The organism is Mycobacterium cajalii, assembly GCF_045809005.2.
Lineage (GTDB): Bacteria > Actinomycetota > Actinomycetes > Mycobacteriales > Mycobacteriaceae > Mycobacterium.
Map to the genome: position 1 here is coordinate 5,422,420 of NZ_CM141436.1, position 54,469 is coordinate 5,476,888.

55 protein-coding genes, 5 tRNA genes and 6 pseudogenes (2 of these 66 running past the window's edge) are annotated in these 54,469 nt (G+C 66.5%); 33 read left to right on the forward strand and 33 right to left on the reverse strand.

The window, feature by feature from the left end; translation table 11 throughout:
* The 3 genes in view from ACJ512_RS25775 to ACJ512_RS25785 are tightly spaced (at most 15 nt apart) and all read left to right on the forward strand, a layout consistent with a single transcriptional unit that may run on beyond the window.
* A protein-coding gene (locus ACJ512_RS25775; RefSeq protein ID WP_407686652.1) for a metal-dependent hydrolase crosses the window boundary here: on the forward strand, positions 1-257 show its end. It extends 652 nt beyond the left edge of the window; 257 of the gene's 909 nt are visible here — the last part of the coding sequence; its start codon lies beyond the left edge, outside the window; the stop codon is at positions 255-257.
* 15 nt (positions 258-272) lie between these two features.
* A complete protein-coding gene (locus tag ACJ512_RS25780; protein WP_407686651.1) occupies positions 273-1,199 on the forward strand; it encodes an alpha/beta fold hydrolase in 927 nt (308 codons plus the stop codon).
* Entirely contained in the window at positions 1,196-2,272 is a 1,077-nt protein-coding gene (locus tag ACJ512_RS25785) for a PDR/VanB family oxidoreductase (protein ID WP_407686650.1), read from the forward strand. The genes ACJ512_RS25780 and ACJ512_RS25785 overlap by 4 nt, the downstream gene beginning before the upstream one ends.
* A gap of 7 nt (positions 2,273-2,279) precedes the next feature.
* On the opposite strand, the gene ACJ512_RS25790 is transcribed toward ACJ512_RS25785, so the two are convergent.
* On the reverse strand, positions 2,280-3,560 hold the full coding sequence (locus ACJ512_RS25790) for a cytochrome P450 (RefSeq protein WP_407686649.1): 1,281 nt from the start codon (positions 3,558-3,560) through the stop codon (positions 2,280-2,282).
* Positions 3,561-3,730: 170 nt separating this feature from the next.
* On the opposite strand from ACJ512_RS25790, the gene ACJ512_RS25795 reads away from it, so the two are divergent.
* Together ACJ512_RS25795 and ACJ512_RS25800 are read left to right on the forward strand one after the other, a co-directional pair.
* On the forward strand, positions 3,731-4,270 hold the full coding sequence (locus ACJ512_RS25795; RefSeq protein ID WP_407686677.1) for a TetR/AcrR family transcriptional regulator: 540 nt from the start codon (positions 3,731-3,733) through the stop codon (positions 4,268-4,270).
* A 101-nt stretch (positions 4,271-4,371) separates the two neighbouring features.
* Positions 4,372-5,211 (forward strand): mycofactocin-coupled SDR family oxidoreductase, encoded by an 840-nt coding sequence (locus ACJ512_RS25800; protein ID WP_407686648.1) that lies wholly within the window; start codon positions 4,372-4,374, stop codon positions 5,209-5,211.
* A gap of 32 nt (positions 5,212-5,243) precedes the next feature.
* On the opposite strand, the gene ACJ512_RS25805 is transcribed toward ACJ512_RS25800, so the two are convergent.
* From ACJ512_RS25805 to ACJ512_RS25820, 4 genes are read right to left on the reverse strand one after another with little or no spacing between them, the layout of a single operon-like run.
* Positions 5,244-6,728 carry an aldehyde dehydrogenase family protein gene (locus tag ACJ512_RS25805; protein WP_407686647.1) on the reverse strand — a complete coding sequence of 495 codons (1,485 nt, stop codon included), beginning with the start codon at positions 6,726-6,728 and terminating at the stop codon, positions 5,244-5,246.
* Positions 6,725-7,516, reverse strand: a complete 792-nt coding sequence (locus ACJ512_RS25810) for a carboxymuconolactone decarboxylase family protein (RefSeq protein ID WP_407686646.1) — start codon at positions 7,514-7,516, stop codon at positions 6,725-6,727. Before ACJ512_RS25810 ends, ACJ512_RS25805 begins: the two co-directional genes overlap by 4 nt.
* A 10-nt stretch (positions 7,517-7,526) precedes the next feature.
* A complete protein-coding gene (locus ACJ512_RS25815; RefSeq protein WP_407686645.1) occupies positions 7,527-8,348 on the reverse strand; it encodes a mycofactocin-coupled SDR family oxidoreductase in 822 nt (273 codons plus the stop codon).
* Between the two features lie 4 nt (positions 8,349-8,352).
* The gene (locus tag ACJ512_RS25820; RefSeq protein ID WP_407686644.1) at positions 8,353-9,183 is read right to left on the reverse strand and encodes a mycofactocin-coupled SDR family oxidoreductase; all 831 of its coding nucleotides are present in this window, start codon (positions 9,181-9,183) and stop codon (positions 8,353-8,355) included.
* A gap of 95 nt (positions 9,184-9,278) precedes the next feature.
* On the opposite strand from ACJ512_RS25820, the gene ACJ512_RS25825 reads away from it, so the two are divergent.
* The gene (locus tag ACJ512_RS25825; RefSeq protein WP_407686643.1) at positions 9,279-9,890 is read left to right on the forward strand and encodes a TetR family transcriptional regulator; all 612 of its coding nucleotides are present in this window, start codon (positions 9,279-9,281) and stop codon (positions 9,888-9,890) included.
* A gap of 12 nt (positions 9,891-9,902) precedes the next feature.
* Here ACJ512_RS25825 and ACJ512_RS25830 read toward each other — a convergent pair.
* Positions 9,903-11,206: pseudogene (locus ACJ512_RS25830) on the reverse strand (MCE family protein).
* 216 nt (positions 11,207-11,422) lie between these two features.
* Positions 11,423-13,384, reverse strand: a complete 1,962-nt coding sequence (locus tag ACJ512_RS25835) for a heavy metal translocating P-type ATPase (RefSeq protein ID WP_407686676.1) — start codon at positions 13,382-13,384, stop codon at positions 11,423-11,425.
* A gap of 90 nt (positions 13,385-13,474) precedes the next feature.
* Between ACJ512_RS25835 and ACJ512_RS25840 the strand changes: the two genes are divergently transcribed.
* From ACJ512_RS25840 to ACJ512_RS25850, 3 genes are read left to right on the forward strand one after another with little or no spacing between them, the layout of a single operon-like run.
* The gene (locus ACJ512_RS25840; protein WP_407686642.1) at positions 13,475-13,861 is read left to right on the forward strand and encodes an ArsR/SmtB family transcription factor; all 387 of its coding nucleotides are present in this window, start codon (positions 13,475-13,477) and stop codon (positions 13,859-13,861) included.
* A gap of 41 nt (positions 13,862-13,902) precedes the next feature.
* Positions 13,903-14,304, forward strand: a complete 402-nt coding sequence (locus tag ACJ512_RS25845) for an ArsR/SmtB family transcription factor (RefSeq protein ID WP_407686641.1) — start codon at positions 13,903-13,905, stop codon at positions 14,302-14,304.
* Complete coding sequence (locus ACJ512_RS25850) at positions 14,301-15,338, forward strand: cation diffusion facilitator family transporter (RefSeq protein ID WP_407686640.1); 1,038 nt, start codon at positions 14,301-14,303, stop codon at positions 15,336-15,338. The genes ACJ512_RS25845 and ACJ512_RS25850 overlap by 4 nt, the downstream gene beginning before the upstream one ends.
* A gap of 21 nt (positions 15,339-15,359) precedes the next feature.
* Here the strand turns inward: ACJ512_RS25850 and ACJ512_RS25855 are convergent, their stop codons facing one another.
* The 3 genes from ACJ512_RS25855 to ACJ512_RS25865 all read right to left on the reverse strand — a co-directional run bounded on the left by ACJ512_RS25855 (position 15,360) and on the right by ACJ512_RS25865 (position 17,120).
* Entirely contained in the window at positions 15,360-15,965 is a 606-nt protein-coding gene (locus ACJ512_RS25855) for a cation transporter (protein WP_407686639.1), read from the reverse strand.
* Between the two features lie 25 nt (positions 15,966-15,990).
* Entirely contained in the window at positions 15,991-16,272 is a 282-nt protein-coding gene (locus ACJ512_RS25860; protein ID WP_407686638.1) for a DUF1490 family protein, read from the reverse strand.
* Positions 16,273-17,055: 783 nt separating this feature from the next.
* Positions 17,056-17,120, reverse strand: a tRNA-Phe gene (locus ACJ512_RS25865).
* A 915-nt stretch (positions 17,121-18,035) separates the two neighbouring features.
* Between ACJ512_RS25865 and ACJ512_RS25870 the strand changes: the two genes are divergently transcribed.
* Complete coding sequence (locus ACJ512_RS25870; RefSeq protein WP_461480157.1) at positions 18,036-18,389, forward strand: rolling circle replication-associated protein; 354 nt, start codon at positions 18,036-18,038, stop codon at positions 18,387-18,389.
* Here ACJ512_RS25870 and ACJ512_RS25875 read toward each other — a convergent pair.
* The 5 genes from ACJ512_RS25875 to ACJ512_RS25895 all read right to left on the reverse strand — a co-directional run bounded on the left by ACJ512_RS25875 (position 18,286) and on the right by ACJ512_RS25895 (position 21,139).
* The gene (locus tag ACJ512_RS25875; protein ID WP_407686637.1) at positions 18,286-18,567 is read right to left on the reverse strand and encodes a site-specific integrase; all 282 of its coding nucleotides are present in this window, start codon (positions 18,565-18,567) and stop codon (positions 18,286-18,288) included. The genes ACJ512_RS25870 and ACJ512_RS25875 overlap by 104 nt on opposite strands.
* Positions 18,567-19,133, reverse strand: a complete 567-nt coding sequence (locus ACJ512_RS25880) for a hypothetical protein (protein ID WP_461479884.1) — start codon at positions 19,131-19,133, stop codon at positions 18,567-18,569. The genes ACJ512_RS25875 and ACJ512_RS25880 overlap by 1 nt, the downstream gene beginning before the upstream one ends.
* Positions 19,133-19,333: a hypothetical protein gene (locus tag ACJ512_RS25885; RefSeq protein ID WP_407689841.1), complete on the reverse strand. Its 201-nt coding sequence runs from the start codon at positions 19,331-19,333 to the stop codon at positions 19,133-19,135. Before ACJ512_RS25885 ends, ACJ512_RS25880 begins: the two co-directional genes overlap by 1 nt.
* Positions 19,334-19,354: 21 nt before the next feature.
* Entirely contained in the window at positions 19,355-19,513 is a 159-nt protein-coding gene (locus ACJ512_RS25890) for an ATP-binding protein (RefSeq protein WP_461479885.1), read from the reverse strand.
* Between the two features lie 190 nt (positions 19,514-19,703).
* Positions 19,704-21,139, reverse strand: a protein-coding gene (locus tag ACJ512_RS25895) for an IS3 family transposase (protein ID WP_407689799.1) whose coding sequence is annotated in 2 segments (ribosomal slippage) — positions 19,704-20,779 and positions 20,779-21,139 — 1,437 coding nt in all. Because the reading frame shifts where the segments join, the coding sequence is not laid out codon by codon here.
* Between the two features lie 124 nt (positions 21,140-21,263).
* On the opposite strand from ACJ512_RS25895, the gene ACJ512_RS25900 reads away from it, so the two are divergent.
* From ACJ512_RS25900 to ACJ512_RS25910, 3 genes are all read left to right on the forward strand, one after another.
* On the forward strand, positions 21,264-22,256 hold the full coding sequence (locus ACJ512_RS25900) for a tyrosine-type recombinase/integrase (RefSeq protein ID WP_461479886.1): 993 nt from the start codon (positions 21,264-21,266) through the stop codon (positions 22,254-22,256).
* Positions 22,253-22,564 carry a helix-turn-helix domain-containing protein gene (locus ACJ512_RS25905; RefSeq protein ID WP_407689791.1) on the forward strand — a complete coding sequence of 104 codons (312 nt, stop codon included), beginning with the start codon at positions 22,253-22,255 and terminating at the stop codon, positions 22,562-22,564. The genes ACJ512_RS25900 and ACJ512_RS25905 overlap by 4 nt, the downstream gene beginning before the upstream one ends.
* 456 nt (positions 22,565-23,020) lie before the next feature.
* On the forward strand, positions 23,021-24,223 hold the full coding sequence (locus tag ACJ512_RS25910; RefSeq protein ID WP_407689686.1) for an integrase: 1,203 nt from the start codon (positions 23,021-23,023) through the stop codon (positions 24,221-24,223).
* Here ACJ512_RS25910 and ACJ512_RS25915 read toward each other — a convergent pair.
* Complete coding sequence (locus tag ACJ512_RS25915; protein ID WP_407689687.1) at positions 24,181-24,639, reverse strand: OsmC family protein; 459 nt, start codon at positions 24,637-24,639, stop codon at positions 24,181-24,183. The two genes, ACJ512_RS25910 and ACJ512_RS25915, sit on opposite strands and share 43 nt — an antisense overlap.
* Positions 24,640-24,717: 78 nt before the next feature.
* Positions 24,718-25,590 (reverse strand): alpha/beta fold hydrolase, encoded by an 873-nt coding sequence (locus ACJ512_RS25920; RefSeq protein WP_407689688.1) that lies wholly within the window; start codon positions 25,588-25,590, stop codon positions 24,718-24,720.
* A 57-nt stretch (positions 25,591-25,647) separates the two neighbouring features.
* Between ACJ512_RS25920 and ACJ512_RS25925 the strand changes: the two genes are divergently transcribed.
* Positions 25,648-27,078 carry a pyridoxal phosphate-dependent decarboxylase family protein gene (locus tag ACJ512_RS25925; RefSeq protein ID WP_407689689.1) on the forward strand — a complete coding sequence of 477 codons (1,431 nt, stop codon included), beginning with the start codon at positions 25,648-25,650 and terminating at the stop codon, positions 27,076-27,078.
* Here ACJ512_RS25925 and ACJ512_RS25930 read toward each other — a convergent pair.
* The 3 genes from ACJ512_RS25930 to ACJ512_RS25940 form a co-directional block, all read right to left on the reverse strand.
* Positions 27,057-27,800 carry an ATP-binding protein gene (locus ACJ512_RS25930; protein ID WP_461479887.1) on the reverse strand — a complete coding sequence of 248 codons (744 nt, stop codon included), beginning with the start codon at positions 27,798-27,800 and terminating at the stop codon, positions 27,057-27,059. The two genes, ACJ512_RS25925 and ACJ512_RS25930, sit on opposite strands and share 22 nt — an antisense overlap.
* The gene (gene istA / locus ACJ512_RS25935; protein WP_461479869.1) at positions 27,797-29,347 is read right to left on the reverse strand and encodes an IS21 family transposase; all 1,551 of its coding nucleotides are present in this window, start codon (positions 29,345-29,347) and stop codon (positions 27,797-27,799) included. The genes ACJ512_RS25930 and istA overlap by 4 nt, the downstream gene beginning before the upstream one ends.
* Before the next feature lie 715 nt (positions 29,348-30,062).
* A complete protein-coding gene (locus ACJ512_RS25940; protein WP_407689731.1) occupies positions 30,063-30,305 on the reverse strand; it encodes a YkoF family thiamine/hydroxymethylpyrimidine-binding protein in 243 nt (80 codons plus the stop codon).
* Positions 30,306-30,930: 625 nt separating this feature from the next.
* On the opposite strand from ACJ512_RS25940, the gene ACJ512_RS25945 reads away from it, so the two are divergent.
* Positions 30,931-31,461 (forward strand): DUF2202 domain-containing protein, encoded by a 531-nt coding sequence (locus ACJ512_RS25945; RefSeq protein WP_407689733.1) that lies wholly within the window; start codon positions 30,931-30,933, stop codon positions 31,459-31,461.
* Positions 31,462-31,486: 25 nt separating this feature from the next.
* Here the strand turns inward: ACJ512_RS25945 and ACJ512_RS25950 are convergent.
* A pseudogene (locus ACJ512_RS25950) lies at positions 31,487-32,205 on the reverse strand (peroxiredoxin).
* An 87-nt stretch (positions 32,206-32,292) separates the two neighbouring features.
* On the reverse strand, positions 32,293-32,628 hold the full coding sequence (locus ACJ512_RS25955) for a hypothetical protein (protein ID WP_407689732.1): 336 nt from the start codon (positions 32,626-32,628) through the stop codon (positions 32,293-32,295).
* 427 nt (positions 32,629-33,055) lie between these two features.
* Between ACJ512_RS25955 and ACJ512_RS25960 the strand changes: the two genes are divergently transcribed.
* Both ACJ512_RS25960 and ACJ512_RS25965 read left to right on the forward strand, forming a co-directional pair.
* Entirely contained in the window at positions 33,056-33,349 is a 294-nt protein-coding gene (locus tag ACJ512_RS25960) for a DUF6788 family protein (RefSeq protein WP_407689855.1), read from the forward strand.
* A 73-nt stretch (positions 33,350-33,422) separates the two neighbouring features.
* Positions 33,423-34,316: pseudogene (locus tag ACJ512_RS25965) on the forward strand (rolling circle replication-associated protein); the annotation flags it as partial.
* Here the strand turns inward: ACJ512_RS25965 and ACJ512_RS25970 are convergent.
* Entirely contained in the window at positions 34,264-34,683 is a 420-nt protein-coding gene (locus ACJ512_RS25970) for a hypothetical protein (RefSeq protein ID WP_407689514.1), read from the reverse strand. The pseudogene ACJ512_RS25965 and the gene ACJ512_RS25970 sit on opposite strands and share 53 nt — an antisense overlap.
* 193 nt (positions 34,684-34,876) lie before the next feature.
* Between ACJ512_RS25970 and ACJ512_RS25975 the strand changes: the two genes are divergently transcribed.
* From ACJ512_RS25975 to ACJ512_RS25985, 3 genes and pseudogenes are all read left to right on the forward strand, one after another.
* Positions 34,877-35,380, forward strand: a complete 504-nt coding sequence (locus ACJ512_RS25975) for a helix-turn-helix domain-containing protein (RefSeq protein ID WP_407689515.1) — start codon at positions 34,877-34,879, stop codon at positions 35,378-35,380.
* Positions 35,381-35,410: 30 nt separating this feature from the next.
* Positions 35,411-36,037, forward strand: coding sequence for a PIN domain-containing protein (locus tag ACJ512_RS25980; protein ID WP_407689516.1), 627 nt, complete (start codon positions 35,411-35,413; stop codon positions 36,035-36,037).
* A 462-nt stretch (positions 36,038-36,499) separates the two neighbouring features.
* Positions 36,500-36,820, forward strand: a pseudogene (locus ACJ512_RS25985) (8-oxoguanine DNA glycosylase OGG fold protein); the annotation flags it as partial.
* A gap of 303 nt (positions 36,821-37,123) precedes the next feature.
* Here the strand turns inward: ACJ512_RS25985 and ACJ512_RS25990 are convergent.
* Positions 37,124-37,528, reverse strand: a complete 405-nt coding sequence (locus tag ACJ512_RS25990; protein WP_407689517.1) for a hypothetical protein — start codon at positions 37,526-37,528, stop codon at positions 37,124-37,126.
* Complete coding sequence (locus tag ACJ512_RS25995; RefSeq protein WP_407689518.1) at positions 37,525-38,100, reverse strand: hypothetical protein; 576 nt, start codon at positions 38,098-38,100, stop codon at positions 37,525-37,527. Before ACJ512_RS25995 ends, ACJ512_RS25990 begins: the two co-directional genes overlap by 4 nt.
* A 104-nt stretch (positions 38,101-38,204) precedes the next feature.
* Between ACJ512_RS25995 and ACJ512_RS26000 the strand changes: the two are divergent.
* Positions 38,205-38,874: pseudogene (locus ACJ512_RS26000) on the forward strand (cell division protein FtsK); the annotation flags it as partial.
* 107 nt (positions 38,875-38,981) lie between these two features.
* On the opposite strand, the gene ACJ512_RS26005 reads toward ACJ512_RS26000, so the two are convergent.
* From ACJ512_RS26005 to ACJ512_RS26015, 3 genes are read right to left on the reverse strand one after another with little or no spacing between them, the layout of a single operon-like run.
* Complete coding sequence (locus ACJ512_RS26005) at positions 38,982-39,794, reverse strand: ISKra4 family transposase (protein ID WP_407689519.1); 813 nt, start codon at positions 39,792-39,794, stop codon at positions 38,982-38,984.
* On the reverse strand, positions 39,794-40,390 hold the full coding sequence (locus tag ACJ512_RS26010) for a hypothetical protein (RefSeq protein ID WP_461479888.1): 597 nt from the start codon (positions 40,388-40,390) through the stop codon (positions 39,794-39,796). The genes ACJ512_RS26005 and ACJ512_RS26010 overlap by 1 nt, the downstream gene beginning before the upstream one ends.
* Positions 40,387-40,680 carry a DUF6788 family protein gene (locus tag ACJ512_RS26015; RefSeq protein WP_407689855.1) on the reverse strand — a complete coding sequence of 98 codons (294 nt, stop codon included), beginning with the start codon at positions 40,678-40,680 and terminating at the stop codon, positions 40,387-40,389. The genes ACJ512_RS26010 and ACJ512_RS26015 overlap by 4 nt, the downstream gene beginning before the upstream one ends.
* Before the next feature lie 191 nt (positions 40,681-40,871).
* On the opposite strand from ACJ512_RS26015, the pseudogene ACJ512_RS26020 reads away from it, so the two are divergent.
* The 4 genes and pseudogenes from ACJ512_RS26020 to ACJ512_RS26035 all read left to right on the forward strand — a co-directional run.
* Positions 40,872-41,471 (forward strand): annotated as a pseudogene (locus ACJ512_RS26020) (cell division protein FtsK); the annotation flags it as partial.
* Positions 41,468-41,779 carry a hypothetical protein gene (locus tag ACJ512_RS26025; protein ID WP_407689699.1) on the forward strand — a complete coding sequence of 104 codons (312 nt, stop codon included), beginning with the start codon at positions 41,468-41,470 and terminating at the stop codon, positions 41,777-41,779. The pseudogene ACJ512_RS26020 and the gene ACJ512_RS26025, both read left to right, overlap by 4 nt.
* 4 nt (positions 41,780-41,783) lie before the next feature.
* A complete protein-coding gene (locus ACJ512_RS26030; RefSeq protein WP_407689698.1) occupies positions 41,784-42,020 on the forward strand; it encodes a helix-turn-helix transcriptional regulator in 237 nt (78 codons plus the stop codon).
* On the forward strand, positions 42,020-43,174 hold the full coding sequence (locus ACJ512_RS26035; protein WP_407689697.1) for a tyrosine-type recombinase/integrase: 1,155 nt from the start codon (positions 42,020-42,022) through the stop codon (positions 43,172-43,174). Before ACJ512_RS26030 ends, ACJ512_RS26035 begins: the two co-directional genes overlap by 1 nt.
* Before the next feature lie 38 nt (positions 43,175-43,212).
* Here the strand turns inward: ACJ512_RS26035 and ACJ512_RS26040 are convergent.
* From ACJ512_RS26040 to ACJ512_RS26050, 3 genes are all read right to left on the reverse strand, one after another.
* Positions 43,213-43,289 (reverse strand) — tRNA-Phe (locus ACJ512_RS26040).
* A 27-nt stretch (positions 43,290-43,316) separates the two neighbouring features.
* Positions 43,317-43,393: transfer RNA gene (locus ACJ512_RS26045), tRNA-Asp, on the reverse strand.
* Positions 43,394-43,423: 30 nt separating this feature from the next.
* Positions 43,424-43,496: transfer RNA gene (locus ACJ512_RS26050), tRNA-Glu, on the reverse strand.
* 122 nt (positions 43,497-43,618) lie between these two features.
* Between ACJ512_RS26050 and ACJ512_RS26055 the strand changes: the two genes are divergently transcribed.
* From ACJ512_RS26055 to ACJ512_RS26065, 3 genes are all read left to right on the forward strand, one after another.
* Positions 43,619-43,694 (forward strand) — tRNA-Lys (locus ACJ512_RS26055).
* Positions 43,695-44,025: 331 nt separating this feature from the next.
* Positions 44,026-44,835: a TIGR04255 family protein gene (locus ACJ512_RS26060; RefSeq protein ID WP_407689696.1), complete on the forward strand. Its 810-nt coding sequence runs from the start codon at positions 44,026-44,028 to the stop codon at positions 44,833-44,835.
* A 102-nt stretch (positions 44,836-44,937) separates the two neighbouring features.
* Positions 44,938-46,659 (forward strand): transposase, encoded by a 1,722-nt coding sequence (locus tag ACJ512_RS26065; RefSeq protein ID WP_407689781.1) that lies wholly within the window; start codon positions 44,938-44,940, stop codon positions 46,657-46,659.
* A gap of 103 nt (positions 46,660-46,762) precedes the next feature.
* Here ACJ512_RS26065 and ACJ512_RS26070 read toward each other — a convergent pair whose 3' ends face one another.
* Complete coding sequence (locus ACJ512_RS26070) at positions 46,763-47,731, reverse strand: class I SAM-dependent methyltransferase (protein ID WP_461479889.1); 969 nt, start codon at positions 47,729-47,731, stop codon at positions 46,763-46,765.
* 97 nt (positions 47,732-47,828) lie between these two features.
* Here ACJ512_RS26070 and ACJ512_RS26075 point away from each other — a divergent pair, with 97 nt between their 5' ends.
* Positions 47,829-48,329: a nucleoside deaminase gene (locus ACJ512_RS26075; protein ID WP_407686923.1), complete on the forward strand. Its 501-nt coding sequence runs from the start codon at positions 47,829-47,831 to the stop codon at positions 48,327-48,329.
* A 57-nt stretch (positions 48,330-48,386) separates the two neighbouring features.
* Here ACJ512_RS26075 and ACJ512_RS26080 read toward each other — a convergent pair whose 3' ends face one another.
* A complete protein-coding gene (locus ACJ512_RS26080; RefSeq protein WP_407686924.1) occupies positions 48,387-49,415 on the reverse strand; it encodes an oxygenase MpaB family protein in 1,029 nt (342 codons plus the stop codon).
* Positions 49,416-49,483: 68 nt separating this feature from the next.
* On the opposite strand from ACJ512_RS26080, the gene ACJ512_RS26085 reads away from it, so the two are divergent.
* The 4 genes from ACJ512_RS26085 to ACJ512_RS26100 form a co-directional block, all read left to right on the forward strand.
* Positions 49,484-50,098 carry a TetR/AcrR family transcriptional regulator gene (locus tag ACJ512_RS26085; RefSeq protein ID WP_407686925.1) on the forward strand — a complete coding sequence of 205 codons (615 nt, stop codon included), beginning with the start codon at positions 49,484-49,486 and terminating at the stop codon, positions 50,096-50,098.
* Positions 50,099-50,264: 166 nt separating this feature from the next.
* Complete coding sequence (locus ACJ512_RS26090; protein ID WP_407686926.1) at positions 50,265-51,281, forward strand: acyl-ACP desaturase; 1,017 nt, start codon at positions 50,265-50,267, stop codon at positions 51,279-51,281.
* Positions 51,282-51,286: 5 nt separating this feature from the next.
* Positions 51,287-52,420: a tRNA dihydrouridine synthase DusB gene (gene dusB / locus ACJ512_RS26095; RefSeq protein ID WP_407686927.1), complete on the forward strand. Its 1,134-nt coding sequence runs from the start codon at positions 51,287-51,289 to the stop codon at positions 52,418-52,420.
* Between the two features lie 209 nt (positions 52,421-52,629).
* On the forward strand, positions 52,630-54,469 hold the 5' portion of the coding sequence (locus ACJ512_RS26100; protein ID WP_407686928.1) for an LCP family protein. The gene runs 287 nt beyond the window's last position; the window shows 1,840 of its 2,127 coding nt (coding positions 1-1,840); the start codon lies at positions 52,630-52,632; its stop codon lies off the right edge, out of view.

Here is a 54,469-nt window from a genome sequence, read left to right on the forward strand (position 1 = left end):
CGCCGACGCTGCTGTGGTTGTTCATCCGCGGCGTGCGGTTCATGTACTCGGTCGACCCGCACCTGCCGCCGGGGACCAGGCCGCGCTGGCGCGATTACTTCGGCGCCTCGCGCCGTGCGCTGGTGCCCGGGCCCTTCCAATTCCTGCGGGTCATCCTCGCCTACTACAAGCCCAGCTTCCATCCGTCGCAGCTGGGCGGCGTCGGCCGCGCGGTCGACTACCTGGCCAGATCGCCCGCGGCCCGCGCGGCGCACTGACTTTCCGGAGGACCGATGACCCAGCTCACCGTGACGGCAGCCGACGGCGTACCGCTGGCGGTCCACGCCTACACCGACGTCGACACGCGACGCCCGACCGTCCTGGCGATCCACGGCTATCCGGACAACCACCACGTGTGGGACGGGGTCGCCGAACACCTCGGTCGGCGTTACAACGTCGCGGCCTACGACGTGCGCGGGTCTGGGGAATCGGGGCGCCCGGCGGGTAGGACGGGATACGCTCTACCGCAGCTGGTTTCGGATGTCGGCGCGGTGATCGACGGTTTCGGCGTCGGCGAGGTGCACCTGCTGGCCCACGACTGGGGCTCCATCCAGTGCTGGGCCGCCGTCACCGACGAGACGGTGATGGGCAAGGTCGCCTCCTTCACGTCGATCTCCGGGCCGCACCTGAGCTACGCGGGCAGGTTTCTGCGGTCGGCACGCACGCCCCGTGCGGTCGCCGACGTCGCCAAACAGGTTCTGGCGTCCATGTACATCTGGTTCTTCCTGTGCCCGGCGCTACCGGAACTGGCGATCCGGACCCGCGCGACCGTGAAGGTCTTCGAGACCGTCGAAAGGATCGGTCGCCCGCGCACCGCGGCCCGGCGCGGCGCGCGGTACCGGTCGATCGGCGACTACCTCAACGGGCTCAACCTTTATCGGGCCAACATGCCCGGCGCGGTCCTGGCGCCACCGCCGCAACTGCCGCAAACCAGTGTCCCCGTGCAGGTGCTGGTGGCGCGTCAGGACTACTTCGTGTCGCCGGCCCTGCAGCGGTTCACGGCCTCGATCCCGGCCGGGGGCCGCGTCGTCCCGATCGAGGGCGGCCACTGGGTGGTGACCTCACACCCCGACGTCGTCGCCCGCCTGACCGGCGAGTGGGTCGACCGGGTCGCCGCGCGCACCAACGGACATACGACCGGAATAGGACAGTCGTTGTGAAACCGATCCTTTGGCGCAGCAGGCCGGCGGACCTGTACGGCCGCCACAGGCACGACCGCATGTACACCGCTCTCTGGGGCGCGGGCGTTCTCTTCGGTGGCTTCGCGTCGGCGTCGCGCTGGACACCGTCGCGTGTCGTGCCGGTGCAGCGGACCAACACCGCCGTGGTCACCCGGCGCGAGCAACTCACATCCGACGTGGTCGCGCTGACGCTCGCCGACACCCAAGGTGGGCTACTGCCGTCCTGGACCCCGGGCGCGCACATCGACGTCCGGTTGCCGTCGGGCCGCCGGCGCCAGTACTCGTTGTGTGGGCCGCCCGGGCGGCGCACCGACTACCGCATCGCCGTACGTCGGATCGCCGACGGCGGCGGCGGTTCGATCGAGATGCACGACGCCTACGGCGTCGGCGACACCCTGGTCTTCGAGGGCCCCCGTAACGCCTTCCATCTCGTCACCGACGAGCGTGACGTGCTGTTCGTGATCGGCGGCATCGGCGTGACACCCATCCTGCCCATGATCCGGGCGGCGCAGCCGCGTGGCATCGACTGGCGCGCCGTCTACGCCGGACGCAGCCGGGAGGACATGCCGCTGCTGGACGAGGTGATGGCGGTGGCCCCGGAGCGCATCACCGTGTGGGCCGACGACGAGCGCGCCCGAATCCCCACGGCAGCCGACCTGCTCGCCGGGGCCGGACCCACGACGGCGGTCTACGTGTGCGGGCCCACCCCGCTGCTGGAATCGGTGCGCGCCGCACGCGACGAACACGCCGACGCGCCGCTGCACTACGAACGGTTCAGTCCCCCACCGGTTGTCGACGGCGCCCCGTTCGAGCTCGAGCTCGCGCGCTCACGTCGGGTGCTGGCCGTGCCGGCGAACCGTTCCGCGCTGGGCGTCATGCTCGACGGTGACCCGGGCGCCGCATACTCCTGTCGGCAGGGGTTCTGCGGGACCTGCAAGGTCAAAGTGCTGGCCGGGGAGGTCGACCGCCGGGGCCGCGCCGCGGAGGGCGATGACGAGATGCTGGTCTGCGTGTCGCGGGCCAAAGGCGATCGCGTGGTGATCGACGCCTGAACGCGGATCAGTCCGCCGGGGTGAACTCGATGTGCAGCTCGGTGAGCCCGCGCAGCAGGAAGGTGGGCTCGTAGCGGTACTGACGGTCGGTAGGCGGGCCGTGTTTGGCCGCACTGACCACGATCTCGCGGGTGCGGTCGAGCAGCCGGTTGATCGTGACCTGCCCCTCCACGCGGGCAAGCGGCGCGCCCGCGCAGGTGTGGATTCCGCGTCCGAACGCGATATGCTCGCGCACGTTCTTGCGGTCGATCTGGAATTCGTCGGGGTTGTCGAACTTCCGGGGATCGCGGTTGGCCGCTCCCAGGCACAGCATGAGCACCGTGCCCGCCTTGACGGGCACGCCGCCCAGCGTGGTGGTCTTGCGGGCCAGCCGGAAGTCGACCTTGGTCGGGCTCTGCATGCGCAGCGCCTCTTCGATGAACGGGCCGACGAGGTCTCGGTCGGCACGCAGCCGCTCCTGCAGGTCGGGCCGGTCGCCGAGCACCTGCACCGCCGAGCTCAGCAGCTTGGTCACGGTCTCCTGACCGGCCGCGAACAGGAAGGTGGCCGGGCGGACCACCTCCAGCAGCGGCGGGGTCGAGCCGTCCGGGTAGGTCGCGGTGGCCAGGCCGGTGAGGACGTCGCCGCGGGGCCGTTCTCGCCGCTCGGCGATGTAGCCGCTGAACAGGTCGTCGAGGTACTGCAGCGGGTTGCTGCCCACCGGTTCGTGGTCGAGGGCACCCACCCTGGCGCCCGGGGCGTTACCCGCCCCGAGGTTACGGCGGATCGCGGCGCGGTCCTCGTCCGGCACCCCGAGCAGGTCGGCGATCGCCAGCGTCGCGAACGGCTTGCCGTACTCGCCGAGGAACTCGCAACTGCCGTTGGCGAGGAACTCGTCGAACTGGCGGTCCGCCAATTGCCATATGTAGTCCCGGTTTTCCTGCAGCCGGCGCGGGGTCAGCAGCCGCCCGAGCAGGGAGCGCGCCTTGTCGTGTTCGGGGGGATCCATGACGACCATGTGCTCGAAGATCGGGAACTCGTGGCGATGCGCCTCGATCAGCGCGCTGATGTCGTCGCCCTGCGGGGTGAACGGCAACGGGGGGAACGGGCCGCCGATCGCGTTGACCGCCGAGAACGAGTCGAAGTCCTTGAAGGCGGCCTGGACCTCCTGGTACCCGGTGACGGCCACGACCCCGTGATGCGGCTCGCGGAACACCGGACCCTGGCTGCGCAGGTAATCCCAGTAGGCGTAGGGATTCTGCGCGATGTCGGCGTCGGTGAAGTAGTCGACGTCAGCGAGATCAGTCATGGGCGCTGTCCTTTCCGTGGTCACGCCGACGGCTTGGCGCGGACGCCTTCCTCGCGTTCGCCAACTCGCGTACTGATCGACCGACCAAATTGCTAGGATGCGGTATGCCTACCACGAGCCGCGCCGGGCGGTCAAGCAAGAGGAGCGGCGATGCCGGCGCCCGCACCAGGCTGATCGAGGCGACCGCCCGCATCATGCGCGAGGAAGGCTATGCCGCGGCCACCTCGCGCCGGGTGGCCACCGAGGCCGGCGTCAAACAGGCCCTGGTCTATTACTACTTCCCCACGATGGACGACCTGTTCGTGGAGGTGCTGCGCGCCGGCGCGGAAGCGGCATTGACGCGCATGCGCTCCCTGCTCACCGACGACGACCCCCTGCAGGCCCTGTGGGTCCTCAACAGCGATTCGGCCTTCACCACGCTCAACGCCGAGTTCATGGCATTGGCTAACCACCGCAAGGCAATTGGCGCCGAGCTCAAGGCGTATGCCGAACGCGTTCGCGATATCGAGACCGCGGCCGTCACGATGGTGCTCCGCTCCAACGGCATCGATCTCGAGGAGTGCCCGCCGGTGACGATCTCGATGCTGATCACCCAGACAGCGCGCAGCCTCTGCAACGAGAGCGCCGTCGGCGTCACCCAGGGCCACGACGAGCTGCGTGCGTTCGTCGAGCGCCAGATGGCTCTGCTCAAAAGGCCTGTCCGGCGTTGACCCCACGCAGCCGGCGGTGTTGCACTGTTGACACCGTGGCGGATCGGTGCCACTCTTCCTGATCGATCGACAAATATCTTCGGAGCAGTGAGGGCGCAGTCATGGGCGGAAGAGTCGAGGGCAAGGTCGCATTTATCACCGGCGCGGCCCGCGGCCAGGGACGCAGCCATGCGGTGCGCCTGGCGCAGGAAGGCGCCGACATCATCGCGATCGACGTCTGCAAGCGGATCAGTAGCAACCGCGAAATCCCCGCCCCGACAACAGCTGACCTGGCAGAGACGGCCGACCTCGTCAAGGCGCTCGACCGTCGGATCGTGACCGCCGAAGTGGACGTGCGTGACTACGACGCCCTGAAGGTGGCGGTCGACAACGGCGTCGAGCAGCTGGGCCGACTGGACATCATCTGCGCCAACGCCGGTATCGGCAACGGCGGCCGCACCCTGGACAAGACCAGCGAGGACGACTGGCGGGACATGATCGACGTCAACCTCGCAGGTGTCTGGAAGAGCGTCAAAGCCGGCGTACCCCATCTGATTTCGCAGGGCCAAGGTGGGTCGATCATCCTGACCAGCTCGGTCGGCGGCCTCAAGGCCTACCCACACACCGGTCACTACATCGCCGCCAAGCACGGCGTCGTGGGCCTGATGCGCACCTTCGCCGTCGAACTCGGTCAGCACTTCATCCGGGTCAACTCCGTTCACCCCACCAACGTGAACACGCCGCTGTTCATGAACGAGGGAACGATGAAACTGTTCCGGCCCGACCTGGAAAACCCCGGCCCGGAAGACATGAAGGTCGCCGCCGAACTCATGCACGTCCTGCCAATCGGGTGGGTCGAGCCGGTGGACATCAGCAACGCGGTGCTCTTCCTGGCTTCCGACGAGGCCCGTTACGTCACCGGATTACCCCTCACCGTCGACGCGGGGAGCATGCTCAAGTAGGCCGACCTCGTGACGGCTCATCGCAGGCGTTCCTACGTGGCGGGCATCCCGATGCGGATGTTCTTGGCCCGCAGAAACTCATAGAGCCCGTCGGGTCCCCCGCTGCGGCCGAAACCGCTGTGTTTGTAGCCGCCATAGGGGCCCTGCGGCTCGATGTCGCTGTAGGTGTTGATCCACACCGAACCGGACTCGAGTCGTCGTGCGACACGGTGGGCGCGGTGCAAATCGGTGGTCTGCACGAAGGCGTTGAGGCCAAATCGCGTGGCGTTGGCCAGGGCAACGGCCTCGTCTTCATCGCGGAACCGCATCACCGAGACCACCGGTCCGAATGTCTCCTCCTGAGCCAGCGCTGCTGTGTTGTCGACGTCGGTGAATACGGTTGGCTCGATGTAATATCCGGCGGCGAGTTCACCGCCGATGCGTTTCCCGCCCAAAGCGAGTTCTCCACTCTTGGCGGTGATCGCATCGTCGATGACGGCCAAGATCCGCAGGGCCGCAATCTCACTGACGACGGGTCCGAACACCACGTCAGGACGCAGCGGGTCACCGACCGGACCCGACTGGACGGCGGCCATGAACTTTCCCAGGAACTCGTCGTAGATACCGTTCTGCACGAGGATTCGGCTGGCGCAGGCGCAGCTTTGTCCCGATTGGGTCAGCGGCCCCTGGAACGCAGCGAGGGTGGCGGCAGCGTCGAGGTCGGCGTCGGCGAAGACGATGTTGGCCGACTTCCCGCCGAGTTCGGCGACCACCGGCGTCAGATTGTCCGCGGCGCTCCGCAATACGTGGCGAGCGGTTTCGTGCCCCCCGGTGAAATGGATCTTGCCGATCCCGGGATGCGCGACTAACGCCTGTCCACCCTCAGCTTTGGCCGGCAGCACATTGACCAGTCCCGGCGGCAGGCTGGCTGCAAGGCATAGTTCGCCGAACCGCAACGGCGCCAACGGTGCCAGCTCGGACGGCTTGAGGATGACGGCATTGCCGGCGGCCAATGCCGGCGCGACGGCCGAACCGATGACAACCAATGACCCGTTCCAGGGCGTGATGACGGCGACCACGCCGTAGGGTTCGCGCTCGACGATGTTCACGTCGAAGCTGCCGCTGACCGGAGTGCTCAAGCCGTGGGCTTTGTCGACATAACCCGCGTAGTAGCGCAGAAAGCGTTCGGTGAGTAGCGAGTTGCCGGCCATCGCCAGCGGAACCCCGTAGTCACAGGCGTTGAGAGCGGCCAGAGCGGCGGCGTCCTCGGCCACCAGATCCGCCAAACCGATCAACAGGTCGCGACGCCGATCGACCGGATAGCCAGCCCATTGCCGCTGGGCGGCGCGGGCGGCCGCGACGGCGCGATCGATCTCGACGGGACCCGCGAGCTCGATACTGGCATTCGGTTGGCCGTTTCCCGGGTAGATGTGCTCGTGGGTGCCGCCGGAGGCGCCGGTCACCCACTGGTCTGCGATCAGCAACGCCCCGGACGGCAGCGCAACACTATCGGTGACGGCCGAGGGCAACTCAGTCATCGGCCTTCCTCGAGGACACGTTGCTTCTGCTCGGCGATGACCTGATTGAGGTAGGAGCCTTTCGGCCATCCGTAGTAGGCGGCGAAATGCAGTACCAATTCGTCCATCTCGCGGAATGAGACGTCGCCACTCTTCAAAGCGGCATACACATGCGACATGATCGGATACTGGGCGTCCTGGAATCCCACACACGCCAACGTGATCAGACGCCGTTCCTTCACCCCCAGCCCGGGCCGCAACCACATCTCCCCGAAGACGAAGTTGAGGATGCCCGCACCCGAATAGGGGTTGTCCCGCGGCGGCGCGAAGGGCAGGCAATTGATCTCACGGAAGGCCCTTTCCCCACGGGCCATCCGCTCCTCGGGATCACTCGTGGTGGCCGTCGGCAACGACGGTGGTGCCGTCGGAGCGTGCTCGCCGCGTTCCCGCAGGATGCGATCCCATTGCGCGTCGACGACCATGTTGAACTGGGAGGCTTTCGGCCATCCGGCGTACACCGCGAAATGCAGCACCGCCTCCCGCATTTCGGTGATCGTGAGGTCGCCACTGTTCAGCGCTGCGTAGACATGCTGCTCCAGCGCCGCAGTGGCGTCGGCGCCGGCCACGCAGGCCAGCGTGACGAAGCGGCGGTCGCGTCGACCGAGCCCCGGCCGGGCCCACACCTCGGCGAACACGAAGTCCAGCAGCCCATTGGCGACAACCGGACTGGCGTCTTCGGGCGCGGCGACCGTCATCACCTCGGCGAACTCGCGTTTGCCTCGCTCGCGCCGTTGGCTCTGGTTGCTCATGTTCGCCCCGCTACCTGATCGTCACGCCGGCATCGACGGTGAATTGGAGCCCGGTCACGTGGCGGGCCTCGTCGGACACCAGGAACAACACCGCATTGCTCACGTCGATCGCCTCGGTCATCAAGATCGGCAGCGCGTTCATGAATATCGGAGCCAGATCGGGTCGCTGTTCGGCAATGAGCTGATGCATCGACGGCGGCGCCATTCCGGTGGCCACGCCGGTGGGATGCACCGTGTTGACGCGAATGCTGCGTGCGGCGAGCTCGTTGGCCAGGGCCAGGCTCATCCCGACGACACCGTGCTTGGCGGCCGTGTACGGCGTGTGCAGCGGCGTGCCCTTGATGCCGGCCGACGAGCTGATGTTGACCAAACTTCCACCGCCGGCGGCGATCAGGTGGGGTAGTGCGGCCGCGCACGTGTTCCAGGCGCCGATCAGATTGGTGTCCACCACCAGGCGCCACTGCTCGGGCGTCGTGATCTCCCAGGTGCCGACGGTCAACACTCCGGCGTTGGCCACCGCGGCGTCCAGGCCGCCGAGTTCGGCCGCCCCCTCGTCCACGGCGGACCTGAGCGCTTGGGCGTCCCGCACGTCGGCGACCTTCGCGACGGCCGTCCGGCCGTGCTGGGCAACGAGTTCAGCGGTCTGGCGTAGGTCGTCCTCGGTGGCCAGCTCGTACTCCAGCCCTCCGGGGGTGTCGCAGATGTCGACCAGCAGACAGTTCGCGCCCTCCTCCGCCAGGCGCGCGGCGTGGCTGCGGCCCATGCCGCGAGCCGCGCCGGTGATCAACACGCGTTTACCGGCCACCCTGCCGGCTGCTCGAGGTTGCGTCATGAGGTCACAGTTTGTTGCAGAAGCCGGCGTCCACGGGGAACGTCACGCCCGTGACGTATTTGGCGTCATCGGAGACCAGGTAGGCGATCGCCGCGCTGATGTCCTCGGGCTCGAGCAGTTCGACGGGCATCGGGTTCTGCAGATGCATACCGCCTTCGGGAAAGCTCTCCAGGAACTCGGTCATCGCCGGGTTGACGGCCATCATCGTGCGCACCGCCGTCGGATGCACCGTATTGACACGAATATTCTGCGGCGCCAACGTGTTCGCCAGGGTGCGCATCAACCCCACTATCCCGTGTTTGGACGCGGCGTACCCCAGCCCGCCGCCCTGCAGACCGCCGAAGCCGCGCAGCCCGGCCGTCGAGCTCGTGAACACGATCGCCCCGCCGCGCTGCCCGGCGAGCAGATGCGGGATCGCGGCCCAGGCTGTGTGATAGGCACCGTCGAGGTTGACGCCGATCGCCGCCTTCCACTGCGCCAGCTCCTCCTCGATCCTCAACTCACGAAACGCCACAGGCGCGATCCCCGCGTTGGCGCACACGATGTCGAGCCGGCCGAAATGAGCTACGCCGGCGTCCACCGCGGCCTTGACCTGGCCGAAGTCGCGCACGTCGGCGACCGTGCCGAGCATCTTGCCGCCCTCCGCCTCCACCAGCGCGATCGCTTCGTCCAGCTCGTCACGGCCGGCCATCGCATAATGATTGGCCGGGATGTCGGCGCAAATGTCGATACCGATGATGTCGGCGCCCTCCCGGGCCAGTCGCACCGCGTGGCTGCGACCCTGCCCCCGCGCCACCCCGGTGATGAACGCCACCCTGCCTTCGAGACCACCCACAACGCCCCTCGCTTCGCTAGCACGACCCGCTCTTCGCCATCCGCATCGGCTGTGAGTAACCGCGTTACTCTGCAGCGGACAGTAACATCGTTATCGTGGTCGGTAAAGCGGCATCCAAATACTGCGGCGACGAATCGGCGGCGGCCCCGGCGCCCGATCCCGTGATCGACATCGTCATCGAGCTGATCGACTCGCAGGGTTATGACGCCGTCCAGCTGCGCGAGGTGGCCCGCCGGGCCCGCATGTCGCTCACCACGATCTACAAGCGTTATCCCACCCGCGACGAGCTCATCGTCGCGGCGCTGCGCTGGTGGATGGACACCCACCGCTACGCCGCCGTTGCCTCGCGCACCTTGCTGCCCGAGGAGTCGGTCTACGACGGTCTCATGTGGATCTTCCGGGCGATCTTCGAACCCTGGGAACAACATCCTCGGATGCTGCATGCGTACGTCCGCGCCCAAACCGGACCTGGCGGTGAGGAACTCACCCAGCACGGCTTCGACGTCGTCGTGCCCGCAGCAACAACCGTGTTGCGCAACTGCGACGACCGCTTCGCCGAAGACCTGGGCCGCATCCTGACCGGCGTCGTCTACGGGACGCTGGGCCAATTCGCCACGGGCGCCATCGCGATCAGCGACGTCGTGCCCGCCATCGAGCGCGCCGTCTACTGGCTGACCAAGGCGCACGAAAGCGTCTGCCGCCATTAGCGCCGGGCGCACTCAGGGGTTGATCGTGTTGTCGCCGACCTGGCGGCCCCAGACGTACTCGATCGCATACGGCGATCCGGTGTCGAGGTGGTTGTAGGGCGCGATGCTGTTGCCGGTGTCCATGACCAGCTCGGGCGCCGGCCACAGGTCACGCGTGACCTGCTGCCAGCAGCCCGGCGCGCCGCCCGGCCCCCCGTGAGCGTTCACCCGCGGCAGGTTCTCCGGATACATGTAGGGATTGGGCGCGCCGCCGACCACACCGGCGATCCCGCCCAGCCCCATCGTCAGCACGGCCGTGGTTGCCAGCGACAGCGGGTTGGCCACCAGGCCCAGCCCGGACAGCGCCTCGGTGTTCATGTTCAGGGAGTAACCGTTGAAACCGCCTTCGGACGCCCCGGTGGCGGGCGCGATGTCGTGGTAGTTGCGCAGGGTGCAGTAAATCGCCGGGCTGTAGGTGTCCAGGAGTTGGGCGGTGGGCACCAAGTCCTTGGCCCCGCGCGAAAGATACGGACCGCCCTTGTCGAACAGCTCCGCACCGGTGTTACCAAAGCCCGCCGCCGACAGCAACGCCTGATCCAGATCCTTCTGCTGGGCGTTGAGCGTGCGCGAGGAGACCACGGCGTTGCTCAGGAAATCGAACAGATCCGGCGAGGCGTTGGCGTAGGTGTCCCCCAGATTCGCCAACTGGCGCCCATCAGAACGGATCTGGGGCATCTGCGGGTTGACGTCGTCGAGCACCGCGTTGCCCTTGACGATCGACTGCCCGAACTTCTCCCCCAGCCCCGAGAGCGCCTGCGCGGCCGCGCTCAAGGTCAGGTTCAGCTTGACCGGGTCCACCCGCTGCGCGAGCGAGGTGATCGTCTGGAGCAACGTGTTGATCTCGGTCGTCACACCGCGCGCGTCGATCACCATCGACGGCGTGATCCGTTGCGGTGAAGGATTTTTCGGCGTCGTCAACGACACGTACTTCCCACCGAACACCGTGGTCGCCTCGATGTTGGCGGTCACGTTGGCCGGGATCAGATGCAGATACCGCGGATAGACGTCCAAGGTGAACTTCGCCGCCGGCTTGCCGTCGTGCTGCGTCTCGCGATGTTGGCCACCAAGCCGATCTGCACCCCGTTGTAGGTGACCTTCGACCCCGGATCCATCACCAGCCCCGCCCGCGAGGCCAGCATCGTCAACTTCGTCTTCGGCGTGAAATCACCGCGAAACTGCCCGTACACCAACGCGAAGATCACCACGGCCACGACCACCATGGCCACGGCGGTCAACCTGTAGGGCGGCTTGTGCGGCTTGTTGACCTGCACGGGCATGGCAGCTACACCGCCTCGCCGGCCACGGGCCCAGCCGAAACGCTCAGGCGCCAGCTCAACGTTTCCCTCCCCGTTTCGGACACCCGCTACCACACCGATGAGGCGGCGGCATTCGTTCCCGTTGATCGCCACGGCGGGAACTCGGAGTCTATCCGGACATTAACAGCTGCCCGGGGCTGAGTGAGTCCTGGCTCTACCGCGCGGAGGAACCCACGCCTAGGCGCCGGCCGTGAAACCGGGCCACGCGCGGGTGCGCAGCAGCCGCAGCCCGTTCAGGCCGACCAACACGGTGGAGCCCTCGTGACCGGCCACGCCCAGCGGCAGCGGCAGGTGGCCCACGAGGTCCAAGGTGACGAGCACGGCGATGAACGTCGCGGCGATGACGAGGTTGGCGGCGACCACCCGGCGGGCGCGGCGCGCGAGCGCGATCACGGCGGGAACGGTGGCCAGGTCGTCGCGGGTGATGACGGCGTCGGCGGTTTCCAGCGTGAGGGCGGAGCCGGAGCGTCCCATCGCGACGCCGACATGGGCGGCAGCCATGGCCGGGGCGTCATTGACCCCGTCGCCGACGAGCATCACCTTGGCGCCGCCGGCTTCCAGGTCCCGGACCGCGGTGACCTTGTCCTCGGGAAGCAGCCCGGCCCGGACCTGAGAGATACCCAGATCGCCCGCGAGGCGGGCGGCGGCGCGGGCGTTGTCCCCGGTCAGCAGGACGGGCTCGGAGCCGGTGAGCGCCGCGACGCGGGCCGCGGCATGGGCGGCCTCGCCGCGGGGGCGGTCGGCGAGCCCGAGCAGCCCGGCGACATCGCCGTTGACGCGCACGACGACCGCCGTCTGGCCCGCGTGTTCGAGATCGATGACGGCGGCCCGGGCGGCAACGTCGCGTTCGTCGAGGAGGGTGGGACTGCCGACCTCGACGGCGTCGGCCCCGACGCGGGCGCGAATCCCGCGTCCGGGTGTGGAGGCGAAGTCGGTTGCGGGTTCCAGCGGCAGATTCGCGTCCCGCGCGGCCGAGACGACCGCCCGGGCCAGCGGGTGTTCCGAGGGGTGCTCCGCGGCCGCGGCCAGCGCCAGCAGTGCATGCTCACACAAGCCCGGCCCGGACAGCACCCGAACGTGGGTGAGCTGCGGCGCTCCTTCGGTCAGTGTGCCGGTCTTGTCCAGCGCGACCCGGGTGACGGTGGCGAGCTTTTCCAGCACGACGGCCGACTTGACGAGAACACCATGACGTCCGGCGTTGGCGATCGCCGCCAACAGCGGCGGCATGGTGGAAAGGACCAGGGCGCAGGGGGAAGCCACGATCATGAAGGTCATCGCGCGAAGCAACGACGACTGCAGCTCGGCGCCGAACCACAGCGGGATCGCGAACAACGCGACGGTCGCGCCCACCATGCCCACCGAGTAGCGCTGTTCGACCTTCTCGATGAACAACTGCATGCGGGCCTTGCTGGCGCTGGCCTCGGCGACCATCGCCACGATCCGCGCGATGACGGTGTCGCCGGCCGGGCGGGTCACCCGCACCCGCAGGGTTCCGGTGCCGTTGAGAGTGCCGGCGAACACCTCGTCGCCGCTGTTCTTGTCGACCGGCAGGGGTTCACCGGTGATGGTGGCCTGATCGACCTCGCTGGCGCCGGAGACGACCACGCCGTCGCCGCCGACGCGTTCCCCGGGACGGATCAAGAGGAGGTCGCCGACGCCGAGGGTCGCGGTATCGACCACCTCCTCGGCACCCGCGGCGGTGATGCGGGTGGCGGTTTCGGGCGCCAGGTCGAGCAGTCCGCGCACCGAGTCCTCGGTGCGCTTGGTCGCCACGGCCTCCAACGCGCCCGAGGTGGCGAAAATGACGATCAGCAGCGCGCCGTCGAAAACCTGACCGATCGCCGCGGCGCCGATCGCCGCGACGACCATCAGCAGGTCGACGTCAAGGGTCTTGTCCCGCAACGCTTGCAGCCCGGCGAGCCCCGGCTCCCACCCCCCGGTGACGTAGCAGGCGAGGTAGAGCGCCCAGTACAGCCAGGCCGGCCCCCCGGCCAGTTGTGCCGGCAGGCCGATCCCGAACAGTCCGGTCGCGACGAGCGCCCAGCGGACCTCGCGCAGCGACCACGCGCTGGACCGCGGCGGTCGCCACGCGTGGGACCGCTCGTCGCCGTCCCGATGCGAAGGGGCGGAGGTGCGCATGCCGGAAGTCACCCGACCACCTTATCTGCATGATCGTGCGTATACGCAAATGCAAGTACAGCCAGGCAGCTGATCACCGAGGTCAGCGGTATGCTGCATGTTGTGCACACGTCGATCTCCGGGTTCACCATGCCCACCGAGGAGCAGGTGGGGCGCGCCGCCGAAGCGTTCCGGATGTTGAGCGACCCGACCCGCATCAAGGTGCTGTGGGCGTTGTTGCAGGGCGAGACCTCGGTGGCATGCCTGGCCGAGCTGGCGCAGGCGGCACCGGCGGTGGTCAGCCAGCATCTGGCGAAGCTGCGCCTTGCCGGCCTGGTGAAAAATCGCCGCGAGGGAACGTTCGTGTACTACTCCCCGGCGGATCAGGACGTGCTGCGCGTGCTCAGTCAGGCGCTGTTCGGCGCCGACACGATCGGCGACGCCGCCGCGCCCCGGGAGATTCCCACTCCGCGGGAGTCGCCGTCGCCCCGTCGGTAAAGCGCTGGCGACTTCTTTGCCGTCTGGGCTAATATCTGCGCATGCATGCAGGTACTGACACCCGGCCGCCGCTGGACGAGGATCAGGTGGGGCTGATCGTCGAGGTGTTCCGGATGTTGGCCGACGCCACCCGGATTCGGCTGTTGTGGTCGTTGATCGATGAGGAGTTATCGGTCACCGACCTGGCCGAACGGGTGGGCAAGCCCGCGCCATCGGTGTCCCAGCACCTGGCCAAGCTGCGGATGGCCCGGCTGGTGCGCACGCGCCGGGCGGGCACCACGATCTTCTACAGCCTCGAGAACGACCACGTTAGCCGGCTGGTCGTCGACGCGGTGTTCAACGCCGAGCACGCCGGGCCCGGCGTGCCCTCCCACCACCGTGACCAACCCGTCGTGCGCGACATCGCGGCCGCCCCTCGGTCGCGGAAGACCCGCCCGAGATGAGCGACCACCACGGTCACGACCACGACCATCCGAAGGGATTACGGGGCGCGATCACGGAGATCTTCGCCCCGCATTCCCACGACGCCGCCGACAGTCTCGACGGCGCCCTGGAGTCCAGCGCCGCCGGGATCCGCGCGGTCAAGACCAGTCTGCTGGTTCTCGCGCTCACGGCCGTGGTGCAGATCGTCATCGTCGTCATCTCCGGGTCGATCGCCCTGGCCGCCGACACGATCCACAATTTCTCCGACGCGCTGACCGCCGTGCCGCTGTGGATCGCGTTCGCCCTGGGCACCAAGGCCGCCACCCGTCGCTATACCTACGGATTCGGCCGGGCGGAGGACCTGGCCGGCCTCTTCGTGGTCGCGATGATCGCGATGTCGGCGATCATCGCAGGCTACGAAGCCGTCATGCGGCTCGTCCATCCCCAGCCGATCGAGAACGTCGGCTGGGTGGCGCTGGCCGGGCTGGCCGGGTTCGTCGGCAACGAATGGGTCGCCGTCTACCGGATCCGGGTCGGCCGGCGCATCGGATCGGCCGCCCTGGTTGCCGACGGGCTGCACGCCCGCATCGACGGATTCACCTCCCTGGCCGTGCTGTTCGCCGCGGGCGGTGTCGCCCTCGGCTTTCCGCTGGCCGATCCGATCATCGGCCTGGTCATCACCGTGGCCATCCTGGCCGTGCTGCGCACCGCCGTCCGCGACGTGTTCCGCCGGCTCCTCGACGGTGTCGATCCCGAGCTCGTCGAAACCGCACGCACCACCCTGGGCGCCCGGCCCGGCGTGCGCTCGGTACGCAGCGTGCGGATGCGCTGGATCGGGCACCGGCTACACGCCGACGCCGAACTCGACATCGACCCCGCCCTGAGCCTGGCCGAAGCGCACCGCATCGCCCACGACGCCGAGCACGATCTCATGCACACGGTTCCCAAGCTGACCACCGCGATGATCCACGCCTACCCCGCCGGTGACGCCAATCCCGCGGAGGCGCACCGCCACGACACCGAGCGGCGCGGCGCACGCCATCAGCCGCACTGAGAACCCCGGACGACTCCGTCCTCACGCGGCGGTGTGGGTGAAGAAAATGTCTTTGACCTCGCGCAACGCGTAGAAGACCAGGACGTAACCGGCGAGAGGGTCTGCCCACCACCAGCCGGCGAGGGCATTGAGCACGAGCCCGAGCAGGACGGCCGCCGACAACAGACCGTCGATGAGGGTGACCCGGCCTTCGATGGCGAGCACGGGGTTGCCCAGAGCGAAGCCGGTTTTGGCCTTACCTGCCGCCAATGCGAACATCGCGGCCGCAGTGACAGCCGTCCAGGCGATGCCCAGCGGCGAGTGACGGGGGTGAAAATCATTGACGAGCACTACCGTCGACTGCACCAGCAAATAGACCGCGAGACCCGCGAAGCCCACGCCGATGAGCCGCAGCGCAAACCGCTGACGCGCCTCGCCGGTTCCGGAGAGCTCCCAGACCACCACCAACGAGGCGCCGATCTCGATCAGCGAGTCGAGACCGAACCCGGCCAGGGCCACCGATCCGGCCTCGATGGCCGCCACCGCAAGAACGACGATGCCGACCACATTCCACGCCAGCGTGGCATATTCCAGCGCAAATCCCCTGCGCAGCAGGGATTTATGCGCATCGGCGTCGAGCTCACTCATCAGAGCAGCTGCGTTGGGACACGCATCAGTGGTCGTGTTGGTCGGTCTCGCCGGTGGCCGGAGGAGCGGCCTGTTCCCCGATCCGTTCGCGGGCCTCGGCCGTCACGTCGGCAAATTTGAGTCGGGCCGACTCGGCGGCCCGCTCGGTTCCCCGCGTCGCGCGCAGACCCAGCTCCGCAGTGCTCACCGCGGCCCGGTGCACCGGAGCCGAGCCCACCGCCTTTCGCAACAGCTCATACGCCCCGACCCCGACTGCACCGGTGACGACCGCGTGCGTGGCCTTCGCCCACATGCCGCTGACAATCATCGCCAATCCTTCCTTGCCGCTAGGCAATCCGACTTTTCTCGCGCTCAGAAGGTGATCGTCGGCCTCGTAGATCACGGTATCACGATATACGCATGAGTCGACGCCCAAGCGGAAAGTGTCCGGTCTCTGCTCTGAAAGTCCTTGCAATAAAACGCGGTTCGGTCCGCCGCGAACAGGCAGACATGCCGCGCCAACGCGCCTAGTATGGTTGGCGCGACACCCAACATGGAGACGCCGCCCTAAATGATAACGAAAGTCCTTGTCAGTAGCGCGATTGTCTTCGGCGTAGCTGTCGGCCTGGGGGCCTCCGCCGATGCGGACCCCAGCGTGTTCAACGCCCTCAGCTGCAGCTGCCCGCAGCGGGGCCGGGCCGACAGCGCCGTCGTCCGCGACCAAATAGACCGGGGAATTCGGCAGGGGATCTCCGACGTGCCCGCCGCGCCGTAGCGTCGGGGGCACTGTGGCAGGACCAAACGATCTGCGGCACATAGGGTTAGCCGACCGCCGAGGCGGAATCGGCTGTTTAGTAATGGTTTTCATTCTCACTCGGTGGATGCCGCGACTTCCGGGGCGGGTCCACCGCCGATACCCCTGCGTGGCGGCATTGGCCAGCGTGCCCGCGCCGCACACGTCGGTGGTGGGCTGGACTGACTCGGGTACAGCGCTGGTTCCCGGCGAAGAACTGGGTCCGGCCGGGTGCGGTTGCATCCGGCCCCAGCGCGGCTGACGCCGCCGGAACACGGAGCCCGATCGCGGACCGCCTCGACCGGGTCGTCCTCGCAGTGGCCAGGGGCGGGATCGAACCGCCGACCTTCCGCTTTTCAGGCGGGCAGAATAGCCACTGACCTGCGGTTTATCTGCGTCTGTGCGCCATATGCGCCGCATTGAGCAGGGCTGACATTTTCAGCCTGTCCGGCGAACGGACATAAACCGGACACGGTGCTTGCACTCCCGACCAGGAGCTTCCGCGCTGCCGCGTGCTTCGTGGGCAGCCTCGGCGGTTCCGGGGAGCAGGCACCCCGATGCCCCGCATCGCTTCATCAGGCCCCGGACCGACGCCGTCTATCAACGGCCCGGCATCGGCATCAACATCCGTCATGGCGGCACGGTTCTGCCGGTGCCCCGGTTGGCGGGAGGTCGCGAGCGCCCGAGGCCGCCCCGGCCGCAGGGCGCGAGAGCGACAGTGGTCGGCCGGACGCCAACCGGGGCATCGACCTCAACCCGGTCACGGCCGGCGGGCTTGTTACTGTATATGAGCCGAAAATGTCCGCGACCCGTTGCTCGACGGGATCGCGACCGGTGACCTACGAGCGATCGACGCATTGGGGCTGCGGTTCCCGAGCCCCGAGATGGTCACCGCGTCTGCGGCGTTGTTCGAACCGGCGGCGCCGTGGGCTTGTGGTCCCGGGCGTCGCGGCACCGAACCCGAATCCGGACGGTTTCGCATCATCGTCGGCCCCGGTGTCGTGCGGCTTGGGTGGACCACTCCTGTCCGGGCCGAGAAAACAGCAGAACGGGCCGTCGGTCATCACCAACGTGACGTCGACGATGCGAAGCTGCACGTCAGGAATGACCTCGCCCTCACAGCCCAGGACGGTGATCAGGCCGTCGTGTCTTCGACGCGACGGAGCAATTCGGCGGCCGACCAACGCGGCGATGGCGCTGTCATCACCGAGTGGTCCCGCAAATCACGGTCGACAATGTGCCGCACCTTCGCCGAACTCGACTACAGCCCACTCGTCGACTCCGGCCGTATCCCGGCCATGATCACGCTCACCTACCCCGGCGACTGGGAGGTCGTCGCCCCGGACGGGGCGAGCGTGAAGCGACATATAGTGTTGTGGCGAACACGATTTCAACGTGAGTACGGAGAGTCGGCGCGCTACATTTGGAAGTTGGAGTTTCAGCGGCGCGGCGCACCCCACATTCACCTGTGGATGGCACCGCCGATGTCACCAGGCCGCTCGTGCCGAGGCTTCGCTCAGTGGCTGTCCGAGACGTGGGCGCAGGTCGTCAATCACCCGGACCCCGAGCAGAAGTCACGGCACGGACTCCCTGCTCGGTCATCCAGGCTAGCCATCCTTTTAGGTGCTGGCGGTCGAAGTGATCGAAGCTGACGTGCTCACGTCCGATGTGCTCGGCCTCGGTGAGGTAGTCCAGGAAGCATTCCAGGCTGATCCGGTAGGCCTCAATGGTTTTCGGTGACAGTCCTCTGGTCTTGGGCATGTAGGCGTGCAGATAATCGCGGGCGAACCTGAAGAAGTCCGGTGCGCCGGTATGTGGGTCGCGTCTCATCAGAATCCCACCTGCGGTAGCAGGGACTGGCGTTGGGCGGTGATGTCGGCGTAGGCCATGAAATCGGGCGAGGTGTGCACGTAGTAGTACGTGCTGCGTTTCGTCAAGTGGTTTGGCCCCACTGATCTGCATGAATTTTGGCCCCATGTGGCGGTGTTCGGTTCTTGATCGTTGGTGGCTGGTTCGGCAGCGGCGAGGTGCGTTGCGTGTTGGTGTGCGGTGTCGAGTTCGGCGGCGGTGTGCTGCGCGTGTTCGATGGCGTGTTGCAGGCTGCTGGTCAGGGCGTGCATCGTCGGGGCGAGGTCGGGCTGCGGCGCGAGTGAGTCGAGGGTCAGCCTGCCGGTTTGGTGCTGGTGTGCCAGCCAGCGGGTGAGCTGGGCGAGCAACTGCGGGAGCATGCCGGTCATGTGTGCCAGGGTGGCGATGATCGCGGCGGTGTCGGCGGGATAGGCGAGGTCGTCACCGCCCGGGTGGGTGCGGTGGTTGAGCTGGTAGATGGCGTGCGCGGCCCGGTCGGCCAGTTGGCCGGCGGTGAGGTGCTCGGTGGTTGTGGTTGTGTCTGGCATCAGAACACCGGTTCGTCGTCGTTGCGGCTCAGCAGCGCGCTGAGTTGGTCGAGGCCGACCCGCAGGCCGGTGAGGTCGTAGCCGTGTTTGGTCAGCAGCGGATCGAGTTGGTCTTGCTCGAGGTCGATCCAGTCGCGCAGGCAGCTCAGCAGGTCGGCGAATTCGGCGGCGTCGCCGCTGTTGATGGTGATGTCGGGCATGGTCGTTTTTCCTTTCGCTGGTCAGGGGGTGTTCTTGGTTCGACGGGTCTTGCTGGTGCGTAGCCGGTAGGACTGGGTGCCGGTCTCGAGGATGTGGGCGTTGAAGGTGATTCGGTCCACGATCGCGGCGACCAGGCGCGGATCGGCGACGACAGTTCCCCACTCATCCGCGGCTCGCATATGTTCGTGATTCGGGATCGGTCCTGCTACCAGGCCTTTTGGAGGTCCTGCGTGTCTTGCCGATAATTCAGGTGCATTCCCGCTATGTTAGGTGCTACCTTAATTGACCAGGCAGGAAGAAGGTTAGCGGTGGTGGGCAGGTTTCAGGTGATTCCGGGCCGGAACATGTCAAGGCCGGTGAGACAGTTTCTTACGCGGATTTGATGAGTGCTTCGGGGGTTGGTTGGTTGATCCAGGCGACGGTGGGCAGTTTCGGTGGGGTGGGTCGGCGGTGCCGGAATCTGGCGGGGTTGGCGGCGTAGGTCGCATCCAGGGTGGCGGCGCGCTGGGCCTGGATCTGGGTTGCGGTGCCGTAGTGCACTGAGGCCGCGGTGTGTAGCGCAATGCCACTGTGACGATGTTCATGGTTGTAGTAATCGAAGAATGCGCCGCAGAAGGCGCGGGCGTCTTCGATGGAGCCGAACCGGGCCGGGAACGCCGGGCAGTACTTGAGGGTCTTGAAATTGGCCTCCGAGTAGGGATTGTCGTTGGATACATGCGGGCGGCTGTGGCTGCGGTCCACACCCAGGTCGGTCAGCAGTTGGGCGACCGGCTTGGAGGTCATCGAAGTGCCGCGATCGGCATGTAGGGCCAGTTGACCGGGCTCGATGCCGTGGCTGGCCAGCGTGTCGTCGATGAACTGCTTGGCCAACTCACCGGTCTCGGTGGCAGCGAGGGTCCAACCGACCACGTAGCGCGAGAAGATGTCGATGATCACATACAGCTGATAGAAGATACCGCGTTGCGGCCCTTGCAGTTTCGTTATGTCCCACGACCAGACCTGGTTGGGTGCGGTGGCGATCAGCTCGGGTTTCTTGCGCGCCGGGTGGGTGCGCTGACGGCGCCGCTCCCGATTCTCCCCGGCAATGGCTAAAAGCCGGTACATGGTGCGAATCGAGCACAAGTAGATGCCGTCATCGAGTAGCCGCGCCCACACCTGCGCCGGTGCCAGATCGCAGTACTCCGCCGATCGCAGCACCGTCAGGATCTGCTGGCGTTGGGCCTCGGTGAGCTTGTTGGGCGGCTCCGGCCGAGCCCGCGGCGCCGGGCGTGGTGGCGGGTTGCGGCGCCGATACAGCGTGGCCCGTGACGCGCCCAGCAACTCACACGCCCGCGTCGTCGACGTCGCCGCCTCCAGGGCGGGCAGATGCTCGCCGATCACGGCTTGCACCTCGGCTCGGAGTCCGCGCTCCCGGAGAGCATCTCCAAGAGCGCGTGTGCTTTTCCCGTGATCTCCAGGGCCAGCTTGGTGCGGCTCAGCTCGGCTTCCAGCGCCTTGGTGCGCCGCCGCAGCTTGTCCAGCTCGACCTGCTCAGCGCTGCGTTTCGGCTTGCCCCGCGACGCCAGCCCGGCACGGGCACCGGCGTCGCGGGCCTTGCGCCACTCGGCGATGTGCGAGCTATACAGGCCCTCGCGGCGCAGCAACGCACCACGCTCGGACGAACCCGCCGGCAGCGCGTCGTACTCATCGAGGATCCGGGCCTTGTACTCAGCGGTAAACGTGCGCCGCCGGGCCCGAGCACCTGGATCCGGCGCGCTGTCCACTTGATCAGTATCAGCGCACCCCTGCAGGGATGCGATCGTCATAGTCACGGAAATGGTGATCCTGTCTCGCCCTGTAGCGATAATCGGCTACTGCTGCTGTCTCACCTAACCCTGTCACACAGGGGGCGGGACCGCCGCTGTCGTTCCAGTTTCTTCGGACCCTGTTGTGTTTCAACGCGATTGCGTCGATGCTTTTGTGGCGTCGTGGCGGGCGCGTGGTTTTAGCTCGGTGACGATCGATAACGATGTTGGGCTACTCGAGCGAACGTTGGTGGCGTTGGGTCGGCCGGCATGGGAGGTGACCGCCGAGGACATCGATCGGGTGGTCGGCGACCTGGCAGTGGCGGGCCGGGCGTCATCGACCAGGCGTGAGTATGTGCAGATCTTCAAGGGCTTCCACCGTTTCTTGCAGGTCCGCAAGGCCACGGAGATCGAAGCCACTTTCGGGGTGCGGCTGGTCTGCCCGGTCGATGAGTTCAACGCCTCTCGCCATGTCGGCGACGACTCACCGGCATTGGCGCCGCCGCCGACGCCGGAGCGCGTCGAGGTGTTCTTCGAATTCCTCAAGGCCAGGATCGCCACCGCCCGCAAGTATGGGCCGGCAGCTCGGGACTACGCGCTATTTCGGACGCTGTATCACGGCGGCCTGCGCTCGGAAGAGTCGGCGCTGCTGGAGGTCGCCGATTTGCATTTCGGGCGGGGCCCGTTCGGCAAGATCCATGTGCGTTTCGGCAAGGGAGCCCACACCTCGGGACCTCGGCCGCGGTGGGTACCAATGCTTGACGGGCTGGACTTAGTGTTGCGCTGGTTCTTATCCGATGTGCGCCCGAAGTTCCCGGAGTCTGCGGTGCTGTTCGCCGATGAGTCCGGAGGGGCGTTGCATCAGGGCACCATCCGCAATCGGCTGCGGTATCTGATGCAGCTCGAAGGCCATGCCAAAACAGACTGGTTCAGTCCACATGCGCTGCGCCGAGCGTGCGCGACCCATAACTACGAGCGCGGTGTTGATCTGGTCGCGATCCAGCAGCTGCTGGGTCATTGGACCGTGAGTTCCACGATGCGCTATGTGCGGCCCTCGGCAACGTTCATCGAGGACGCCTATCGGCGAGCGGTGACATCCACCCTGGCGGAGTTGAGCGAAGAGGACGGCACGGCATGAAGATCCGATGGCGGCTGCGGATGGCCGCAGCCCAGCGTGAGGTCTGGACAGGCACCGAATTGCGGCGTCTGTTAGCCGAGAAAGCCGGGCTTGAGATGTCGGCGGCATCGGTGTCAGCGCTGCTGACCAAAGAACCTAGCCAGGTCAAACTTTCCACGCTGATCGCATTGTGCACCGCGCTGCAATGCACTCCCAACGACGTGTTCGAAATCGACACCACCCCAGCCCAACAGCCCGCCACACCTGCGCCCCAGTCCGAACCTGCGAAGTCGGTTAACAGCCGTGGCCGGTCGATGCCACCGATGTAACAGCCGGTGTCGTGAAGGTGGTTGAGCGCGTTGGGGAAACGACAACGTGACTGCGTGAACTGCGCAGCACCGGTGGACATCATCGGCCGCGACCTGTGTTGTCGATGCACGACCCGTCAGAAAGAGACGGAGGCCAAACAACGCTGCCCAGACTGCGGGCAGCTCAGGCGACTCACGCTCATGGGTCGCTGTGTCCTGTGTTCGCGGCGATGCACCGAGTGCGGCCATAAACTCCGCAGCCCAAATGCCGTTTTGTGCAAGACGTGTCGGCGACGAGCCGAGCTGCGCGCCCGCCAGCAGCGCTGCCCGCGATGCGGCAAGCCCGGCTACTTGCAAGCCGAGACTGGATGGTGCGGGTCGTGTTCACGACCAGGACCCCCCAAGGATCCACCGCGTATCTGTTCCTCATGCGGTGAACTGCGCCGCCACTGTGGCCGCGGGATGTGTTCGCGCTGTTTGCAGCGTGATCCGAACCGACCGTTCATCGCCGGTGAAGGTTGGGCGGCCCGCCTGATTGACCCGCCTGAATGGCTGGCCGGGTTTGTCGTGCACCTCGCGGGCGCCTACTCGCCGTCGCGAGCCGCCACCATGATCACCGTCCTGGGACGGATCCTCAACGACGACCACCCCAACCACCCCCAACTGATCCTTGAGCGTGCCCGAACACCAGGACGCTCCATGGGGCCGTTGGCCAGGGCCCTGCAGGACTTCTTCACCGAACACGGACTGGCGATGCCCACCGACCACGCTGAGCGCCTCGCCGCCGGGCGCCGAAGTCGCCGCATCGAAGCAATACCGCCCTCGCTGCGGCGGGCTGTCCGCGATTACGAAACCCACCTGCTGAACTGCCGAACCCGGGCCCGCCGCGCCGGCACACTACCCCGAACCGATCACACGATTGAGACCGCGCTGGCGACCATCCGCGACCTCGCCGTCTTTGTCAAAGACGGACGCAATAAACGGGATTGGTCGACTATCGACGTCAATGACATCGAGGCATTCCTGGGACTCCAACCGGGTAACCGGCCGCGCAACCTGACCGTGATGCGGCAGTTTTTCCGCTTCGCCCGCCGGCGACACATCGTTCTGATCGACCCGACTAGTGGTTTGAAACGTAGACAGGACAAAGGATTTCGCGGCCGGACACTTACCCGAGCCCAGCAACGAGAACTGTTCAGGCGGTGGACCACTGATTCCAGTGTGCACCCACATGAGGCGCTGGTCGGTCTACTCGCCTTGCTGCACGGCGCATCCAGCCAGGAAGTCCGGCTCCTGCGCTGCCAGGACATCGACATCGGGCTGTCAGCGATCCGACTGGGCGGCCGACCACACCCCGTGCCGCTCGACCCCGCCAGCTGGGCAGCACTACAACGCTGCCTATCCCACCGTGCAGACTGGCCTACCACCAACCCACACGTCATCGTGACCAAGGGCACCAAAGCCGGACGGGCGCCAGCGTCTACTGCCTACCTCAGCCACGTCCTGGACCACTGCGGCTACTCACCACGGCTGATCCGTAACACCCGCTTGGTCGACCTCGTCAACATCATGGACGCCAAGCTCGTCGCCGCAGCATTCGGGATGACCCCAGAGGCGACCATGATCTACCTCGCCGACTACGTCGACGCCGGCCGCCTCGCAGAGATCCGCGGCTCGTGAGCCACGGGAAAGTTCACCGAGTTGGCGATGAAACATCGTTTATGCGCCTCTGCATGCAGCGCGTGCGCATCCTCCGCCCGTTCCTCGGACACGATCACGACCCTCGGGCGTAGGGTCACGTGGCTGAACCTGGTGTCCAACATGGTGCCGATCGCAGTGTCGCGGTACTCGACAACGACGATCCCAGCGTCGGTGCACAAGTGCAGATACCACAGCATGTGGCATTGAGACAGGGCCGCCACGAGCAATTGCTCAGGGTTCCAACGACTCGGGTCACCCCGGCCGATCGCTGGATCGGCGGACGCCGGAATCGGTAGGCAGCCAAGGGTATGCACCTCGTGATTACGAGAGTAGCTGCGGTAATCGGTCGTCGCACCCGTCCAGACAACCTCGATTTCATAGCGATGCTCACCCACGCCAACGAGCATCCCACAGCGCCGTGCGCGAGCAATTGTCAACGACTGCGGGTCAGACTTTCCAGCTGCTGCTTACCGTTACTCGGCCGTCAGTGCGCGTCGTATCAGTTCGGCGAATTCTTCTGGACACTCGACCGGCGTGAAGTGTCCGACGCCATCGACGGTATGCAGACTGGCGCTATTGAAGAACTGATCGAGTCGGTCTGACCAGTCGCGGGGAAACAGTGGATCGTGTTCTGGCCAGAGCACCGATGTTGGTGTGCTGATGCGTTCCTCAGGCCTGGGCGGATGCTCGGTCAGGGCGGTTGCCACCGTTCCGGCACCGGCCCGATACCAGCCAATCGAGGTGGTAAACGCACCGTGCGGTGAGTAGACAGCGACCAAGTGAGCAAGGTCCGCGTCGGCGACCGTGAATGTTGGGCCCGACCAGTGGGTCCAGAAATGATGCAGATAGCTATGGACGGCGTCGCGCTTTCCGTCGATCAACTCTTCAGCCAACGGCAGCTGGTGAAACATTTGGTACCAAAACTTTTTTTGGACATTGTGATCGAACACGCGATTTCCGACACCGGGCAGCGGAGGCGACAGGACCAGGTGCTTGGCGAGCCCCGGATGGTCTTTTGCCAGAGTCTGAGCTACGCGGCTTCCGACGTCATAGGCGCCGATAACAGGGCGATGTAACCCGAGTTCATCGATGAGGGCGAGGATGCTGCGAGCCTGTGCCGCGGCGCTGTATCCGACAGATGGATCGACACGATGCTTATCTGATCGCCCAAAACCCCGCAAATCCGGCACCACAACGTCGAGATCCCTGCCCAGCAACGGCACGACGTGGCGAAAATCCGTGTGGTCTCCCGGCCAGCCGTGCAGCAGGATCACAGACTCCTCCCCGCCCGCGCCCCGACGCTCGTATGCCAGCCGAAAGCCATCACAGGGCGAACTCATCAGCATGCCTAAAACGTAGCTGCGGCCCCGCCCTGAGCCACGACATGGTGGACGATGTTGACCATGACGCCGGTGGAACTTGCTCCTGAGGTGGCCGCAGAGGCGATGGCGACAGCCGTCGCGTATTTGCAGCGGGTTGACTCTGGCCCGGTGTGCCGGCCCATCGACCCGCGCGACCGGGACTGGCTTGTCAACCAATCGTTACCCGAGCAGTCTCGGTCGCTGCCCGATTTGATCGCCGACATCAACGCCCATGTGCTGCCGTATCCGATGGGCAATGGGCATCGGCGTTTTTTCGGATGGGTTAACTCACCGCCATCCGTAGCGGGGATAGCGGTCGAACCGTTGGCCGCAGCACTGAATCCGAGCTGCGCTGGCGGCGAGCACGCCGGCGCCCTGTTGGAGCGAACTGTCCTGCGATGGCTCGCGGAGCTGATCGGCTATACCACGGGCCCCGGCGGTGGGCTCCTGACCAGTGGCGCATCGATGGCGTCCATCATCGCGCTCGCCACCGCTCGCGACCGCGCGGCACAGCGACGCGGGGTAAATATTCGAGAACAGGGACTGTGGGGCCAGCGGCCGCTGGTTATCTACGCCTCGTCGGAGGCGCATAGCTGTATCACCAAGGCGGTCGAGTTGATCGGCATGGGCCGGCGATCGCTACGCCGTATCTCGGTCAATGATGCGTTCGCGATGGACACCGCAGCGCTGGCCTCAGCGATACAAGAAGACACCCAGGCGGGCATGGTGCCCTGTGCTGTCGTCGCCACCGCCGGCACTGTGAACACCGGTGCCATCGATGACCTCGCAGCTATCGCCCAGCTCGCGACCGACCACGGCATGTGGATGCATGTCGATGGAGCCTACGGCGCAATCGCCGCCGCGGATCCCGGCCTGCGGGCGCAGTTCGCTGGAATGGAGCGCGCGGATTCGGTTGCCATCGATGCGCACAAGTGGCTCGGAGTGCCAGTAGACAGCGGCGCACTCCTGGTAAAGGACGCCGACGTATTGCGCGAATCGTTCAGCCTTGTCCCAGATTACTTGCGCGACAACACCGCAGACGACCAGGGGTGGTGGTCGGAATACGGCATCGAGCAGACACGCCCCTTCCGCGCGCTGCGCACCTGGGCCACTATCGCCCACCTAGGCAGACGCGGAATCAGCGATCTGGTTCACCGCACCACCACCGCGGCCGCCAAATTCGCCGTCCTGCTCGGGCATACATCGGATTTCGAGCTACTCGTGCCGCCCACCACCTCGGTGGTCGCCTTCCGGTTTGTCGCCGCGGCAGCGGTAGAAGACATCGACCGGATCAACCGGGACATCCCCGCACTGCTGCAGCGCCGCGGAAACGTCTTTCTGACCGGCACCGTGCTTCGCGAGCGTCCCGCACTGCGCGCGTGTCTGTTGAATCCACTTGTGACACAAGATGACCTGAGATTAATTATCGACGAGATCCGAACAGTCGGCTCTCACCTTAGCGAGCGACAATGACTCCTTCGCCACCGCCGTCCACCAACAACGCTGAACTCGTGGCAGTCAGACTGCCTATACGCACAGGTTGGCGTAAACAAGTGCGCTTTGCTGAAGGGGAGGTTGGTGCCGATTCCGATGCTGGCGCGTTCCTCTCGTTCGGTGATGATCTGGAACAGCAGTTCGGCTCCGCGGGTGTCGATTTGGACGTAGCCCAGCTCGTCGAGCAGCAGCAGATCCAGGCGGGCGTAACGACCAACGACGCGGGATAGTTGCCGGTCGTCGGCGGCCTCGACGAGTTCGTTGACGAGCTGTGCGGTGGTCACGTAGCGGACCCGGCGGCCTTGTTCGCAGGCCGCCAGTCCCAGGCCGATGAGCAGATGTGTTTTGCCGGTCCCGGAGTCGCCGAGCAGCACGAGGGGTTGCCCGGTGTCGATCCAGGCGCCGCCGGCCAAAGTGGCCAGCTGCGCGGCGCTGACCGATGCCACGGCGTCGGTGTTGAACTCGGCGAGCCGTTTGAGGCGAGGGAATTTCGCTTCGCTGATGCGCCGAGCGCGGCGCCGATCGTTGCGGTCGTCGACTTCGGCGGTGAGGACTTCGGCGAGGAAGCCCAGGTGGGTTTGGCGTTCCCGCACGGCGATCTCGGCCAGGCGGGTGGCTTCGTCGCGGACGGTGGGCAGATGCAGTTCGCGGGCCGCGGCACCGATGGCGGCTTGGGCGGCGTCCTGGGTTCGAGCACTCATGGTGCGCTCTGGATCGTGGCGTTGGTGCTCAGCAGGTCGTCGTAGCCGGTCAGCGTTGGGGCGGGCCGGTCGTAGCGCGCCAGCGCACCGATCGGGATGACCGGCGCGAGCGCGCCGCCGGCGTGGCGGCGGGCGTCGATCAGCACGGCCTGCGGGTCCAGCGTGGCGGCGTCGACTGCTTTGTCCATCGCGGCGATCATCGCGGTGGCGGGCAGGCTGCGGTGGGCGAGCAGGACTTCGATCAACGCCCGGGTGCCCGCTTGGTCGCCGCGTTCGCGGCGGGCGGCGTCCCAATACCGTTGGTGGGTAACGGTAAACGCCCCACACGCTTTGGCTTGGGCCAGCGCGGTCGCCCCCGGTAGCGCACCCGGTTTGATCTTGAGGACTTCCAGGTAGTGATCCAAGACGAGGACCTGGGCGTATTTGGTGGCCGCCCGCTCATGGGCGGCTACCACCTGCGCGCCGTCGAGGATCTCGACCCGGCTCGCCGACAGCCGTACCGCCAGGCGCCGCCCGGCGTAGCGCACCGGCACCGAGTAGTAGCACTGCCGCACGCAGACCCGGGCCCGGGTATCGACCCGGGCTTGCAGCAGCCGGGCCGCATCGAAGCGCTCATCGGGCAGCGGTGACAGATGCGCGCGTTCGGCGTCAAACGCCGCCGCGATGCTGACCGGCCGCCCGGTGATCACCCGGGCGTCATCAGCCCAATCGGCGGCAGCGATCACCTCGTTGAGTTCAGCCAACGACGCTACCTTGGGCACCGGAACCAGGTGTCGGCGGCGGAACCTGCCGATCTCACCTTCCACGCCGCCCTTCTCGTGCGCTCCTTGTTTGCCCGGGATGCAAAAGAACCCGTCGAAGCCGTAATGGCTGCGCAGGGCGATGAATCGTTCTGATTCGGCCCGGTCCCGGCCACGCAGCACCCGCACCACCGCGGGCTTGAGGTTGTCGTAGCGGATCCGGGCCGGCACCGCACCGAAATGCTCGAAGGCAAGCACGTGTCCTTCCAGGAACGCTTCTTGGGCCTGGGTGGCAAACCCCACGTGGAAAGCCTTGCCCGAGTGCGACAGGCGCATCACGAACATCCACACCTTGACCAACACCCCGGCGATGGTGGCGAAAAACTCGCCGAAGTCGACCTCGGCCTCAGCGCCCGGGGCGTGGGTCTGGGGCACCATCACCTCGACCCGGTCCAGACCCAGCTCGCTTTTGCGGTGGGCGACATACCGCGACACCGTCACCTCGGCCACCTGCGCGCCATGCTCAGCGACCAGCCGTTGCCAGACCCGACGCGCGGTATGGCGCTGCTTGCGCGGCACCTTGTGATCGCCCAGCAGCCAGGAATCGATCACCTCGACATACGGGTCGATCGCCGGGCGCGGCCGCCGCCCGTAGGCCTTCCGCGGCGGCGGAACCGCCGAGGCCAACGCCTGGCGCACCGAGCGCCGATGCACCCGATGCCGCTGAGCCAACTCGCGGATCGACAGCTCCTCGACCCGCCTGTCACGCCTGATCTGTTCGAACAGTTCCACCTTCGACCGTGCCATTCCCGAACCTCCACGCCGATGACGACTGACGTGGAAATCGCATCCCGGGTGGGGCCAATATTCGCGACGACACGCTGAGCCCACCGCCCAGCGGATCACCGCCCAGGTGGAGCCAAAATTCATGCAGAAAAACGACCCAACTGGGGCCAACTCAGGTGATCACACGCAACGTGCTCTCAAAGGTCGCGTGACGTTCTGTCAGCGGCACGTGAAAACTGACCCCGGCGCCCCCGTGGAAACAGCCACGCGACCGCCGACAGCGATGGGTGCTGGGCAGCCGTATCCCCGAGACGACGGTCGACGCCATCGTCGCGAGCTCCGCCTTGCCGAAAGCGTTACTGTAAACCTTGTGAGGTGTTGGCATTCTTCTCAATACCGGGCCGTCGAGCGCAAGCTGACGGCCTGACCGGGTCTCATTGGTACGCTGCTGCCCTTCGCCATCTGTCCGGTGCCATTGGTGGTTGCCAGAGTTCGGTCGTCGGGTCCACCGGATAGCGGCATGGCGTTGACAACCACCACCGCACCGCTGATTAGAATCGCCGCCAAATAAAGACAGCAGTCCGCTTCGGGCACTGCCTCCACATCTGCTAGGTGCAGCCATGAGCCGTCACCAGGAACGATAGGTACATTTCGGGGCGTCATAGGCGTCCCAGCGATTGGGATCCACGCGTATTCCCCTTCGCGTCCACGGCCGCCTGAGACCGGCACTCGAGGCTCAAGACAGCGGACAGGCATTGGACACGGTGGCGACGAGCACCGTGGCGCGTTCGCCAGCCGCACCAAACGCGTCGGCCAGTGCGGCGAAGACCTCCTCGAGCGGGCCGCGGACGATCGTGCTCATCGGACCCGACTCGAAGCTGAGCCCTCGCGCCGAGAGCGCCGAGAGGGCGGCGTCGATACCAGACCCGAGGTCGGCTTGCCCGAGGGGGTAGAGGGAGAACTGGCAGCTCACGTCCATGGCTATCTCCGATCGATGGTGAGGACCTGAAAGGGCCCGAGCACTACCACAAGCGCCCCGAGGGACTCGAACGCCAGCCCCAGTCGGCTCGGCCAGGCACGGCGCCGGGGGCGAAGACGGGCCACGAAGTGTCATTCGCCTGGCATCTGGTACCTGCTTGCTCGATCGGGCCAGCAGGTACGTGTATCGAAATGGTCGACGACTTCATCGACGTCGCGGTTGAATCCTTTGCCGCACAGGAAAAGTATCTCTTGACCAAGGGCAGAAATTCCGCGCGGGGTGTCAGTTTTCACGTGCCGTCGACACTTGTCTTGCCGTAGCGTTCATAGATCCGGAGTCGAGGGCCCAGCCTAGCTGAGCCGTCGGAACGGTTGATGAAGTCCGACATGGCGGTACTGGTGTCGAGGATCACCGTTTAATACGCTCACTTCAGCGCACGGTGCTCCTGCCTTGTGCATTCGGTTGGTGCGGTGAACATGGCTGCCGAGATATGGAGGTAGTGGTCGATCCGACCGGTATCGGGGTGGCCGAACATGAACGGAGTCGTCGGATGAACGTGGACGACAGCTCGCGACCGGTGGCCGGTGGCCCATTGTCGGAGGGCGAGCGGGCGGATCTGGTGCTGATGCGGGAAGAGGAACGGCTGGCGCGCGATTTGTACCGGCGGTTTCACCAGGCGTGGGATGTGCCGATCTTCGACAACATTGCCGCCAGCGAGCAGCGTCACTACGCGGCGATCGGGCGACTGCTCGAGCGGTACAGCGTCCCCGATCCGTCGGTAGGGCAGCCGCCCGGTGTCTACGCCGACACTGAACTCCAGGACGCCTACGACGCGTGGCTCGCCCGGGGACTGTCCTCGATCGAAGAGGCGTATGCGGCCGGAGTCGAACTCGAAACTGGTGACATCGCCGACCTGTCTGCGGCCGTGCAAGGCAGTGACGAGGCAGCCATCCATAGGGTGTATGAGAACTTGCGTGCCGCTTCCGAGAACCACCTGCGGGCGTTCGAAGCCGCGGTATCAGGTCGGCCGATAGGCGGCGGTCGCGGGTGGCGCCGGCGCGTCGGCGAACGCGGCGGGGATGGTTGCGGCGGTGGTCACCACGGTGGTGGAGGTGGTCACGGCCACCGTGGTGGGCGCGCACGCCGCGATAGTTGAGGCGGTTCCGCGCGGTCCTTCGGCGTCACTTGGCGCGGATGGCGTTCTCCACGTCGGCCTCGCTGATCTGTTTGGTGCAAAAAACCAGTCCTCGCAGTCGATGCCTTCTTCGGCGCCGGCCATGCGGTCGGCCACCACACCGCAGGACTCCGCCGGCGGGACGATGACGCGGTCGCCGGGTCGCCAGTCAGCCGGGGTGGCGACCCCGAAGGCGTCGGCGGTCTGCAGTGCCTTGATCAAGGGCAGCAGCTCATCGAAATTTCGTCCGGTACTCAGCGGGTAGTAGATAATCGTGCGAATGGCGCCGGCCGGGTCGATGACGAAGACCGCCCGCACAGCCTTGGTGGAGGCATCGCCGGGCATGATCACGCCGTACTTCTGAGCAACCTCCATGGTGACGTCCTCGATCAGCGGGAAGGTCACCTCGACACCGCTCATGCCGTTGAAGGTGATCTTGTCCTTGATGGTGCGCAGCCAGGCGATGCGGCTGTAGAGACCGTCCACCGACAGCCCCACCGTGTTTTAGTCCCGGAACTGCTGCTGCATCGAGGCGAAGGTGATGAATTCGCTGGTGCACACGGCGGTGAAGTCGGCAGGGTGTGAGAAGAGAATGGCCCACATCCCGTTGTAATGACCGGGGAAACTGATCGGACCTTGCGTGGTGTCGGCGGTGAATTCGGGGGCGGGATCGCCGATCCTGGGCATCGCGAATATGGTCTGGGCGGGCGAAGTGGTTTCCGTCATGGCACATACTGTGCGTTACTCGATCGTGGGAGTCCAGCGCTTCGGTCGCGTCAACCCGCCTGGTGGCCGCTAGCTTGCCTGGACCAGTTACCCCTTGTGTTCGTGCGAATGGCGTTTCCCGAGTTCAGCCAACTCGGCCAGATGCCGGTCGGCCAACTTGTGATGATCTTGCAGCAGTCGGTCGGTGAGCTTGCGGTGCTCATCCATATGCCGCGCGGCCAATGAGTCATGCTCACTGCTAGACACGTGATCCTGTTTAGATAAATCGCGATGCTCGGCCAGATGCCGGTCCGTGAGGGCTCGGAGTTCAGCGAGATGGTCGTCCGCCAGCTTGCGATGCTCCCGCAAGTGTGCCTCGGCCATTTTCTCGTGCTCGGCCAGATGCGCCCGTGAGACCTCGGCGCTTTCCTTTGATGCGGACATGAGATGTGCTCCTTGTGCGAATGCGCCCGACTCGCAGTATAGCCATCGGCGGAGTCTTCGTTGTCTGACTGGGGGTAGGTCCCCTGACGTGGTGGGGTTCGGGCTGAGGTCGACCGGGCTCGGGCGGCCATGGGTGTGTCGTTGACGGTGTTGGGGTGGGCCATCGCGTAGTGGTCAGTGAGTTACCGACCAAAGTGACTCACGATAGGAAACACGACGCGATGACCCAGGATCATTCGGGTGCGGCTCTCCTGGAGTGACGTAGCGGCCTGACATTGTCTGCGGCCGCTGGTATGGCCGGATCGGGTTCTACGTCCGGCAAGTGATCGTCCGACACGTGGGATATATGCAGGTAGATAGCGGTTTCGTGTGGGAGAATCTGCTAGTGGCTAACTAGCAGTATTCCGTATGGGAGGGTGACCCGGACATGACCGAACACGACCCCGCGGGGATGATCCGCGGCTCAGTGGTGATCCATCGACGCCGCTGCGGCAAGCCCGGATGCCGTTGCACTGCCGGCGATCTGCACGAGTCGACGGTGCTTTCGTTCTCCGAGCGAGGCAGAACCCGGTTCGTGATGCTGCCCGAGGCCGAGGTGGCGTCGGTGCGGGCCGCGGTAACGCGCTACCGGGCGGCCGAAGCCGAGCTGGTGGCCGCCGGCGACGCCGGCCGCGCCGCGTTGGCGGCTCGACTCGCCTCCGCGAAGCGGGCCCGGCGGTGAGCGCGCCGATCGTGGCCGGCGACGCGTTCGGTTGCTCCCGTGAGCTGTTCGATCAAGCGGTGCACTGGCTCGACGGGCCGTCGTGTCTTCGACACGACGGAGTCATACGGAAGATGAACAGCGCATTTCCGGGGGTGTCATCACTGAGTGGTCCCGAAAGTCACGGTCGTCGATGTGCCGCACCTTCGCCGAGCTTGACTACAGCCCACTGGTGGAATCCGGTCGCGTGCCCTCGATGGTCACACTCACCTATCCCGGCGACTGGGAAGCCGTTTCAGCGACGCGGCGCTCCGCACATCCATCTATGGATGGTGCCACCGATCTCGCCGGGTCGCTCTGGTCGGGGCTTCGCCAAGTGGCTGTCCGAGACGTGGGCTCAGGTTGTCGACCATCCCGACGCCGAGCAGAAGGCCCGGCACCGGCTCGCCGGGACCGCCATCGACGTGCGCAATGGCTTGCGGGCGTGCGATCCGAAGCGGCTGGCCATCTACTTCACCAAGCATTCATCACCAAACATGCACGGCGACAAGGAGTATCAGCACGTCGTGCCAGAACTATGGCGGGAGCCCGGCCGCGGGCCGGGCCGGTTCTGGGGTGTTTACGGACTCAAGAAAGCCATTGTCGCCGTCGAGGTGACCCAGGACGCGTACATCGCTGCCCGCCGGATCGTGCGGCGGTGGTCGCGGAACCAGGCGGTGTACGGCGATTCGGGTAGTCACTTCCCCACTGCCGTGGTCCCGCGCACGGCCACGCGCCTGGTCCCGCGCATCATTCGCAACACCGGTGTTGTGACGCACCGTCGGGTTCGACGACGTCGAACGCTCTGCATCAAGGCGGGCTGGCCGGCGGCTACGCACTGGCGAACAACGGGCCGGCGTTCGCCTCCCAGCTCGCGACCGCCTTATTCGGTGCGGCTACGACGACTCACTTGTCGCCTCAGGCGGGACATGCGTGTGATTGCGCATGACCTCGATGGCGTCGTGCGCTGCACCACAGGCATTGCGAAACGCACGCTGAGCGTCGTCGAACGCCTCCAACACTTCTTGCCAGTGATCGAGGTCGATCAGTGATCGGTCCAGCTTCCCGGAGACAGAGTGGAGGATCTCGGCGATGCTCAAACCCGTGCCAGCCAGCCGGATGACAAGGTGATTGACCACCACGGGGTCGCTTACGTGGGTTCCGAAGTCATCGATATCACTCGCCAGCGTGCACATCTTGGAGTGCAGGCGTTCGGACAGTGCGACAAAGGGCGCCGCGTCGCCCCATCGTGCGAAGTCAGGCACACCCGGTTCAAGGTGCCCGCTCGGAGCTGTGGGCCAAAGTTGTTGATCCATGGTCCAACCGTATGGGTGCAAGTACGCATCTCGCGACGTCCAGCCGTTTCAATTTCCTGAAAAGTGGATCCCCTGGTAACCCGGGCGCTGCTCCACTGCTCGGCATAGTTCAAACCCAATCGCTTTTCGCAACTTTCGTAACTATGCTACGATTGGTCGAGTTCCAGCGGTGAGACGAACGGAAGTGAGACCCATGAGCAGCGCCTCCGCGGAGATTGTCAACCCGGTTCCGGCCGATGCCAATGGGCTTGCCGATGTCCTCAGCTTCATCGAGGCGCACGAGGCCCGTCACGGGACCTCTCCTGAGCCCGCCTTCTTTCTGTCCGGTGCAGGCGAACACGATCGTGTCGAGCTGACCGAACAGCTATACGACGTTCTCAAGCGTGTCGCCCACGCCTTTAGTCACGGCCAGTCGATCAGCATCCTGACCCGCGATCAGGAAATCTCCACCCAGCAGGCCGCTGAGATCCTCGGTCTCAGCCGCCCCACGGTGGTTCGCCTTATCCAGGACGGCGAGTTAGACGCACACGTGCCCGGCGCGGTCCGACGCAAGTTGCGGCTTGCCGATGTCCTCGCCTACCGCGAGGAGCTTCACGCCCGACGCAACCGGTTCATCACCGAGAGCTCGGAGGAGTTCGCGGACGCCGACGCCGACGAGGTCGCCGAGTTGCTCGGCGAAGCGAAACGTAAGCGTTGACCGTCCGCGGCGTCTGAAAGACTCGCCCATGTGTATCGCGCTGTCCTCGACACCTGTGCCCTGGTGCCGAGCCTTCAGCGTGACTTCCTGCTGCAGTTGGCCACCGAGGAGGCGTACGCGCCCATCTGGGGATCTGGCATTCTCTTCGAGCTGGACTACGTACTGGCCGGCCTGCACGACAAGCGCGGGATCAGCGATAGCGCCAGCCGCCGACGGCACCTTTTCGATCAGCTGAAGCAGGCGTTTCCGGGCTCGGAGGTCCAAGCCCCCAAAGACCGGGAGTACAGCTACGGGCTCAACGATCCCGATGACGGCCACGTCGCCCACGCCGCGATCATCGGTAAAGCCGACGCCATCGTCACCGACGATCGCCGGGCCGGGTTCAGCACAGCACGCGTGCTCGTGGAAGCCGATATCGAGACCGTGCACCCACATCAGTTCGCCGCCAACACGGTGTCAGCACACCCGTATGCAGGAGTGCGTGCGTTGCAAGAGATGTCGAATCGCCGAACCAACCCGCCGCAGACACCGGAGCAAATCCTCGAACAGCTGGTGACACGGCACAACATGACCGAGGTCGCTGAGATCTTGCTGCCGCTGGTGGCAGAGGGCCGCGGCGAACCGGCAGACCAACCTCGATCAACTTCAGGCGACTGAAATTCACACGCCCGGGCACTGCCGGCACGTTCTGACCCCCTCGGCGATGAGGTTCAGCCGCCGGCGTCGGGTCTCGCGTGCCATCTCGAATCGCCTCACCGGTACCCGCCAGGACGTGGCAGTTCGCCGCGATGCCGCAACCTTTCGCCGCGTACCACTGCCCCAGTGCGAGGCTTTCCGCGGCGAGGAGAATCAGACTGTATCCACGCCGTATCGAAAGGGGCTGAGATGTGGCAGGAGGGAGACGCAGCTGTAGGCGATCTGCTGAGATCCCCAGCGTTCGGACCGGTCGACCGGATGCAGGAGCCGCTCCCCGTAAGCAACTGGTAGGCAGATCGCGGAATCCTGCTCAGCTCAACCGAACTCAACCGGACCGCGTTGTTCAGCCTAGCGGCGCAGTGTTGAGGGAACGACGAACCGGACTGGGTGACGTTCCTCTGGCACGTACTCGCGTGGGGAGTGGTGGGCGACTATCGGAACGCTTCGAAGATCGTCACCAATGCCGGCGACGCCGAACAGCGTGCCCGGTTGAACGGCATCTTGCGGGCCGCCGAAGCGAGCCGCCACGGTGACATCCGCTCCGCCTACACCGCGATCCACGGCAGAGTTGCCCGTCTGGGGCCAGCCTTCTTCTCGAAGTTCCTATACCTCACCTCGGACCGGGACTTGCCGGGGTCGCGGTGCCTGATCCTCGATTCCCGGGTCAGCGCAGCGGTTTTCACACTGACCGGTCGTGAATACTGGAAGGAGACGGCGGCGACGTACGAGCACTTCTGCCGCGAGGTCCACCGGTGGTCCGAGTTGTTCGGTGAGCCGGACGACGTCATCGAATTCAGGCTGTACCAGTTCGGCCGGCTGATCGCCTCGTCACGGTGGCGGTGGCTCCATGCCGAAGCCTCGCTGTACCGCGAAGGTCAGCGCCACGTTGGGTTCGACGACATCGCCGAGCGGCGAGCGCGTCTCATGGGCTGGATGGCCGTCTTGGACGATCGAAGCGGACAGCCGGCACGACACGTCGCCGCAGAACTATTGGCCAACATGGCGCCGCGAGATCGATCCCGTCGAACGCCTTCCAGAACGCGGCGATCACGGGCTGACCGTATCGCCAGGCGCGGAACCTGGCGACGATTCGAATATTCCGCCGAGGCAGGCCCGCTCAACCGCGGCACACTGCGCCCGCACCTCCGGCACCGTCGGCGACAGCTGGTACGCGTGGTGGTGACAGAAGCCGGTCAACTGGTGCCAGGCGTCGATGAGCGCCGGACCCGCCGGTGTCTTGTCGAGGGACTTGAGCACCGCCAGTCTCGCCCTCGCGGTCCCGACAACTACCTGGACTCCCGTCAGCTCCGCGCAACGGGCGTCGATCAGGTCCTCCACGGCCCGCCGCGCGAGGAACGCCGCCAACCGGGCGGAGTTGCCCAACGCGGTGCGGTCCGGGGAGTCGAGGAGTTTGTCGGCTCGTGCGAGCAGGACCTCGGCATCACTGGTCACCGGCCCTCCACGATGTCGCGGACGGTGTGGCGGAGATCGCGGATGGTGCCGCGGTCCAGATTGGCCCCTCGATGGGTACCCGACGCGGAAATCGCCAGTGTCGGGAACCTGTGCGTCCGATACGCCTTCCAGCCGGACACGTCCCCGTCGGCGGACCCGGTAACCGTGAGCGCCACCCTCCGCTGGGTGGTCTTCGCCTCCTCCCACGCGGTGTCGGTCTCGTGGTAGGGAACGCCGGCCTTCGCGCTTTCGCCGAAGTACCGCTGGTGCGCGGCGGCTTCGATCGCCATCCGGAACAGGCCTGGTGCCGCCTTCCGCTTGATCAGGTCGTCGATGTCGTCGTCGAGGATGAGGGCCTCGGCGTCGGCGACGTACCGGTCTGCGGGTAGGTCGTTCGCCTTCACCACGACCAGCGACCCCTGCTCGCGGGTGACGTCGAGCAACTGGGCCGGCACCGATCGTGCGCGGATCGCAGCCGGCAACCGGTCGTCGTGCGAGAACACGATCACCTGCCGCGTCTTACCGAGCTCGACAAGCACGTCGAGGAACCCCGCAATCTTGGCAGGGTCCATCGCTTGGATCGGGTCGTCGCGCGCGAAGACCGGCCAGGCGCTGTCTGACCTCCACGTCGGATACGAGGACGTTGAGCCATACCCCATTCCGGCTCGATCACGTCCTGAATTTCCTCACCACTCTCGGCCTGTGCGTGGCGATCATCGTGGGAGTCATCGGCGTCGCCCTCATGTCCTGGCGACTGCACTCACCCGAGACGTACGAGGAAAGGTTCGCAACACCGGCCCGACTTCTGCGCTGGCGACTGTGGACTTACGCTTCCTGGCACAGGCTCTGCAAGCGCTGCGGCTTGGCCGCCTCCGAACAGGTCACTCGCCGTAACAAAGAAGGGCAGCAGGTCGCCTCCACCCGCTGGTTTCATCCGAAGCTGCTGGGAACCGACGTATCTCACACCACTCTGCGCTTGACGGTACGGGCACGGATGGGGCAGACCGTCGAAGACTTGGAGCGCGCCGTTCCCGCGATTCGCGACGCTGCCGGCGCACACTCCGCGCGATCGGTTGTCGTGTCGCCGGGAACACTCCGAATCGAGCTGGTCATGCGGGAGCAGCTGTCAACGGTAGGTCACGCTTCCCCGCCGACAGTGGTAGCGACAACGCGCGTCGCGCTTGGGCGGTGCGAAAACGGATCAGCCTGGAGTTTGCCATTGAGTGGTCGGCACACCCTCACGGTGGGCTGCTCCGGTGCAGGCAAAAGGTTCCGTCTTCTGGGGTATCGCCGGCAATCTCGGCCCCGCTGTTGCCGACGGTGTAGTGCGACTGGTGGGAATCGATTGGGTGCGGCTCTCCTGAAGTGACGGTTATGCGGCCCTGGGGATTTGGCCGTTGAGGTAGCGGATTTGGTGGACGCGGTGCCGTTCTTGGTCGAGGTGGTAGCGCCATTAGTCGTCGAAGTCGTCGTTGCTGTGTAGTGCGCGGAGTTTGAGGATGGCTTCGGCGCCGGCGAGTCCCCAGCGGGCTCCGGTGATGTCGAGGCGGTCTTTGACGAGGTGGCGGCAGGCGCCTTCGATGACACCGGTGGCGATGGGCCAGCCGGACTTGAGCGCGGTCGGGTAGTCGAGATGGGTTGCTTTGGCGGTCAGGTAGTTTGCCGCGTCGTCGGCGTTCTTGCGTGTGCCGCGGGTGAGTCCGGCGGTGGTGGCTCGGCGGCGGATGCCGGTGGCGACGGCGCGTGCGTTGCCCTCCAGGACGGCGGTGGCCTTGTCGCGTACCCAGGTTTGGGCGGCTGGATCGGCCTCGGTGAAAAAGCACCACGCTGCTTTCCACAGGTATTCCAGGACGTGGATGAAATCGACCACGGTGGTGACGGTGACGCCGCGCGCGGCGGCTTCGGCGTGGATGCGTTCGATCTGGTGATTGTTGCCGTCCACCAACGCGATCCAGGTGTGTTCGTGGTTGGGGTCGCGGCGTTCGGCCTCGTCGAACACCGAGGCGATGACGGTGGCGGCGTCGGCGGCGACGCTGGCGGTCAGCCATTTGTCGTCGGCTTTGGGTGCGTGCCCGGTGGTGTCGTGCTGCGCGGTGGGCAGGATGTCGTCGGCGGTGCGGGGCACCGGTGTCACGTGGTAGACGGCGCCGACCTCGGCCAGGCGTTTGCAGTTGCGTTTCTCGCCCTTGGACAGCCGGGCGGCGAGTTTGGGCGCGGTGGCCGCGGCGGCTTTGGCGGTGGCCGGGCGCAGCGCGTCGCGGCGCATCACGATGCCCTTGCCGTCTGGGCGCTGTGGCCTGTGTCAGGGGTCGGTGGTTCGCGCTGGTCGTAGAAGTCGTCGAAGTCGGCCGCGGCGGCGACGGCGAGTTGTTCGACCTGCCGTTTGCCCACGGCCACCCCGGTGCCGCGGTCGATCGCCGCGGCGGCGTCGTCGAACGAGCCCCGGGTGGCTTCGATCGCGGCGAGGCGACGCAGTCCGTGGGAGTGCTTCTCGGTGGGCAGGTTCCACGCGGCGTCGGCGGGGTGCAGGTTGGTCTGCCCGGGCGCCCGGTAAGCCATGCGGGCGACGGTGACCTCGCCGAACACGGTCGTCAGGGCGCGGGCGTGGCCGGCTTCGACCCTGCTTCGCCTCACCCCGTCGACCCCGGTGACCCCGGTCAGGCGTGGTTCCCGCTGGGCACGCAGGTCGGTGTGGTCCTGATACAGCTGGCGCAGCAGGTCACGGCCCCGTGTGTCGAGCTGGGTCTCGAGCTCGGCGTGCTCGAGCCCGGCGGCCGCGGCGCCGTCGAGCCAGTGCACCGCTTGATCGAACAGCTCACGGGAGCAACCGAACGCGTCGCCGGCCACGATCGGCGCGCTCACCGCCGGGCCCGCTTCGCGGAGGCGAGTCGAGCCGCCAACGCGGCGCGGCCGGCGTCGCCGGCGGCCACCAGCTCGGCTTCGGCCGCCCGGTAGCGCGTTACCGCGGCCCGCACCGACGCCACCTCGGCCTCGGGCAGCATCACGAACCGGGTTCTGCCTCGCTCGGAGAACGAAAGCACCGTCGACTCGTGCAGATCGCCGGCAGTGCAACGGCATCCGGGCTTGCCGCAGCGGCGTCGATGGATCACCACTGAGCCGCGGATCATCCCCGCGGGGTCGTGTTCGGTCATGTCCGGGTCACCCTCCCATACGGAATACTGCTAGTTAGCCACTAGCAGATTCTCCCACACGAAACCGCTATCTACCTGCATATATCCCACGTGTCGGACGATCACTTGCCGGACGTAGAACCCGATCCGGCCATACCAGCGGCCGCAGACAATGTCAGGCCGCTACGTCACTCCAGGAGAGCCGCACCCGAATCGATTTGAAGTACGGCATCGAGTTGTCGATCGGATCCGGTCTGTTTACCAAGATCGCCGCTACGGAGGCCGATGCCGTGGAAACCCTTGCCGCGCTGGAGAAGCTGATGAATAACCGCGGCAACGCGATGGCAGGCCACACACGCGAACATAGTCCGACCACGGCCTCACCCCTGTTGGTTCTTCTCATCGATGAGCTGGCCGGAGTGACGGCTTACATGAGCGACCCGGCCCTACGTAAGGAAGCGGCCGCGTCGTTGTCACGCATTCTCACCAAGGGCCGCGCCCTGGGCATCGTGGTGGCCGCGTTCCTGCAAGACCCACGCAAGGAAGTTCTACCGATGCGGGGACTGTTCACCCAAACCATCGCGCTTCGACTGCGTTCCCGAGAGGAAGTCGCGATGGTGCTGGGCGACGGGATGGCCGATGCTGCACCTGCACACCGGATCAGCCCTGACAGACCGGGCACCGGCTACGTCATCGCCGAGGACGACCAAGTGACCAAGGTGCGATCCGACTACTGGTCCGATGAGCAAATCCGCACCACCGCAAAGCAATACGGACGTGCAAACTCACCTGGAGGAAGGGCAGCTCAATGAGTTCCATTTTCGAACCACCCGACCAGGACCAGGTGGCGCGGTATGCCGATGACCTGACCCGCCGCGCCAACCTCGTCCGCAGAGACAGATGGGACCAGTACCGGCACATCTGGTCGCGCGGCGAAGTCCTCGGCACCGCCCTGGTCCTGCGCGGCGACACTGAACTCCAGCGATGCGGTGAGACAACGGATTCCGCATTGGAACGGTGGGCATATGACCTCTGGGGAATCACCGGCGGCCAGTTCGACGTCGACACCGGATTGCAGCGCACCCGCGCCTGGTTCGACTCGATCCGTACTGCGAGGTGAAGCGATGGTCACTCACGGCCTCCGGGATGCATTCGTCACCGCAGGCAATTTCCCTGAGTTACTGACAGCGGAGCAAGTGTCGGCGCTACTCGGCGTCTCAGCCGCCACACTCAACCGCTGGGCAGCGATGCGCGAGACGACCGGCGAGCAGATCGGCCCGCCCTGCTACACATTGTCCGAGCGGGTGCGTCGGTGGGACTGCGCCGAAGTTCGGTCCTGGCTGAAGCAGGTGCGTCGGTAGTGGCCGGCAACACACCACGCGGAATCCGAAAGCGCCTCAACGCAGCCGGGGAGCCTCGTTACCAAGTCCGCTACCTAATCCGCGACCCCGACGCCGCATCCGGTTGGGTCGAAACGTCTGCCACATTCCCGACTCTGCGCGGGGCCAAGGCGTTCAAATCCGAACGCGACAACGAAGCCGCCCTCGGTGCGCGTCGGTTCGATCCCCGCCTCGGTCGCACACCACTGCAGCGGATCTGGACGCAGTTCTCCGAATCCAAGAAACCGGCGGTGTCGCCGAAAACCTGGAGTGGCTACACCCAGCACTGGGAACTGCGCATCAAACCGCGATTCAGCCATATGCCTGTCGACGAGATCACCCGCGCCGATGTCCAAGCGTTCGTTGACAGCTTGACCGTCGGGCCGTGGGCGAAGGTGTCGACCCTGCGTCTCCTGCGCTCGATCCTCGATGTGGCACACCAGGACGGCCGAATTCACCGAAATCCCGCCCTCGGCGTCTCCGCGGGCCGCATTCCCGAGCGGGAACGGCACCGATACCTGACCGCTCAGGAAGTCCAGGCGCTCGCCACCGCGTGCGGGGACCAAGGCGGCGTCGTCACCATCCTGGCCTACACCGGCCTGCGCTGGTCCGAACTCGTCGGCCTCCGGGTCAAGGACATCGACCTCGGCGCCCGTCGCCTCTACGTCCGACGGGTAGCGCCCGAAGTCGAAGGCCGCATCGTCATCGGGCCACCTAAGACGCGCGCCGGTATCCGTACCGTCCCGCTCCCCCAGGTCGTCGTCGACATCCTCGAAACACGGATCGGCGGTCGGGCGCCCGACGAGCCCGCCGTCACCTCACCCAATGGCGCGATGCTGCGCTCCAACAACTGGCGTCGACACAGCCACTGGAACAAAGCCCTCAAGAGGACCAATCTGGCGCCACTGACCATCCATGACCTACGGCACACGTACGCCAGCCTGGCCCGCAAATCCGGCGCCGACCTTCGCTACGTCCAGAAGACCATGGGCCACTCGACGCCAACCGTCACCGCGAACATCTACAGCGACCTCTACTCCGACGAGCTGGACCAGGTCGCAACGAACCTCGATCAGCTTCACGCGACCGAGATTCACCCACCGAAGACCGGACAAGAACCGGACAAGCAAAACTGACAACCGAGTGCAAGAGCCGTGTCAATGCAGCTCAAGAGTGGTGGCCAGGGCCGGGATCGAACCGGCGACCTTCCGCTTTTCAGGCGGACGCTCGTACCGACTGAGCTACCTGGCCGGAAGGCAACGGAGTGCCTCGCCGTGCTGGCGACCCTGACGGGACTCGAACCCGCGACCTCCGCCGTGACAGGGCGGCGCGCTAACCAACTGCGCCACAGGGCCTTGCTGCTGCTCCGCGTCACCGCGTCGCCGTACCCCCTACGGGATTCGAACCCGCGCTACCGCCTTGAAAGGGCGGCGTCCTAGGCCGCTAGACGAAGGGGGCCAGAACCGAATCTCTCCGGGGTACCCGCAACATGGTTACGTTGGGAGCCACGCCAGCTTAGGTCACCGTGGCCCCAATCCTCAAACGAGCGCCTCCGTGGTACCCAGTATCCTGATCTTTCTGCCCCTATAGCTCAGTTGGTAGAGCTACGGACTTTTAATCCGCAGGTCCTAGGTTCGAGTCCTAGTGGGGGCACCACACCAGCAGTACATGAGCGCCGAACACCGGCTGTCACCTCGCAAGACGCCCGGCACCGGAGCTTCAGCCGATCGTCAGCAGCAATCGACGCGCCGTTAACGGGTATCGGGCGGGCCGTTGCGGGCCGGACACACCGGCCACGTGCGTTCCGCGCCGACGGTTCGCGGCGATCGCGTCCGCTCACCCGACGGCATGACACGCCGAGTGCGCATCGGTGGGGATGAATCGCCCTGCTGACAGATCTCGTGAGCGGCGTCGGACGCAGCGGGGCGCAGTCGTCCGTCGGCCGCGACGCGGGATGGCCCCGGTTCAGCGTCAAAACGGCTTGGCTATGCTTCCGAGGATGACTGTTGATGCGGCCTCCCCGAACGCGCCCGTAGCCCTGGTAACGATGGAAGTCCGTCACCCAGCAACGGATTCCCTCAACGAATCATCGAGCGGACAGCTCAAACATCTGCTCGCCGACCATCTGCCCATCGAGCGCCAGGCCCAGGATGTGGCATGGGGCATGGGCGCCGGCGGCAGCCCCCAGCCGACCGCCGAGCGCTTCACCCGCTACGTCAACCGGGACAACACGCTGGCCGCCTCGATGAAGAACCAGGCCGTCGTGATCGAGACCACCGCCTACTCCAACTTCGAGGCGCTGCTCGAGATCGTGATGCAGGTCGTCGACGCCCGCTCCCAGGTCTCCTCGCTCGTCGGCGTGGAGCGCATCGGCCTGCGCTACGTCCTCGAGGTCCGGGTCCCCGTGGGCGTGGACGGACGGGTCGAGTGGGCCAACTGGATCGCCGAGCCGCTGCTCGGGCCGCAGCGCATCGCTCCCGCCGGCCTGATGCTGACCGAATGGCAGGGTGCCGCGGTCTACCGCGAGGCCAACCCGGGCAAGTCGATGATCGTGCGCTACGGCCCCGGCATGGGACAGGCGCTCGACCAGAGCTACCACCTGCGCCGGACCATGCCGACCCAGCAGGGACCGTTCTTCCTGCTGGACATCGACAGCTTCTGGACCCCGACGGGAGCTATTCCCGAATACGACCGCAACGCGGTGCTGACCACCTTCCAGGACCTCTACGACCCGGCGCGCACCGTGTTCCAGGAGATGCTCACCAGCCGTCTGAAGGACGACCTGCTGAGCTCGTAGCCGTAGCCGCGTGCTGGGGCGCCCGCGTCAGCGCTCTAGGTGGCTGGTGTTTTTCGCGTGGCGTTGACCGGGTAATCGGGTGCGGTCGGCGAGAATGGTTGGGTGAGTTTGGGTTTGACGCCGAAACAGGCGGATTTGTGGCGGTCGACGGTGGATTTCTGCGAGGGCCGGGTGGCGCCGGACTCGATTTACAGCGTGCTGCACCGGGAGTGCTTCAACTTGTTCGGCGATGAAATGTTCGCCGACTTGTTCACCGATGTCGGCCGGCGCAGCGTGCCGCCGATGATAGTGGCGGTGGTGATGGTGTTGCAGCGCATCGAGGGGCTTTCGGATCGGGAGGCGGTGGATCGGTTCGCGTTCGACGCGCGGTGGAAGTATGCCGCGGGCGGGCTGGACTTCGATTATCCGGGGTTTGTGCACACCGTGTTGGTGGACATGCGCGCGAGGCTGGCCCGCTCGGATCGCCCGGACCGGATCTTTGAGGTCACCCTGCAAGCGGCCAAGGCGGCCGGGCTGGTGGGCCGTAAGCGGGTGCTGGACTCGACCCCGCTGTATGACGCGGTGGCCACCATGGACACGGTCACATTGATCCGCTCGGCGATCCGGGGACTGCTGGCGGTCGCCGGCGCGGAGCTGCAACCCGCGCTGCGGGCGCGGCTGTCCCGCGACGACGACTACGTCAGCGCCGGCAAACCGGTGTGTGACTACGACGACGTGGCGGCGCGCGAGGCGCTGGTGGACGCGCTGGCCCGCGACGCGTCTGCGCTGCTGGCCTGCCTGGATGAGCAGGCGCTGAAGCCCGAGGTGGACAAGGCGGCCAAACTGTTGGCCACCGTGGTCGGCCAGGACCTCGACCAAGACGCCGCCGACGGGATATTCCGCATCGCGCGCCGTGTGGCCGCCGATCGGGTGATCTCCACGGTGGACCCGCAGGCACGCCACGGCCACAAGACCTCCGCGCGGGGTTTCGACGGATACAAGGGTCACATCGCGATCGACCCCGACGCCGAGATCATCACCGCCACCGAAGTCACCGCCGGCAACGCCGGCGACGCCCAACCCGCCACCGACCTGCTGGCCGGCGACCTACCCACTCCGGTGACCAGCGACACCAACACCGCCGACGGAGATTGCGTTGATCCTCAGGACGACTCGAGCCTCGGTGCAAGTGCTGGCACGACGACCGCGGCCAGCGCGGTCGGTGATGGTGATGGCGACGGGAGCGCCCCCAGCGTGTGCGGAGCCCAAGACCAGCGATGCCCGGCGGTTTACGGCGACGCCGCCTACGGTGCGGGCAAACTGCTGGCCGTGTTGGAAACCGCGGGCGCGGAAATCTTCACCAAGGTGCAGCCACCGACCGCGCCGGGTGGCCGCTACGCCAAGGACCGCTTCGTCATCGACCTCGACGTCGGCACGGTCACCTGCCCGGGCGCGGTGACCGTGCCGATCCGCCCGGCCAAGGGCGGCGGCGGCAACGCGGTGTTCGGCCCGGCTTGCGCCTGCTGCCCACTGGCCGAGCAGTGCACCAGCTCAACCGCCGGGCGCACCATCGCGATCAGCCGCTACGAGGCCGAACTCACCCGTGCTCGCACCACCCAAGCAGATCCGGGCTGGGTCGCCGACTACAAGGCCACCCGGCCGAAAGTGGAACGCAAGATCGGCCACCTGATGCGCCGCCGCCACGGCGGCCGCCGTGCGCGCGTGCGCGGCACCACCAAGGTCGCCGCCGATTTCTCCCTGCTGGCCGCCGCGATCAACCTCGCACGCCTGGGTGTGCTCGGATTACACCGGGAAGGCGCAAACTGGGCCGCCGCCACGACCTGAGGCCGGTCGGCGATGCCAACCGGCCCACCAGGACCGCCTGTAGACCAGCCAAGCAACGGAATCGCCAATCCCGACAACCGAATTCACCTGAGCTAGGAACCGCTCACGACCACACGAGCATCGCCCAATAGCCCGACCGGTCAACCAGCGCCCCCACAATGGCCGTTCGACACCAGCCACCTAGCACCGCGCTGGTGTAGGTGACGTCGGCGAAGGCCGCGGCGACGTCGTCGTCGGGATAGGTGAACCCGCTGGCCGCGTGGAGTTCTTTGACGCTGGTCGTCGACGTCCGCCAGCGGCGCTGGTTCAGGTTGTCGGCGACGTGGCTGCGCTGACCGTGATAGACGAGATCGTTGAAGTCGATCTCGAACCCGAGCTCGCTCATCCGATCGTGGTGGGCGCGCCAGCGCTTGTCGGCGAAAATCGCGGTGTCGGGCACGAATTCGAACGCCAGGCGGCTGCCGGGAGCACTCAGCGCGGTGATGTTGTCGAACAGCGCGTCCTGGGCGGCGTCGGGCAGGTAGACCAGCAGACCTTCGGCGCTCCACGCCGTGCGGGCCTGCGGATCGAAGCCCGCGGCCCGCAACGCCGCGGCCCAGTCGTCGCGCAGGTCGACGGCGACCGTGCGCCGCTCCGCGGTCGGCTCCGCACCGAGATCACCAAGGGTCAGCGTCTTGAACTCGATCACCTCGGGCATGTCGACCTCGTAGACGACGGTGCCGGCCGGCCACGGCAGGCGGTAGGCCCGCGCGTCCAGACCCGCCGCGAGGATCACCGCCTGGCCGACGCCGCCGCGCGCCGCGTCGAGAAAGAAGTCGTCGTAGAACCGGGTGCGGCAGGCCATCCCCTCGGCCATCCGGTGCGGATCGAACTCCGACTCCCCGCCGACCGGAATCTGGCCGTTGACCAACCGGACGTAGACGTCGATGCCGACGGCGCGCACCAGCGGCGCGGCGTACGGGTCGTCGATGAACCCGTCGTCGGATGCCAGCGCCCGCTGAGCCGCGACCATGGTCGCCGTCGCCCCGACGCTCGTCGCCAGATCCCAACGATCGCTCTCCGTGCGCGCCATGGTGCTCCCTGTGCCGACTCGGAAACGAAGAAATATAGACAATCTAGTTACTACCACAGGCCCGGCCTCCCCCGCCGTCGGCGCTAGCCTGCGATCCATGACCGACTTCGCGCAGCGCACGATCGACCTGGCCCGCCGCAACGTCGCCGAGGGCGGTCGTCCGTTCGCGACCGTGATCGTCCGGGACGGCGCGGTGCTGGCCGAAAGCACCAACCAGGCCGCCCAGACCAACGACCCGACCGCCCATGCGGAGATCCTCGCCATCCGCGAGGCGTGCCGGAAGCTGGGCACCGAGCACCTGGTCGACAGCACCATCTACGTGCTCGCCCACCCGTGCCCGATGTGCCTGGGCTCGCTGTACTACTGCTCGCCGCGGGAAGTGGTGTTCCTGACCACCCGCGAGGCCTACGGGCAGTACTACCTCGACGACCGCAAGTACTTCGAACTCGCCACGTTCTACGAGGAGTTCGCGAAGAACTGGGAGCGCCGGCGGCTGCCGATGCGTTACGAACCCCGGGACGCCGCGGTGGATGTCTATCGGTTCTGGAACGAGCGCAACGGCGGCCGGCGCACCTCGACACTCGTCCCGGCGCGCTGAACACCCGACTCGGCGGCCGCACCAGTCGCACTGTGAAACACGCTGCGCGGGAGGGACTTACGACACGTTCGGGCAGTAGTGCTTGGGATTGTCGCGCTCGTCCACTGGTGGCAGGTTGCGCGCCGGGGTCTGCGCCAGCGGCGTGTCGGCCGGGATTCGCCCGTCGGCGCGATCCCATCCGGCGCGGGCCCGCGGATGCTTGCGGAACCGCGGGGGCACCAGCGCGAACGCCAGGCGGACGGCGTCGCCGAACCGCCGGTGCAGCCATTCGTCGCGTGCCGACCAGGTGTAGCCCATCAGCTCGCGCACCGGCGGGTCGTAGAGGCCGACGGTCACCCAGACGAAGAACGGCGCCATCAGCTTGCGCTGGGCGGCCCATAGCCAGGCCGGAACCCATTGCGCGAACGGTGGTTTGGCCAGCTCAGTCAGGTCGAGCACCGCACGCGCCGCGTAGTTGTTCTCCAACACGTTGCGGCACATGTGATCCCAGTAGGCCTGGAATTCCTCCCACGACGCCGGCACCGGTCGCATGCTCATGCCGTACATCCGATACCACTGGACGTGCTCGTCGAAGAGCTGCCGCTTCTGCTCCTCGCTCAGCCCGCCGCAGAACCGCTCGGCTACGTGGATCGTGCCGACGAAGAAGGTGGCGTGTGCCCAGTAGAAGACGTCGGGGTTCAGCGCGTGGTAGCGGCGGCCCCGTTCGTCGACGCCCTTGATCTCGGTGTGGTAGTCGCGCACCTCGGCGCCGGTGACCGGGGCGCGGTCGCCGTCGAACACAACGCCGCCGATCGGGTACAGCGAGCGCAACAGGCGCGGCCAGCGTTCCCGGAAGAACGTCGAGTGGTCGATGACGGCCGCACCCAACTGCGGGTGCATGTTCTGCATCGACCCCGCCCACGGACCCTGCAGCATGCCGCGCCAGTCCCCGAAGTACCGCCACGTGAGCGAATCGGGGCCGAGCGGGACGGGCGGAGCCTCGTAACCCAGCGGCGCCACCGGGCATCCGGCGGCCACGCCGTCGGCGCCGGTCGCGCCGTCGATGCCGCTCGTCAGCGGACTGCCTGCGGACGTATCTTGAGTCACTGTTGAGATCCCCGTGGCTGTCGGTAGATTTTGACTACACGCGTTGTCATTTTCAGCTTAGGAGCGATGTGCCGTCCGGTCAACGACGGAGCCGTTGGACCGGCGTCCCCTTGGAGAGTCGCCATGCGCTGCGCCGCGACGACCTCGTTGCCGCCGGTGTGCAGCTGCTGGGCAGCGACCGCGGACCCGCGCTGACCGTCCGCGCGGTGTGCCGCGAGGCCGCGCTGACCGAGCGCTATTTCTACGAGAGCTTCTCCGACCGCGACGAGTTCGTGCGCGCGGTCTACGACGACGTGTGCACGCGGGCGATGAGCACGCTCACCTCGGCGAAGACGCCGCGCGAGGCCGTCGAACGCTTCGTCGAGCTGATGGTCGACGACCCGGTCCGGGGCCGCGTGCTGCTGCTCGCGCCGGCCGTGGAGCCGATCCTGACCCGCTCGGGAGCGCAGTGGATGCCCAACTTCATCGACCTGCTGGTCCGCAAGTTGTCCCGGATCGGCGATCCCGTGGTGCAGAAAATGATCGCCACCAGCCTCGTCGGCGGTCTGTCGAGCCTGTTCACCGCCTACCTCAGCGGCCAGCTCGGCGCCACCCGCAAGCAGTTCATCGACTACTGCGTGAACATGCTGTTCGTCACGGCGGCGCCCTACGTCCCCGCCCCCGAGGCGGACAATTCCGAGTAGCGGGTTTCGGCGGTGCCACACCGGCGAGCCCAGGTCAAAGGTGTTCCGCACGTCGGTATGCCGAAATGTGACCTCGCCACGCTGGCCACGCGCGCGGAAACTTGATGCTACTGGAGTACACAGATATATTGACCGCTACTAATCGACACACATAACTGGAGGGGCGATGTCCGCTGAGCTGACGGACCTACAGCTGTTGCGGGAACTCGAGCCGGTCGTCGAGAAGTACATGAACCGGCATCTGAGCATGCACAAGGACTGGAATCCGCACGACTACATCCCGTGGTCGGACGGCAAGAACTATTACGCGCTCGGCGGCCAGGACTGGGACCCCGAGCAGAGCAAGCTCACCGACGTCGCCCAGGTGGCGATGGTGCAGAACCTGGTCACCGAGGACAACCTGCCGTCCTATCACCGCGAGATCGCGATGAACATGGGCATGGACGGCGCGTGGGGACAGTGGGTCAACCGCTGGACGGCCGAGGAGAACCGGCACGGGATCGCGTTGCGCGACTATCTGGTGGTCACGCGCGCCGTCGATCCCGTGGAGCTGGAAAAGCTTCGCATCGAGGTGGTCAACCGGGGCTTCAGCCCGGGCCAGAACCACCAGGGTGAGTACTTCGCCGAGACCCTCACCCACTCCGTCCTCTACGTCAGCTTCCAGGAACTGGCCACCCGGATCTCGCACCGCAACACCGGCAGGGCCTGCAACGACCCGGTCGCCGATCAGCTGATGGCCAAGATCTCGGCCGACGAGAACCTGCACATGATCTTCTACCGCGACGTCAGCGAGGCCGCGTTCGACCTCGCGCCCAACCAGGCGATGAAATCGCTGCACCTGATCCTGCGTAACTTCCAGATGCCCGGCTTCCAGGTGCCCGAGTTCCGCCGCAAAGCCGTCTTCATCGCTGTCGGGGGGGTCTACGACCCGCGCATCCACCTCGACGAGGTCGTCATGCCGATCCTCAAGAAGTGGCGCATCTTCGAGCGCGAGGACTTCACCGGCGAGGGGGCCGAGCTGCGCGACGATCTCGCCGTGCTGATCAAGGAGCTCGAGCAGGCCTGCGACAAGTTCGAGGTGTCCAAGCAGCGCCAACTCGACCGGGAAGCCCGCACGGGCAAGCGCGCCACCGCCCAGGAGCTGCACAAGACGGCAGGCAAGCTGGTGATGAGCCGTCGGTAGCGCCCGTGCGGATCGGTCCTATCACGCTCGCCAGCCCGGTGGTCCTGGCCCCGATGGCGGGCGTGACCAACGTTGCTTTCCGGACGCTGTGCCGTGAGCTCGAGAAGGAAAAGGCCGGCACGGTCAGCGGCCTGTACGTCTGTGAGATGGTGACCGCCCGCGCGCTCGTCGAGCGCCACCCGGTCACCATGCACATGACGACGTTCGCCCCGGACGAGTCGCCCCGGTCGCTGCAGCTCTACACCGTGGACCCCGCCACCACGTATGCGGCCGCCAAGATGATCGCCGACGAAGGCCTGGCCGACCACCTCGACATCAACTTCGGCTGCCCGGTGCCCAAGGTGACCAAGCGCGGCGGCGGGGCGGCGCTGCCGTACAAGCGGCGGCTGTTCGGCCAGATCGTCGCCGCGGCCGTCCGCGCCACCGAGGGCACCGGCATCCCGGTAACCGTCAAGTTCCGCATCGGCATCGACGACCAGCACCACACCCACCTGGACGCCGGCCGCATCGCCGAGGCCGAAGGCGCCGCCGCGGTGGCGCTGCACGCCCGCACGGCGGCACAGCGCTATTCCGGCACCGCCGACTGGGACCAGATTGCCGCCCTCAAGCAGCAGGTGCGCACGATCCCGGTGCTCGGCAACGGCGACATTTACGACGCCCGCGACGCGCTGGCGATGATGGCCAGCACCGGTTGCGACGGCGTCGTCATCGGCCGGGGCTGCCTGGGCCGGCCGTGGCTTTTCGCCGAGCTCTCGGCCGCGTTCACCGGCACCACCCCGCCCGTCCCGCCCTCCCTGGGCGAGGTCGCCGACATCGTCCGGCGGCACGGCCGACTGCTGGCCGCCCATTTCGGGGAGGACAAGGGCATGCGCGACATCCGCAAGCATGTCGCCTGGTACCTGCACGGTTTCCCCGCCGGATCCGAATTGCGGCGGTCGCTGGCCATGGTCACGACGCTCGACGAACTCGACTCGCTGCTGGACCGGCTGGACGGGACGGTTCCGTTCCCGGATGCGGCCACGGGCCCGCGGGGCCGGCAGGGGTCGCCGGCCCGCGTCGCCCTGCCCGACGGCTGGCTGAACGATCCGGACGACTGCACGGTCCCGGCCGGCGCGGACGTCATGCACTCCGGCGGCTGAACCCGGCCGCGAGATCGCGTCGGGACCCAGAACTCAGTACGATGTGGGCCTTGCTGTATTGCGCTTCGCCGGCGGATAGGTTCAGGGCCGCATCACGGAAGCGCGACCCACTCCGTGCGCCTCGCGGGCACGGGCCCGCAGTGCGGCGGTGACAGGTGCCACGGACGCTCGCTCGACGTCCGCATCGAGGATTCGGAGGCCGGCAGGACATGAGTGACGGCGGGGCAGACGCCACTCCTGACGGCCGGCGCGTCGCGCCCTGGGAGCGGTTCTCCGAGCCGGCACCGGACCACAACCTGCACCGGTGGCAGCCCGCCTCGCCCGCCCCGCCGCCCGTCGAACACGTCGAAGCCGACTCCGAGGACGAGCACGAGGACGAGGACGAGCACGAGCACGAGGACGAGGACGATCAGGGTGACGGCGGACGGAGCGGATCCCACACCCGGGGCGGGATCACCGTCGCCGACCTGATCGCCAAGTTCGGCGCCCCGCCCTCCGATCGGCGCAGGCGCCACCGCGCGGCCGACGACGCCAAAGAAACGGAGGCCCCGGACACCGCGGCTCCCGAGGTGTCCATCGACCAACAGGACACGCAGGTCATCGCCACCCCGGCCTATTGGCTCGAGCTCAGGTCGGAAGTCCCCGACCTGCGGGTCGCGAACTACCCCCACGGCGAGGACCCCGCAGTGGAGGCCCCGCCCGCCAAGACACCGCGCAGGCTGCTGCGCAGGCGCAGGCGCGAGCCGAAACCCAGGCCCGGGCGCCGGCGCCTGCTGTTCGCCGTCCGCTCGCTGGCGGCGCTGCTGGCCGTGTTGTCCCTCGCCATGACCGGCGGGGCCTGGCAGTGGGCGACGTCGAAGAACAGCCGCCTCAACACCGTCAGCGCGCTCGACCCGCATTCGCGCGACATCGTCGACCCCGGCGGCCAGTACGGCGACGAGGACTTCCTGATCGTCGGCATGGATTCGCGCCTGGGTGACAACGCCAACATGGGCGCCGGCGACGCCGACGACGCCGGCGGCGCGCGGTCGGACACCGTGATGCTGGTCAACATCCCGGCGAACCGCAAACGCGTGGTGGTGGTCTCCTTCCCGCGCGACCTGGCGATCACCCCGATCCAATGCGAAGTCTGGAACCCCGAGACCGGCAAGTACGGCCCCATCTACGACGACAAGACGGGCACATGGAGTCCGCGCGTCGTCTACACCGAGACGAAGCTGAACTCGACGTTCTCCTTCGGCGGGCCGAAATGCCTGGTGAAGGAGATCCAGAAGCTGTCGGGGTTGAGCATCAACCGCTTCATCGCCGTCGACTTCTCGGGCTTCGCGAAAATGGTCGAGGCCCTCGGCGGTGTCGAGGTGTGCACCAGCGCGCCGCTGCACGACTACGAACTGGGCACGGTGCTCAAACACGCGGGGCGCCAGATCATCGACGGCCCGACGGCGCTGAACTACGTGCGCGCCCGCCAGGTCACCACCGAGAACAACGGTGACTACGGCCGCATCAAGCGCCAACAGCGGTTCGTGTCCTCGCTGCTGCGCTCACTGATCTCCGAGGACACGTTGCTGGACCTCAACAAACTCAACAACGTCGTCAACCTCTTCATCGGCGACAGCTACGTCGACAACGTCAAGACCAAAGACCTCGTCCAGCTCGGGCAGTCGCTGCAGGGGATCGCGGCCGGGCACATCACCTTCGTCACGGTGCCGACCGGGGTGACGGACGAAAACGGTGACGAGCCGCCACGCACGGCCGACATGCGGGCGCTCTTCGACGCCATCATCGACGACGATCCCCTGCCCCTGGAGAACGACCACAACGCGCAGCGGCTGGGGGCCTCCTCGGCCTCGGGGTCGACGACCACCTCCACCCCCACGTCCGCCCCGGCCAAGACCCCAGCCCCGAGCCCCGAGGTGCGGCGCGAACAGGTGACGACCGCCTCGCCGCACGACGTGACGGTGCGGGTGTCCAACGCGACCGCCAAATCCGGGCTCGCCGCCGCCGCCACCACCCAACTCGAGCGCGACGGGTTCAACGTGATGACACCCG

What these genes read in the sequence shown, in the direction of transcription:
- ACJ512_RS25780 (WP_407686651.1), top strand. Translation starts at nt 273, where the DNA reads ATGACCCAGCTCACCGTGACGGCAGCCGACGGCGTACCGCTGGCGGTC.
- ACJ512_RS25790 (WP_407686649.1), bottom strand. Translation starts at nt 3,560, where the DNA reads ATGACTGATCTCGCTGACGTCGACTACTTCACCGACGCCGACATCGCG.
- ACJ512_RS25800 (WP_407686648.1), top strand. Translation starts at nt 4,372, where the DNA reads ATGGGCGGAAGAGTCGAGGGCAAGGTCGCATTTATCACCGGCGCGGCC.
- ACJ512_RS25805 (WP_407686647.1), bottom strand. Translation starts at nt 6,728, where the DNA reads ATGACTGAGTTGCCCTCGGCCGTCACCGATAGTGTTGCGCTGCCGTCC.
- ACJ512_RS25810 (WP_407686646.1), bottom strand. Translation starts at nt 7,516, where the DNA reads ATGAGCAACCAGAGCCAACGGCGCGAGCGAGGCAAACGCGAGTTCGCC.
- ACJ512_RS25815 (WP_407686645.1), bottom strand. Translation starts at nt 8,348, where the DNA reads ATGACGCAACCTCGAGCAGCCGGCAGGGTGGCCGGTAAACGCGTGTTG.
- ACJ512_RS25835 (WP_407686676.1), bottom strand. Translation starts at nt 13,384, where the DNA reads ATGCGCACCTCCGCCCCTTCGCATCGGGACGGCGACGAGCGGTCCCAC.
- ACJ512_RS25840 (WP_407686642.1), top strand. Translation starts at nt 13,475, where the DNA reads ATGCTGCATGTTGTGCACACGTCGATCTCCGGGTTCACCATGCCCACC.
- ACJ512_RS25845 (WP_407686641.1), top strand. Translation starts at nt 13,903, where the DNA reads ATGCATGCAGGTACTGACACCCGGCCGCCGCTGGACGAGGATCAGGTG.
- ACJ512_RS25850 (WP_407686640.1), top strand. Translation starts at nt 14,301, where the DNA reads ATGAGCGACCACCACGGTCACGACCACGACCATCCGAAGGGATTACGG.
- ACJ512_RS25855 (WP_407686639.1), bottom strand. Translation starts at nt 15,965, where the DNA reads ATGAGTGAGCTCGACGCCGATGCGCATAAATCCCTGCTGCGCAGGGGA.
- ACJ512_RS25860 (WP_407686638.1), bottom strand. Translation starts at nt 16,272, where the DNA reads ATGATTGTCAGCGGCATGTGGGCGAAGGCCACGCACGCGGTCGTCACC.
- ACJ512_RS25870 (WP_461480157.1), top strand. Translation starts at nt 18,036, where the DNA reads ATGATCACGCTCACCTACCCCGGCGACTGGGAGGTCGTCGCCCCGGAC.
- ACJ512_RS25875 (WP_407686637.1), bottom strand. Translation starts at nt 18,567, where the DNA reads ATGAGACGCGACCCACATACCGGCGCACCGGACTTCTTCAGGTTCGCC.
- ACJ512_RS25880 (WP_461479884.1), bottom strand. Translation starts at nt 19,133, where the DNA reads ATGCCAGACACAACCACAACCACCGAGCACCTCACCGCCGGCCAACTG.
- ACJ512_RS25885 (WP_407689841.1), bottom strand. Translation starts at nt 19,333, where the DNA reads ATGCCCGACATCACCATCAACAGCGGCGACGCCGCCGAATTCGCCGAC.
- ACJ512_RS25890 (WP_461479885.1), bottom strand. Translation starts at nt 19,513, where the DNA reads ATGCGAGCCGCGGATGAGTGGGGAACTGTCGTCGCCGATCCGCGCCTG.
- ACJ512_RS25905 (WP_407689791.1), top strand. Translation starts at nt 22,253, where the DNA reads ATGAAGATCCGATGGCGGCTGCGGATGGCCGCAGCCCAGCGTGAGGTC.
- ACJ512_RS25920 (WP_407689688.1), bottom strand. Translation starts at nt 25,590, where the DNA reads ATGCTGATGAGTTCGCCCTGTGATGGCTTTCGGCTGGCATACGAGCGT.
- ACJ512_RS25925 (WP_407689689.1), top strand. Translation starts at nt 25,648, where the DNA reads ATGACGCCGGTGGAACTTGCTCCTGAGGTGGCCGCAGAGGCGATGGCG.
- ACJ512_RS25930 (WP_461479887.1), bottom strand. Translation starts at nt 27,800, where the DNA reads ATGAGTGCTCGAACCCAGGACGCCGCCCAAGCCGCCATCGGTGCCGCG.
- istA (WP_461479869.1), bottom strand. Translation starts at nt 29,347, where the DNA reads ATGGCACGGTCGAAGGTGGAACTGTTCGAACAGATCAGGCGTGACAGG.
- ACJ512_RS25940 (WP_407689731.1), bottom strand. Translation starts at nt 30,305, where the DNA reads ATGGACGTGAGCTGCCAGTTCTCCCTCTACCCCCTCGGGCAAGCCGAC.
- ACJ512_RS25945 (WP_407689733.1), top strand. Translation starts at nt 30,931, where the DNA reads ATGCGGGAAGAGGAACGGCTGGCGCGCGATTTGTACCGGCGGTTTCAC.
- ACJ512_RS25955 (WP_407689732.1), bottom strand. Translation starts at nt 32,628, where the DNA reads ATGTCCGCATCAAAGGAAAGCGCCGAGGTCTCACGGGCGCATCTGGCC.
- ACJ512_RS25960 (WP_407689855.1), top strand. Translation starts at nt 33,056, where the DNA reads ATGACCGAACACGACCCCGCGGGGATGATCCGCGGCTCAGTGGTGATC.
- ACJ512_RS25970 (WP_407689514.1), bottom strand. Translation starts at nt 34,683, where the DNA reads ATGGATCAACAACTTTGGCCCACAGCTCCGAGCGGGCACCTTGAACCG.
- ACJ512_RS25975 (WP_407689515.1), top strand. Translation starts at nt 34,877, where the DNA reads ATGAGCAGCGCCTCCGCGGAGATTGTCAACCCGGTTCCGGCCGATGCC.
- ACJ512_RS25995 (WP_407689518.1), bottom strand. Translation starts at nt 38,100, where the DNA reads ATGGACCCTGCCAAGATTGCGGGGTTCCTCGACGTGCTTGTCGAGCTC.
- ACJ512_RS26005 (WP_407689519.1), bottom strand. Translation starts at nt 39,794, where the DNA reads ATGCGCCGCGACGCGCTGCGCCCGGCCACCGCCAAAGCCGCCGCGGCC.
- ACJ512_RS26015 (WP_407689855.1), bottom strand. Translation starts at nt 40,680, where the DNA reads ATGACCGAACACGACCCCGCGGGGATGATCCGCGGCTCAGTGGTGATC.
- ACJ512_RS26025 (WP_407689699.1), top strand. Translation starts at nt 41,468, where the DNA reads ATGAGTTCCATTTTCGAACCACCCGACCAGGACCAGGTGGCGCGGTAT.
- ACJ512_RS26030 (WP_407689698.1), top strand. Translation starts at nt 41,784, where the DNA reads ATGGTCACTCACGGCCTCCGGGATGCATTCGTCACCGCAGGCAATTTC.
- ACJ512_RS26060 (WP_407689696.1), top strand. Translation starts at nt 44,026, where the DNA reads ATGCTTCCGAGGATGACTGTTGATGCGGCCTCCCCGAACGCGCCCGTA.
- ACJ512_RS26070 (WP_461479889.1), bottom strand. Translation starts at nt 47,731, where the DNA reads ATGGCGCGCACGGAGAGCGATCGTTGGGATCTGGCGACGAGCGTCGGG.
- ACJ512_RS26075 (WP_407686923.1), top strand. Translation starts at nt 47,829, where the DNA reads ATGACCGACTTCGCGCAGCGCACGATCGACCTGGCCCGCCGCAACGTC.
- ACJ512_RS26090 (WP_407686926.1), top strand. Translation starts at nt 50,265, where the DNA reads ATGTCCGCTGAGCTGACGGACCTACAGCTGTTGCGGGAACTCGAGCCG.